Annotated in this window: 54 protein-coding genes and 1 pseudogene (1 of these 55 only partly in view); 29 read left to right on the forward strand and 26 right to left on the reverse strand. The window is 73.8% G+C overall.

Annotated features, from left to right (window positions below; translation table 11 throughout):
* Positions 1-159: 159 nt before the first annotated feature.
* Genes NF338_RS19540 through coxB form a run of 3 tightly spaced genes read right to left on the reverse strand, consistent with a single transcriptional unit; the run spans position 160 to position 3,298 of the window.
* On the reverse strand, positions 160-558 hold the full coding sequence (locus NF338_RS19540; protein ID WP_047234280.1) for a cytochrome c oxidase subunit 4: 399 nt from the start codon (positions 556-558) through the stop codon (positions 160-162).
* Positions 555-2,378, reverse strand: coding sequence for a cytochrome c oxidase subunit I (gene ctaD, locus NF338_RS19545; protein ID WP_264032285.1), 1,824 nt, complete (start codon positions 2,376-2,378; stop codon positions 555-557). Before ctaD ends, NF338_RS19540 begins: the two co-directional genes overlap by 4 nt.
* Complete coding sequence (coxB, locus tag NF338_RS19550) at positions 2,378-3,298, reverse strand: cytochrome c oxidase subunit II (RefSeq protein WP_264032286.1); 921 nt, start codon at positions 3,296-3,298, stop codon at positions 2,378-2,380. Before coxB ends, ctaD begins: the two co-directional genes overlap by 1 nt.
* Positions 3,299-3,698: 400 nt before the next feature.
* On the opposite strand from coxB, the gene NF338_RS19555 reads away from it, so the two are divergent.
* Both NF338_RS19555 and NF338_RS19560 read left to right on the forward strand, forming a co-directional pair.
* On the forward strand, positions 3,699-4,844 hold the full coding sequence (locus NF338_RS19555; protein WP_264032287.1) for a cysteine desulfurase family protein: 1,146 nt from the start codon (positions 3,699-3,701) through the stop codon (positions 4,842-4,844).
* Entirely contained in the window at positions 4,841-5,101 is a 261-nt protein-coding gene (locus NF338_RS19560) for a sulfurtransferase TusA family protein (protein WP_264032288.1), read from the forward strand. The genes NF338_RS19555 and NF338_RS19560 overlap by 4 nt, the downstream gene beginning before the upstream one ends.
* Before the next feature lie 102 nt (positions 5,102-5,203).
* On the opposite strand, the gene erpA is transcribed toward NF338_RS19560, so the two are convergent.
* Positions 5,204-5,554, reverse strand: coding sequence for an iron-sulfur cluster insertion protein ErpA (erpA, locus tag NF338_RS19565; protein WP_047234275.1), 351 nt, complete (start codon positions 5,552-5,554; stop codon positions 5,204-5,206).
* A 191-nt stretch (positions 5,555-5,745) separates the two neighbouring features.
* On the opposite strand from erpA, the gene NF338_RS19570 reads away from it, so the two are divergent.
* Complete coding sequence (locus NF338_RS19570; RefSeq protein WP_264032289.1) at positions 5,746-6,174, forward strand: VOC family protein; 429 nt, start codon at positions 5,746-5,748, stop codon at positions 6,172-6,174.
* A gap of 14 nt (positions 6,175-6,188) precedes the next feature.
* Here the strand turns inward: NF338_RS19570 and NF338_RS19575 are convergent, their stop codons facing one another.
* Positions 6,189-7,409, reverse strand: coding sequence for a glycerate kinase (locus tag NF338_RS19575; RefSeq protein WP_264032290.1), 1,221 nt, complete (start codon positions 7,407-7,409; stop codon positions 6,189-6,191).
* Positions 7,410-7,523: 114 nt separating this feature from the next.
* Here NF338_RS19575 and nadA point away from each other — a divergent pair, with 114 nt between their 5' ends.
* Positions 7,524-8,732, forward strand: a complete 1,209-nt coding sequence (nadA, locus tag NF338_RS19580; RefSeq protein WP_264032370.1) for a quinolinate synthase NadA — start codon at positions 7,524-7,526, stop codon at positions 8,730-8,732.
* 59 nt (positions 8,733-8,791) lie between these two features.
* Positions 8,792-9,391 (forward strand): DJ-1/PfpI family protein, encoded by a 600-nt coding sequence (locus tag NF338_RS19585; RefSeq protein WP_264032291.1) that lies wholly within the window; start codon positions 8,792-8,794, stop codon positions 9,389-9,391.
* A gap of 31 nt (positions 9,392-9,422) precedes the next feature.
* Here the strand turns inward: NF338_RS19585 and NF338_RS19590 are convergent, their stop codons facing one another.
* Entirely contained in the window at positions 9,423-9,815 is a 393-nt protein-coding gene (locus NF338_RS19590) for a DUF3817 domain-containing protein (protein WP_264032292.1), read from the reverse strand.
* Between the two features lie 95 nt (positions 9,816-9,910).
* On the opposite strand from NF338_RS19590, the gene NF338_RS19595 reads away from it, so the two are divergent.
* Together NF338_RS19595 and NF338_RS19600 are read left to right on the forward strand one after the other, a co-directional pair.
* Positions 9,911-10,441 carry an acyl-CoA thioesterase gene (locus NF338_RS19595; RefSeq protein ID WP_264032293.1) on the forward strand — a complete coding sequence of 177 codons (531 nt, stop codon included), beginning with the start codon at positions 9,911-9,913 and terminating at the stop codon, positions 10,439-10,441.
* Positions 10,442-10,490: 49 nt separating this feature from the next.
* On the forward strand, positions 10,491-11,315 hold the full coding sequence (locus NF338_RS19600) for a hypothetical protein (RefSeq protein ID WP_264032294.1): 825 nt from the start codon (positions 10,491-10,493) through the stop codon (positions 11,313-11,315).
* A 36-nt stretch (positions 11,316-11,351) separates the two neighbouring features.
* On the opposite strand, the gene NF338_RS19605 is transcribed toward NF338_RS19600, so the two are convergent.
* Positions 11,352-12,794 carry a dipeptidase gene (locus NF338_RS19605; protein WP_264032295.1) on the reverse strand — a complete coding sequence of 481 codons (1,443 nt, stop codon included), beginning with the start codon at positions 12,792-12,794 and terminating at the stop codon, positions 11,352-11,354.
* Between the two features lie 81 nt (positions 12,795-12,875).
* Here NF338_RS19605 and NF338_RS19610 point away from each other — a divergent pair, with 81 nt between their 5' ends.
* The 6 genes from NF338_RS19610 (at position 12,876) to NF338_RS19635 (ending at position 17,762) form a co-directional block, all read left to right on the forward strand.
* Positions 12,876-13,469, forward strand: coding sequence for a DUF3043 domain-containing protein (locus tag NF338_RS19610; RefSeq protein ID WP_264032296.1), 594 nt, complete (start codon positions 12,876-12,878; stop codon positions 13,467-13,469).
* Positions 13,470-13,621: 152 nt separating this feature from the next.
* Positions 13,622-13,948 carry a hypothetical protein gene (locus NF338_RS19615; protein ID WP_264032297.1) on the forward strand — a complete coding sequence of 109 codons (327 nt, stop codon included), beginning with the start codon at positions 13,622-13,624 and terminating at the stop codon, positions 13,946-13,948.
* Positions 13,949-14,237: 289 nt separating this feature from the next.
* The gene (locus NF338_RS19620) at positions 14,238-14,720 is read left to right on the forward strand and encodes an STAS domain-containing protein (protein WP_264032298.1); all 483 of its coding nucleotides are present in this window, start codon (positions 14,238-14,240) and stop codon (positions 14,718-14,720) included.
* Positions 14,721-14,811: 91 nt separating this feature from the next.
* Complete coding sequence (locus NF338_RS19625) at positions 14,812-15,480, forward strand: response regulator transcription factor (RefSeq protein ID WP_264032299.1); 669 nt, start codon at positions 14,812-14,814, stop codon at positions 15,478-15,480.
* Positions 15,468-16,685: a sensor histidine kinase gene (locus tag NF338_RS19630; protein WP_264032300.1), complete on the forward strand. Its 1,218-nt coding sequence runs from the start codon at positions 15,468-15,470 to the stop codon at positions 16,683-16,685. The genes NF338_RS19625 and NF338_RS19630 overlap by 13 nt, the downstream gene beginning before the upstream one ends.
* 66 nt (positions 16,686-16,751) lie before the next feature.
* Positions 16,752-17,762, forward strand: coding sequence for an aldo/keto reductase family protein (locus tag NF338_RS19635; RefSeq protein ID WP_264032301.1), 1,011 nt, complete (start codon positions 16,752-16,754; stop codon positions 17,760-17,762).
* A 62-nt stretch (positions 17,763-17,824) separates the two neighbouring features.
* On the opposite strand, the gene NF338_RS19640 is transcribed toward NF338_RS19635, so the two are convergent.
* Positions 17,825-18,544, reverse strand: coding sequence for a YczE/YyaS/YitT family protein (locus NF338_RS19640; RefSeq protein ID WP_264032302.1), 720 nt, complete (start codon positions 18,542-18,544; stop codon positions 17,825-17,827).
* Between the two features lie 62 nt (positions 18,545-18,606).
* Here NF338_RS19640 and NF338_RS19645 point away from each other — a divergent pair, with 62 nt between their 5' ends.
* Positions 18,607-20,115: a PLP-dependent aminotransferase family protein gene (locus NF338_RS19645; RefSeq protein ID WP_264032303.1), complete on the forward strand. Its 1,509-nt coding sequence runs from the start codon at positions 18,607-18,609 to the stop codon at positions 20,113-20,115.
* 128 nt (positions 20,116-20,243) lie between these two features.
* Positions 20,244-20,387 (forward strand): hypothetical protein, encoded by a 144-nt coding sequence (locus NF338_RS19650; protein WP_264032304.1) that lies wholly within the window; start codon positions 20,244-20,246, stop codon positions 20,385-20,387.
* A gap of 57 nt (positions 20,388-20,444) precedes the next feature.
* Here the strand turns inward: NF338_RS19650 and NF338_RS19655 are convergent, their stop codons facing one another.
* From NF338_RS19655 to NF338_RS19670, 4 genes are read right to left on the reverse strand one after another with little or no spacing between them, the layout of a single operon-like run.
* On the reverse strand, positions 20,445-20,654 hold the full coding sequence (locus NF338_RS19655) for a hypothetical protein (RefSeq protein WP_264032305.1): 210 nt from the start codon (positions 20,652-20,654) through the stop codon (positions 20,445-20,447).
* Entirely contained in the window at positions 20,651-21,763 is a 1,113-nt protein-coding gene (locus NF338_RS19660) for a quinone-dependent dihydroorotate dehydrogenase (protein ID WP_264032306.1), read from the reverse strand. The genes NF338_RS19655 and NF338_RS19660 overlap by 4 nt, the downstream gene beginning before the upstream one ends.
* Positions 21,760-22,317 carry a hypothetical protein gene (locus NF338_RS19665; RefSeq protein WP_264032307.1) on the reverse strand — a complete coding sequence of 186 codons (558 nt, stop codon included), beginning with the start codon at positions 22,315-22,317 and terminating at the stop codon, positions 21,760-21,762. Before NF338_RS19665 ends, NF338_RS19660 begins: the two co-directional genes overlap by 4 nt.
* 16 nt (positions 22,318-22,333) lie before the next feature.
* Positions 22,334-22,690 (reverse strand): hypothetical protein, encoded by a 357-nt coding sequence (locus NF338_RS19670; RefSeq protein WP_264032308.1) that lies wholly within the window; start codon positions 22,688-22,690, stop codon positions 22,334-22,336.
* A gap of 103 nt (positions 22,691-22,793) precedes the next feature.
* On the opposite strand from NF338_RS19670, the gene NF338_RS19675 reads away from it, so the two are divergent.
* The gene (locus NF338_RS19675) at positions 22,794-24,293 is read left to right on the forward strand and encodes a leucyl aminopeptidase (protein WP_264032309.1); all 1,500 of its coding nucleotides are present in this window, start codon (positions 22,794-22,796) and stop codon (positions 24,291-24,293) included.
* A gap of 31 nt (positions 24,294-24,324) precedes the next feature.
* On the opposite strand, the gene NF338_RS19680 is transcribed toward NF338_RS19675, so the two are convergent.
* Positions 24,325-24,678, reverse strand: coding sequence for an oxidoreductase (locus NF338_RS19680; RefSeq protein ID WP_264032310.1), 354 nt, complete (start codon positions 24,676-24,678; stop codon positions 24,325-24,327).
* Between the two features lie 215 nt (positions 24,679-24,893).
* On the opposite strand from NF338_RS19680, the gene lpdA reads away from it, so the two are divergent.
* The 3 genes from lpdA to NF338_RS19695 all read left to right on the forward strand — a co-directional run bounded on the left by lpdA (position 24,894) and on the right by NF338_RS19695 (position 29,152).
* The gene (gene lpdA / locus NF338_RS19685) at positions 24,894-26,276 is read left to right on the forward strand and encodes a dihydrolipoyl dehydrogenase (RefSeq protein ID WP_087473017.1); all 1,383 of its coding nucleotides are present in this window, start codon (positions 24,894-24,896) and stop codon (positions 26,274-26,276) included.
* Between the two features lie 30 nt (positions 26,277-26,306).
* The gene (sucB, locus tag NF338_RS19690) at positions 26,307-28,109 is read left to right on the forward strand and encodes a 2-oxoglutarate dehydrogenase, E2 component, dihydrolipoamide succinyltransferase (RefSeq protein WP_264032311.1); all 1,803 of its coding nucleotides are present in this window, start codon (positions 26,307-26,309) and stop codon (positions 28,107-28,109) included.
* 149 nt (positions 28,110-28,258) lie between these two features.
* Entirely contained in the window at positions 28,259-29,152 is an 894-nt protein-coding gene (locus tag NF338_RS19695; RefSeq protein WP_264032312.1) for a TIGR01777 family oxidoreductase, read from the forward strand.
* A 71-nt stretch (positions 29,153-29,223) separates the two neighbouring features.
* Here NF338_RS19695 and NF338_RS19700 read toward each other — a convergent pair whose 3' ends face one another.
* A complete protein-coding gene (locus NF338_RS19700; protein WP_264032313.1) occupies positions 29,224-30,675 on the reverse strand; it encodes a hypothetical protein in 1,452 nt (483 codons plus the stop codon).
* Positions 30,676-30,761: 86 nt separating this feature from the next.
* Complete coding sequence (locus NF338_RS19705) at positions 30,762-31,802, reverse strand: Gfo/Idh/MocA family protein (protein WP_264032314.1); 1,041 nt, start codon at positions 31,800-31,802, stop codon at positions 30,762-30,764.
* 163 nt (positions 31,803-31,965) lie between these two features.
* Here NF338_RS19705 and NF338_RS19710 point away from each other — a divergent pair, with 163 nt between their 5' ends.
* Positions 31,966-32,679: an HNH endonuclease family protein gene (locus NF338_RS19710; RefSeq protein WP_264032315.1), complete on the forward strand. Its 714-nt coding sequence runs from the start codon at positions 31,966-31,968 to the stop codon at positions 32,677-32,679.
* Here the strand turns inward: NF338_RS19710 and NF338_RS19715 are convergent.
* Entirely contained in the window at positions 32,592-34,985 is a 2,394-nt protein-coding gene (locus tag NF338_RS19715) for an MMPL family transporter (RefSeq protein WP_264032316.1), read from the reverse strand. The genes NF338_RS19710 and NF338_RS19715 overlap by 88 nt on opposite strands.
* Positions 34,986-35,023: 38 nt before the next feature.
* Here NF338_RS19715 and NF338_RS19720 point away from each other — a divergent pair, with 38 nt between their 5' ends.
* The 5 genes from NF338_RS19720 (at position 35,024) to NF338_RS19740 (ending at position 39,542) form a co-directional block, all read left to right on the forward strand.
* Complete coding sequence (locus NF338_RS19720; protein ID WP_264032317.1) at positions 35,024-35,530, forward strand: MarR family winged helix-turn-helix transcriptional regulator; 507 nt, start codon at positions 35,024-35,026, stop codon at positions 35,528-35,530.
* 9 nt (positions 35,531-35,539) lie between these two features.
* Positions 35,540-36,226, forward strand: a complete 687-nt coding sequence (lipB, locus tag NF338_RS19725; RefSeq protein WP_264032318.1) for a lipoyl(octanoyl) transferase LipB — start codon at positions 35,540-35,542, stop codon at positions 36,224-36,226.
* Positions 36,227-36,310: 84 nt separating this feature from the next.
* The gene (locus tag NF338_RS19730) at positions 36,311-37,669 is read left to right on the forward strand and encodes an MFS transporter (protein WP_264032319.1); all 1,359 of its coding nucleotides are present in this window, start codon (positions 36,311-36,313) and stop codon (positions 37,667-37,669) included.
* A 108-nt stretch (positions 37,670-37,777) separates the two neighbouring features.
* Positions 37,778-38,788 (forward strand): lipoyl synthase, encoded by a 1,011-nt coding sequence (lipA, locus tag NF338_RS19735; RefSeq protein WP_264032320.1) that lies wholly within the window; start codon positions 37,778-37,780, stop codon positions 38,786-38,788.
* A gap of 10 nt (positions 38,789-38,798) precedes the next feature.
* Positions 38,799-39,542, forward strand: coding sequence for a DUF4191 domain-containing protein (locus NF338_RS19740; RefSeq protein ID WP_047233940.1), 744 nt, complete (start codon positions 38,799-38,801; stop codon positions 39,540-39,542).
* Positions 39,543-39,739: 197 nt separating this feature from the next.
* On the opposite strand, the gene NF338_RS19745 is transcribed toward NF338_RS19740, so the two are convergent.
* Both NF338_RS19745 and NF338_RS19750 read right to left on the reverse strand, forming a co-directional pair.
* Positions 39,740-40,282 (reverse strand): DUF4304 domain-containing protein, encoded by a 543-nt coding sequence (locus NF338_RS19745; protein WP_264032321.1) that lies wholly within the window; start codon positions 40,280-40,282, stop codon positions 39,740-39,742.
* 50 nt (positions 40,283-40,332) lie between these two features.
* Entirely contained in the window at positions 40,333-40,809 is a 477-nt protein-coding gene (locus NF338_RS19750; protein WP_264032322.1) for an RDD family protein, read from the reverse strand.
* Positions 40,810-41,070: 261 nt separating this feature from the next.
* Here NF338_RS19750 and glnA point away from each other — a divergent pair, with 261 nt between their 5' ends.
* Positions 41,071-42,495 carry a type I glutamate--ammonia ligase gene (glnA, locus tag NF338_RS19755; protein ID WP_087472347.1) on the forward strand — a complete coding sequence of 475 codons (1,425 nt, stop codon included), beginning with the start codon at positions 41,071-41,073 and terminating at the stop codon, positions 42,493-42,495.
* A gap of 126 nt (positions 42,496-42,621) precedes the next feature.
* On the opposite strand, the gene NF338_RS19760 is transcribed toward glnA, so the two are convergent.
* From NF338_RS19760 to NF338_RS19770, 3 genes are read right to left on the reverse strand one after another with little or no spacing between them, the layout of a single operon-like run.
* On the reverse strand, positions 42,622-43,317 hold the full coding sequence (locus tag NF338_RS19760; protein WP_264032323.1) for a hypothetical protein: 696 nt from the start codon (positions 43,315-43,317) through the stop codon (positions 42,622-42,624).
* Positions 43,314-44,006 (reverse strand): hypothetical protein, encoded by a 693-nt coding sequence (locus NF338_RS19765; RefSeq protein ID WP_264032324.1) that lies wholly within the window; start codon positions 44,004-44,006, stop codon positions 43,314-43,316. Before NF338_RS19765 ends, NF338_RS19760 begins: the two co-directional genes overlap by 4 nt.
* Positions 43,934-44,383 (reverse strand): hypothetical protein, encoded by a 450-nt coding sequence (locus NF338_RS19770; protein WP_264032325.1) that lies wholly within the window; start codon positions 44,381-44,383, stop codon positions 43,934-43,936. The genes NF338_RS19765 and NF338_RS19770 overlap by 73 nt, the downstream gene beginning before the upstream one ends.
* A gap of 183 nt (positions 44,384-44,566) precedes the next feature.
* Here NF338_RS19770 and NF338_RS19775 point away from each other — a divergent pair, with 183 nt between their 5' ends.
* Positions 44,567-45,475, forward strand: a complete 909-nt coding sequence (locus NF338_RS19775; protein ID WP_264032326.1) for a glycoside hydrolase family 19 protein — start codon at positions 44,567-44,569, stop codon at positions 45,473-45,475.
* Positions 45,476-45,539: 64 nt separating this feature from the next.
* On the opposite strand, the gene NF338_RS19780 is transcribed toward NF338_RS19775, so the two are convergent.
* On the reverse strand, positions 45,540-47,252 hold the full coding sequence (locus NF338_RS19780; RefSeq protein ID WP_264032327.1) for a flavin-containing monooxygenase: 1,713 nt from the start codon (positions 47,250-47,252) through the stop codon (positions 45,540-45,542).
* Between the two features lie 121 nt (positions 47,253-47,373).
* The gene (locus NF338_RS19785; protein ID WP_264032328.1) at positions 47,374-48,969 is read right to left on the reverse strand and encodes an SLC13 family permease; all 1,596 of its coding nucleotides are present in this window, start codon (positions 48,967-48,969) and stop codon (positions 47,374-47,376) included.
* A 32-nt stretch (positions 48,970-49,001) separates the two neighbouring features.
* Here NF338_RS19785 and NF338_RS19790 point away from each other — a divergent pair.
* Positions 49,002-49,697 (forward strand): annotated as a pseudogene (locus tag NF338_RS19790) (NADPH-dependent F420 reductase); the annotation flags it as partial.
* Positions 49,698-49,718: 21 nt separating this feature from the next.
* On the opposite strand, the gene NF338_RS19795 reads toward NF338_RS19790, so the two are convergent.
* From NF338_RS19795 to NF338_RS19805, 3 genes are read right to left on the reverse strand one after another with little or no spacing between them, the layout of a single operon-like run.
* The gene (locus NF338_RS19795) at positions 49,719-50,108 is read right to left on the reverse strand and encodes a hypothetical protein (RefSeq protein ID WP_264032329.1); all 390 of its coding nucleotides are present in this window, start codon (positions 50,106-50,108) and stop codon (positions 49,719-49,721) included.
* Positions 50,109-50,110: 2 nt separating this feature from the next.
* The gene (locus NF338_RS19800; protein ID WP_264032330.1) at positions 50,111-53,257 is read right to left on the reverse strand and encodes a bifunctional [glutamine synthetase] adenylyltransferase/[glutamine synthetase]-adenylyl-L-tyrosine phosphorylase; all 3,147 of its coding nucleotides are present in this window, start codon (positions 53,255-53,257) and stop codon (positions 50,111-50,113) included.
* A complete protein-coding gene (locus tag NF338_RS19805) occupies positions 53,254-54,591 on the reverse strand; it encodes a glutamine synthetase family protein (RefSeq protein WP_264032331.1) in 1,338 nt (445 codons plus the stop codon). The genes NF338_RS19800 and NF338_RS19805 overlap by 4 nt, the downstream gene beginning before the upstream one ends.
* Before the next feature lie 117 nt (positions 54,592-54,708).
* Between NF338_RS19805 and NF338_RS19810 the strand changes: the two genes are divergently transcribed.
* Positions 54,709-56,175 carry the 5' portion of an NAD+ synthase gene (locus NF338_RS19810; RefSeq protein ID WP_264032332.1) on the forward strand. The gene runs 240 nt beyond the window's last position, so 1,467 of the gene's 1,707 nt are visible here — the first part of the coding sequence; it begins with the start codon at positions 54,709-54,711; its stop codon lies off the right edge, out of view.

The raw sequence follows: 56,175 nt of genomic DNA on the forward strand, positions 1-56,175 counted from the left end.
ACGGGACCAACCTCGTTCTCGGCGACTTCGGGGCGGCTCAGTCCGCGGTCACGAAGAGGTGGCGCGCGACGTCGTCGAGGCAGGTCCAGGAACGACGAACGGCCCGGTCCCCCTGCCGGGGACCGGGCCGTTCGGACGTCACGACGGACGTCGGGTCGATCAGTGGGCGTGCTGGCCGCGGGAGAACTCGAAGACCCAGCCGACGAGGGCGACCGCGGCGAGCGCGATCCCCACGTAGACGAGCCACCAGCCGACGGCGAGACCGAGGAAGACGATCGCGGCCGAGCCGGCGATGGCGAGCGGCCACCAGCTCCACGGGGCATAGACGCCCTGGTCGCCCGCGCCCTGCTCGATAAGACCCTCGGGGTCGTCCTCGGGACGGGCGTCGATGCGCTTCGCCGTGAGCATGAGGTAGGCACCGATCATCGCGACCAGCGCACCGGTCAGGAGGATCGCGACCGACCCGACGGGCTCCCAGTGGCTCCAGAAGCCGTAGACGAGCCCTGCGGCGATGAAGAACGGCGTCCCGTAGAGGAACAGCTTGTACTCGACCTTCACTTCCCGGCCTCCTCGTCCGTCGTGCCCGTTCGGGGTTCGTCGACGATCGTGGTCGTCGTGGAGTCGCTCCCGCTCTCCGCACCGCTCAGGCGGTCGAGCGCGACGCTCTTCTCGCCGCGACGGTCAGCCTCGCCGTAGACCTGCTCGAGGACGTTCGGGTTCGGCTCGGCGTGGTCCATCGCCGCGACCTCGGGGTGGTGCAGGTCGAAGGCGGGCGACTCGGAGCGGATGCGGGGCAGCGACGTGAAGTTGTGCCGCGGCGGCGGGCTCGACGTCGCCCACTCGAGCGAGCGGCCGTAGCCCCACGGGTCGTCGACCTCGACCTTGGGCGCGTTGCGCCAGGTCGTGTAGACGTTCCAGAGGAAGGGCAGGGTCGACGCGGCGAGGATGAACGCCCCGACCGTCGAGACCTGGTTCTCCCACGTGAAGCCGTCCGACGGCGCGTAGTCCGCGTAACGGCGCGGCATGCCCTCGACACCCAGCCAGTGCTGGATGAGGAACGTGGTGTGGAAGCCGATGAACAGCAGCCAGAAGTGCAGCTTGCCGAGGCGCTCGTTGAGCATCCGACCGGTGAACTTGGGCCACCAGAAGTAGAAGCCCGCGAACATCGCGAACACCACGGTGCCGAACACGACGTAGTGGAAGTGCGCCACCACGAAGTAGGAGTCGGACAGGTGGAAGTCCAGCGCCGGGCTCGACAGGATGACGCCCGTCAGACCGCCGAAGAGGAAGGTCACGAGGAAGCCGATCGACCACAGCATGGGTGTCTCGAACGTGAGCTTGCCTCGCCAGAGCGTGCCGATCCAGTTGAAGAACTTCACACCGGTCGGGACCGCGATGAGCATCGTCATGAACGCGAAGAACGGCAGCAGGACCGCGCCGGTCACGTACATGTGGTGCGCCCACACCGTGACGGAGAGCGCCGCGATGGCGATCGTCGCGTAGACGAGGCCCTTGTAGCCGAAGATCGGCTTGCGGGCGAAGACCGGGAAGATCTCGGACACGATGCCGAAGAACGGCAGCGCGATGATGTAGACCTCAGGGTGCCCGAAGAACCAGAACAGGTGCTGCCAGAGGATCGCTCCCCCGTTCTCGGGGTTGAAGATCTGGGCACCGAAGCGCCGGTCGGCGCCGAGCGCGAAGAGCGCGGCGGCCAGCGGCGGGAACGCCATGAGCACGAGGAGGCTCGTGATGAGCGTGTTCCACGTGAAGATCGGCATGCGGAACATCGTCATGCCGGGCGCACGCATGGTGATGATCGTCGTGATGAAGTTGACGGCACCGAGGATGGTGCCGAACCCGGCGAGCGCGAGGCCGAACACCCACAGGTCTCCTCCGAGACCCGGACTGAACGTCGTGTTCGACAGCGGCGCGTACGCGAACCATCCGAACGAGGCCGCGCCCTGCGGCGTGAAGAAGCCGGCCGAGGCGATGAGCCCACCGAAGAGGTAGAGCCAGTACGCGAACATGTTCAGTCGCGGGAACGCGACGTCCGGCGCACCGATCTGCAGCGGCATGATGACGTTGGCGAACCCGGCGAACAGCGGGGTCGCGAACAGCAGCAGCATGATCGTGCCGTGCATCGTGAAGAGCTGGTTGTACTGCTCCTTGCTCTGCACGAGCTGGATCCCGGGCTCGAAGAGCTCCGCGCGGATCACGAGGGCCATGAGGCCGCCGATGCAGAAGAAGATGAACGACGTGATCAGGTACATGTACCCGATGGTCTTGTGGTCGGTGGACGTGACCCACTTGATCACGGTCCGACCGAGGGTCTGCCGCCGAGGGGCGAGACCGGGGATGACTTCGGCCTGCGCGACCATCAGTGCTCACCCTCCGTGCTAGCAGGGACGGGGTTCGGGTCCTGGAGGCGGCTGAATCCCTCGACCGGGATCTGGCCCTCCTGCCCCTTCTCGCGGAGCGCCTCCATCTGCGCGTCGAACTCGGCGCGGTCCACGATCTCGACGTTGAAGAGCATCCCGGAGTGGTGCTCGCCGCAGAGCTCGGCGCACTTGCCGGCGTAGACACCCTCGCGCTGCGGGGTGACCACGAACTCGTTGGTGCGGTGCGGGATCATGTCGAGCTTGTAGAGGAACGCGGGGATCCAGAACGAGTGGATGACGTCGCGCGAGTCCAGGACGAAGCGGATGCTCTCGCCAGCGGGCAGGTACAGCGTCGGCAGCGCCTCCGAGGTACCGGGGGCACCGTCGATCTCCGCGTCCTCCGTCATCGTGCCGCCGACGTCGGCGAGGTGCTGGCCGCTCTCGTAGACGTCCTCGTCCACGTAGTTGAAGTCCCAGCTCCACTGCTTGCCGATGACCTGGACGGTCATGTCCGACTCCACGTCCTTGTCCACGATCGCGCTCATGTCGCGGTCCGTGTAGAAGAACAGGACGAGGACCATGATGATCGGCACGGCCGTGTACATGATCTCGAGCGGCAGGTGGTACCGCGTCTGGATCGGGAGCCGGTGGTCGTCCTTGCGCTTGCGGTAGGCCGCGACGCACCACAGCATGAGGCCCCACGTGATGACGCCGACGATGAGGGCGGCGATCCACGAGCCGGTCCACAGCGACGTGATCCGGGCGGTCTGGTTGGTCACCTCCCCGTCCTCGTAACCGGGCAGGAACCCGCGCTGGACCGTGTCGCTGGCGCAGCCGGACGCCACCGCAGCGACGGCGACGGCGAGGGCCGTCGCCCGCAGGATGGTGCGCCGTGTGCGGCTAGGGGGTTGCGAGTGCAAGGGGGGCCTTTCACGTCACGTCCTGCCCGAGCCCGCCTTTACGAGCCCAGCACAGGACCTTCGTCCTCGACACACGAAGCCTAGCGCGGGATTCCGCCCTTCGTGGCCCGGAACCCGCCGCGGGCGGGCGAGATGCGGCACACGTCATGGCCGGTCAGGACGGGTTCACCACACCCGCGCCAGGTCTGTCAGATCCTTGCCACACCGACACGCCGGACGGTGGAGCGGTACCGTGCCGGTGGAGCGTGCGGGCCGGCCCCGACGCCCCGTCGCGGTCCGCGCGAGCGCAACGATCCGATGCCCCGCGGGAGACCACGGCGCGCCCGCCCGGGCGCGGCCGACCGGCTCCCCCGGCCCGCGCCTCGCCCTGCGACGCGACCGCCAGCGCTCTGGAGACCATGTGACACACACCACCCCTGTTCGCCGGACCCGTCTCGACAACGGCGGGCGCGCGCCCTGGCACCCGCTCGCGCGCGAGGCCTTCGACCGCGCGCTCGACGACGGCTGGGCCGACCCCCGCCGCCTGCACGCGGAGGGCCGCCGCGCCGCCGCGCTGCTCGACGGCGCGCGCGAAGCCGTGGCCGCAGCGCTCGGCGCGCGGACGGAGGAGGTCCACCTCACTCCCTCCCACACCGCGTCGCTGCACACCGCCGTCGCCGCGCTCGCCGGGGCACGTTCGCGCGTCGGCAGGCAGGTCGTCGTCGGGGCCGTCGAGCGCGCCGCCCTCCTGCACGCCGCCGAGCACGGCGGGCTCGAGCGGGAGGTCGTCGGCGTGGACCGCGCCGGTCGGGTCGACGCCGCAGCGATGTCCGACGCCGTCGCGCGCCCGGGCGTCGCGCTCGCCGCGCTCCAGCTCGCCAACGGCGAGGTGGGCACGCGCCAGCCGGTCGCGGCGGTGCACGAGGCCGCACGGGGCGCCGAGGTCCCCCTCCTCGTCGACGCCGGGGCGAGCATCGGCCACGACGCCGTCCCGGTGGCCTGGGACGCCCTGGCCGCCGACCCTGCCGACTGGGGCGGAGGTCCCGGCGTCGGGGTCCTGGCGGTCCGGTCCCGCGTACGACGGCGCAGCCCGTTCCCGGAGGACCCCGACCCCTGGGCCCCCGGCGGGGTCTCCGTCCCCGCGGCGTTCGCGGCCGCCGTGGCGCTCCAGGCGGTGCTGGCGGACCGGGAGGCCGAGGACGCGCGGCGCCGCGCGCTCGTCGACCGGGTCCGCGCGCGCGTGGCCGAGATCCCCGACGTCGAGGTCGTGGGTGACCCGGTCGACCGCCTGCCGCACGTCGTGACCTTCTCGTTCCTCTACGTGGACGGCGAGGCGCTGCTCACGGACCTCGACCGCGAGGGGATCGCCGTCGGCTCGGGCTCCGCGTGCACGTCGAGCTCGCTGGAGCCGTCGCACGTCCTGGCCGCGATGGGTGTCCTCACGCACGGCAACGTGCGCGTCGCGCTCGACCGGTCGACGACCGAGGCGGACGTCGACCGGCTGCTCGCCGTGCTGCCCGGGGCGGTCGCGCGCGTGCGCGCCACGCTGGGGGTGCAGGGCCTGTGACGGACGACGCTCTCGACGTGGTCGACGCGCGCGGGCTGCGCTGCCCGCTCCCCGTGATCCGGATCGCCGCCGCCGCACGTGACCGGGACCCAGGCACGCGCCTCACGGTGTGGTCGACGGACCCGGCCGCGCGGCTCGACGTCCCGGCCTGGGCCCGGATGCGCGGTCACACCGTCGTCGGGGAGGAGCCGCTCCCCCGCGCGCACGACGACCACGACGGGGACGCCTGGGCGATCACGGTCGAGCTCGGCGCCTGACGCGGCGGCAGCGTCCCGGGACGACGCGAGCCCGGTCACCCGCGGTGCGGGTGACCGGGCTCGTGCGGTCCGGTACGGCGTGCACGGGGCACGCCGGGCGGGTCAGCTGAAGGAGCCGCCGCAGGCGCAGGCGCTGCCCGCGTTGGGGTTGTCGATCGTGAAGCCCTGCTTCTCGATCGTGTCCGCGAAGTCGATCGTCGCGCCCTCGAGGTAGGGGACGCTCATCTTGTCGACCACGACCTCGACGCCGTCGTAGTCGCGCAGCGCGTCGCCGTCGAGCACGCGCTCGTCGAAGTAGAGCTGGTAGATCAGTCCGGAGCAGCCGCCGGGCTGCACCGCGACGCGCAGGCGCAGGTCGTCGCGACCCTCCTGCTCGAGGAGGGTGCGGACCTTGTCCGCGGCCCCGTCGGTCAGGTTGACGCCGTGCGTGGCAATGTCGGTGGTCTCGCTCATCTCGTCTCCGCGCTGTCGGGGGCAGTGCTGCCCCGGTGGTGGCCGGCTTCTACGGATCTCTCGAGAGAGATCCCGTCAGGTCCTCAACACCACTCGTGCCGGTCGTGTTCCCGAGTCTACGACCACCCGGCGGCGTACGGTCGAACGGAGCCCGCGCCGCACCGGTGGCGCGGCCCGCCGACGGGAGACGCATGGACCAGTCGCTGCACTTCGTCACGGTCGCGACGCGCGACCTCGACGCCGCGCGGAGGTTCTACGGCGCCCTCGGCTGGACCCCGCAGCTCGATGTGCCGGGCGAGATCGTCTTCTACCGCTCGGCGGCGGGCCAGCTCCTCGGCTTCTTCGAGGAGTCTGCCTTCGTGCGCGACGCCGGCACCCCCGACGCGACGCCTGCCACGACAGGCCTCACGCTGTCGCACAACGTGGGCTCCCGGGCAGCGGTCGTCGAGCTCGCGCAGGCGATGGTCGCCGCGGGCGGGACCGTCCGCAAGGAACCGCAGGAGGGCGAGTTCGGCGGCGTCTTCCACGCCCACGTCGCCGACCCCAACGGCCTGGTGTGGGAGATCGCCCACAACCCCGCCTGGTCGGTCCGCGCGGACGGGACCGTCGACCTCGGCTGAGGCGACCTGGGGCGTCAGCCGCGCGACCACGTCCGCGCGACGCGCTCCACGAGGGCGCGCGGGTCGCCGTCGCCCCACGCGTAGGTGCCGCTCACGCCGGCCGCGGCCTGCTCGCGCCGCCCCGCGACGACCGCGCGCGCCACCACGACCACCGGGAGCGCGTGGTGGGCGGCCCGGGCCGCGACCTCGCGCACCGTCCCGTCCCCGAGCTCGTGCGCACCGAGCTCGTCCGCGAGCACGACGACGGCGTCCACGCCCGCGAGCCGCGCGTCCAGACCCAGGTCGTCGGCGACCACGCGCAGCGCGGGCACGAGCCGGCCGCCCAGGGCCACCACCGCGTGGGCGAGCCCGCCCCCGCTCCCCGTCCCCGGCAGGCCCGCCAGGCGACGGCCCGCCGACGACGCGGCGAGGAGGTCCCGTCCGGCGAGCGCACCTCTGGGGTCACTGGCGTCCGCCGTCACGCGGTCGACGGCGGAGGCCACGTCGTGCGCGACCGCGCCGAGCGCGCGTTCGAGGTGCTGGGCTACCGCAGGATCCACACCGCGGGCGTCGAGCGTCGCGCTCGCCCCGTGCAGCCCGAGCAGCGGGACGTCGGCCGCGACGGCCGCCACCAGGTCGGTGCCGCCCAGCGCGGCCCGCGCGGCGCGCACGACGTCCGCCGGGACGGAGGTCGGAGTGCCTCCGTCGCGCTCCGGAACCCCCGCGAGCGCGAGGAGGGCGCCGAGCCCGGCGTCGTGGCTCGTGCTCCCGCCGGTGGCGAGGACGACGCGCCCGGGCGCTCCGTCCGGTCCGCGCGCGGCGTCGGCCGCGAGCGCCAGGAGGTGCCCGACGGCAGTCGAGGACCGCCCGGGTACGGCCACGGGCCCCCCGTCGAGCTCGAGCACCTCGCCCGCGCCGGTCGCGGGCACCTGAGAGGCGTCGACATAGACGGTCCCGCGCGTTCCGGTGCCGTCCCCGTGCGGCGTCCGACGGCGGACCGCGACCGGGACGTCGCCCCCGTCCGGCCGCGGGACCACCCCGGCGAGGACCTCCGGCGCGACGGGTGCCACGGCGTCGAGGAACGCCGGCCCGGACGCCGCGAGTGCCACGGTCTCGACCGTGGCGTGCGGCGCCCACCATCCCGCGACGTCGTCGAGCGTGGGCCCGGCAGGGGCGGGTGGCGACGAGGTCTCCCCGGCCGGCCACGCGCCGTCGGGCACGGGCGGGACGGTGGAGCCGGTGAGCAGCACGCGCATGCCCGGATTGTGCCAGGGCGGGCGCCCGCCCGGTCCCGGCGGGACGCCCGCTCGACCGCGGCGGCGCTGTGCGACGATGGTGCCGTGAGCACTGGTAGCACCTTGCTGTCGTCCGTGGACGGGCCGAACACCTCGCGCCAGGGCGGGTTCGCGGAACCCAGTCCTTCCGCCCTGCTCCTGCTGGGACAGGGCCGTGACCTCGCGTCCGAGCGCGGGGTCGAGTGCGTGGGCGACCTGCCCGCGCCGAGCGACCCGGACCTCGTGGAGCGCGCCCGGGTGGCGCGCGCCGCGCTGGGCGAGCGGGCGTTCGTGCTCGGTCACCACTACCAGCGCGACGAGGTCATCGACTTCGCCGACGTGACGGGCGACTCGTTCAAGCTCGCGCGCGAGGCCGCCGCGCGGCCCGAGGCCGAGTTCATCCTCTTCTGCGGCGTGCACTTCATGGCGGAGAGCGCCGACATCCTCACGTCCGACGCGCAGCAGGTCGTGCTGCCCGACCTCGCGGCCGGCTGCTCGATGGCGGACATGGCGGCGATCGACCAGGTCGAGGACGCGTGGGACGTGCTCGAGGAGGTCGGCATCGCCGACGCGACGATCCCCGTGACGTACATGAACTCCTCGGCCGCGATCAAGGCGTTCACGGGCCGCCACGGCGGCACGGTGTGCACGTCGTCGAACGCGGAGGTCGCGCTGCGTTGGGCGTTCGACCAGGTGGGCGGCGTGGACGGCACGGGCAAGGTCCTGTTCCTCCCCGACCAGCACCTCGGGCGCAACACCGCGGTCCTCAAGCTCGCGATGTCGCTCGACGACTGCGTCGTGTTCGACCCGCGCAAGCCGAACGGCGGCCTCACGGACGCCGAGCTGCGCGACGCGCGCATGATCCTGTGGCGCGGGCACTGCTCGGTGCACGGCCGGTTCTCCGCGAAGAACGTGAGCGACATGCGCGCGGCGGTCCCGGACGTCAACGTGCTCGTGCACCCGGAGTGCAAGAACGAGGTCGTCACGGCCGCGGACTTCGTCGGGTCCACGGAGTACATCATCAAGATGCTCGACGCCGCGGAGCCGGGCTCGTCGTGGGCGATCGGGACCGAGCTCAACCTGGTGCGCCGCGTCGCGCGGGCCCACCCGGACAAGCAGGTGCACTACCTCGACTCGACGGTGTGCTTCTGCTCGACGATGAACCGGATCGACCTGCCGCACCTCGTGTGGGCGATGGAGTCGCTCGTCGCGGGCCGCGTGGTGAACCGGATCGTCGTGGACGCCGACGACGCGCACTGGGCGCGCGTCGCGCTCGACCAGATGCTCGCCCTGCCGGGCATCTAGGGCGCTCGGACGCAGGAGCCGACGAGAGCCTCGAGACGCCGGGGCACGCGGAGGTAGGCATGAGCACCGGGAACGGGATGAACGTCGGGATCTTCGTCTTCGACGAGGCGGAGGAGCTCGACGTCGCCGGGCCGTTCGAGGTGCTGTCCGCCTGGGCCGAGCACTCCGCGCTCAAGCCGCACGTCTCCACGTTCTCGTGGGACGGCGGCGGCGTGCGCCTCGCGAAGGGCCTGCGGCTGCTCCCCGACCGCTCGGCGGACGACGTCGGTCCGCTCCACCTGCTGGTCTACCCCGGCGGGTGGGGGACGCGCTCGCTCCTCGCGGACCGCGTGCACCTCGAGTGGCTGCGCGCGATGCGCGCCCAGACCCCGGTCATCGCGAGCGTGTGCACGGGCTCGCTCGTGCTCGCGGCCGCGGGGCTGCTCGCGGGGCGGCCCGCGACGACGCACTGGGAGCACTACGACGAGCTCGCGGAGATCGACCCGAGCATCGTGGTCGACACCGAGGCGCGGTTCGTCGACGACGGCGACGTCGTCACGTCCGCGGGCGTGTCCGCGGGGATCGACATGGCGCTGCACCTCGTCGCCCGGCTGGAGAGCGACGACGTCGCGCGCGCCGTGCGCCGAGCGATCCAGTACGACCCCGACCCCCCGGTGTGAGCCGCGAGCGCACCGGCCCGGCGCGCGAGCGTCAGTCGCGGGTGACGACCGCCCTGCGCGCCGAGGCCGTGTAGCGACCTGTCCGGTGCGCCCAGAGGTCGAAGACGACGGTGCAGAACGGCGGGACGGTCGCGGCGAGGGCCAAGAAGGCCGTCCAGAGCGACCAGCGGACGCGCACGGCGACGAGCACGGCGAGGGCGACGTACACGAGCACGAGGGCGCCGTGGACCGGCCCGAAGATCTCCACCCCGCGCTCGGTCGTGCCGGCGACCCACTTGAGGTACATGCCGACGAGCAGCCCGGCCCAGGAGAACGCCTCGGCGATCGCGACCGCCCGGAAGGCACGGACCTGCCAGGGGTGCGCCGGGGTGGACCCGGTGTCGGCGGTGGCGGTGGGGCGAGGGGCGGGGCTCGTCGTCGTCACGGCGCGCATCCTCGCACACGCAGATGACAGGGCCGCCCGGGACTCCTGCGGCGGAGGTACCTGATACCGCTGGTGCGAGGTAGTAGCCTGCCCGGGTGACCCGCCAGATCCAGCTCCTCGTCGCCAGCACGCTGCCGCGCAAGGCTGTGCCGGGCCGCGGCGTCCTCGAGCCGTCCGTCACCCGGATGCGCGTGCACCCGGGCGACCTCGACTTCTATCTGCACGTCAACAACGGGACGTACCTCCAGATGATGGACGTCGCGCGCAGCAACTTCATCGCCGACCTCGGCGGGTTCCCGCTGCTCAAGGAGAAGGGCTGGTATCCCGTCGTCGCGGCGTCGACCATGAAGTACCGCCGCTCGCTCCAGCTCTGGGACCGCTTCGAGATCGCGACGCGCGTCCTCGGGTGGGACGAGCGCGTCGTCTACCTGGAGCAGGTGTTCTCGCGCGGTGGCGACCTGTGCGCGCGCGGCCTCGTCGCGGGGCGGTTCCTCGCGCGCGGGTCCGGCGACCGGATCGCCGCGCCCGCCGTCGTCGGGCTCCTGGGCGGCGACGTCGCCTCGCCCGAGCTCCCCGACGACGTCGCCCGGTGGTCCCGGGCGGTCGACGTCGCGCACCGCGGCTGACCGTCCGGCACCCTGGTCGCGCGCGGGGGTCGGGTGCTTCGATGGATCGGTGACCGCCGACCGCGCCCCTGACCCCGACACGCACCCCGAGCGCCCCGCCACCGACCCGTTCGACGCGACCATGGTCCCGGCCCTGCCCTGCCGGGACATCGACGAGCTGCGCGACTTCTGGACCGCGCTCGGCTTCGACGTGACCTACCGCCAGCTCCGGCCCAACCCGTACCTCGCGGTGCGCCGCGGCGGCGTGGACATCCACTACTTCGGGCTCGACGGGATCGAGCCGCAGGACAGCTACAGCACGTGCATCGTCGTCGTGGAGGACACGGCGCCGGTCTTCGAGGCGTTCGCCGCGGGGCTGCGCGCCCGCTACGGGCGGCTGCCGCTCACGGGCTTCCCCCGGATCACCCGCCCCCGGCGGCGCGCGAACGCGGGCGGCACGACGGGCTTCAGCCTCGTGGACCCCGCCGGCAACTGGGTGCGCGTGATGCGCCGCTCCCCCGCCGCGGCGGCGCCGGCCACGGACGCGGCCGGGGCGTCCGCCGTCGACGCGTACGCCGCCCGCCCCGAGGGGCGGCTCGCGCGGGCGCTGGACGACGCCGTCGTGCAGGCCGACTCGCACGGCGACCCGGTCCAGGCGCGCAAGATCCTCGCGGGCGCGCTGCGGCGCGCCGGGGACGACGCCGACGTGGCCGACCGCGTGCGCGCCCTCGCCTACCTCGCCGAGCTGACCGTCCGCGTAGGCGACCCCGACGCGGCACGCACGCACCTCGCCGACCTCGACGCACTGGCGGGCGCCCTCGGCCCGGACGTGCGCGACGCCGTCGGGCCGACCCTCGCCGAGGCTGCGGACCTGCGGACGGCGCTCCCCGGCTGACCGGGCGAGCGCCGCCGCGCGGGACGCGAGCGCGGGTCAGGCGACCGCGCCGCCGAGCCGGGCGAGCAGGAGCGCCTCGGCGAGCACGACCTTCTCGAGCTCGCCGAGGTGCACCGACTCGTTCGCGCCGTGGGCGCGGGAGTCCGGGTCCTCGACGCCGGTCACGAGGATCGCCGCGTCGGGGAACACCTCGAGCAGGTCGGCGATGAACGGGATCGACCCGCCCACGCCGATGTCGACCGGGTCGGTGCCCCACGACGTCGCGAACGCCCACCGCGCCGCCCGCATGGCCTCGGAGTCGCCGGGGGCGAGGAACGGCTTGCCCTGCTCGCCGTCGCGCACGGTGACCCGGGCGCCGAGGGGCGCGTTCGTCTCCAGGTGCGTGCGGAGCGCGGCCATCGCGGCGGCCGGGTCCTGCCCCGGCGCGAGCCGCACCGAGAGCTTCGCGGTCGCGCGGGGGGTGAGCGTGTTGGACGCGTGCGCGACGCTCGGCGCGTCGAGGCCGATGACGGCGATCGCCGGCTTGGTCCACAGCCGCCCGGCGATGCTCCCCTCTCCAGCGAGCACGGTGCCGTCGAGGAGCGACGAGTCCGCCCGGAAGTCCGCCTCCGCGTAGTCGACGGTCGGCTCGGCCGCCGTGACCAGCCCGGGCACGGCGACGTTGCCCGCGTCGTCGTGCAGGGTCGTGATCAGCCGCGCGAGGAGCGTCACCGCGTCGAGCACGGGGCCGCCGAACATGCCCGAGTGCACCGCGTGGTCGAGCACCGCCACCTCGACCTCGCAGTCCACGAGGCCGCGCAGCGACGTCGTGAGCGCGGGGACGCCGATCTTCCAGTTCGAGGAGTCCGCGACGACGATGACGTCGGCCGCGAGCAGGTCGCGGTACTGCGTGAGGAACGGCAGGAACGTCGGCGAGCCGATCTCCTCCTCGCCCTCGACGAAGACCGTCACCCCGACCGGGAAGTCGCCGAGCGCTGTGCTCGCAGCCAGAGCACGCAGCGCGCCCAGGTGCGCCACGACGCCCGCCTTGTCGTCGGCCGCACCGCGGCCGTACAGGCGCCCGTCTCGCTCGGTCGGCTCGAACGGGTCGGTCTCCCACGTCGCGGCGTCGCCCGGGGGCTGCACGTCGTGGTGCGCGTACAGCAGGACGGTCGGCGCGCCGTCGGGAGCCGGACGGCGCGCGACGACGGCGGGTGCGCCCTCGGTGCCGTCGGCGGTCCGGGCGCGCAGCACCTGCACCTCGGGCAGGCCGGCGTCGCGCAGGAGCGCGGCGACGGCGTCGGCGCTCGCCGCGACGTGCGCCTGGTCGAACGCGGCGTTCGAGACGCTGGGCACGCGCACGAGGGACTCGAGGTCCGCGCGCAGCGCGGGGAACAGGCGGGCCACGGTCTCGCGGAGCGTGGTCGCGAGCTCTGGGCGGGTCGCGGCGTCGGGCGTGGTGCCGGGCGCAGGGACGGTGGGGTCGGGTGAGTTCGTCACGACGAGCACCGTACGACACCACGTGCCCGCCGGTCCTGGGACCGGCGTCCGGCACTGCCCCGGCTCGACTACCCTGGAGGGGTGTTCTCCCGCAACAAGCCCGCCGCGACGTCCGCCGCCCCCGACCCCGTCGAGCAGGCGGCCGAGATCGAGGCCGCCGGCAAGGGCCGACCGACGCCCAAGCGCAAGGTCTCCGAGGCCGCGAACAAGCGACCCCTCGTGCCGAACGACCGTCGCGCCGCCGCGAAGTCCGCGCGGGAGAAGCAGCGGGAGATGCGCGACCGCCAGTACCAGGCGATGCAGACGGGCGACGAGCGCTACCTGCCGCCCCGCGACAAGGGCCCGGTCAAGCGGTACGTGCGCGAGTACGTCGACGCGCGCTGGAACCTCGGCGAGTTCTTCCTCCCCGTCGCGCTGGTGTTCATCGTCTTCTCGTTCCTCACCGCGCAGAACCAGGACCTCGCATTCCTCACGGTGATGACGCTCTACGTCATCGTGCTGCTGACCGTCGTGGACGGCTTCATCATGTGGCGCCGCCTCCGCAAGCGCCTGCTCGCGAAGTTTGGCGAGATCCCCAAGGGCACCGTCATGTACGCCGTCATGCGCGCCTTCCAGCTCCGCCGCGCACGTCTGCCCAAGCCGACGCACAAGAAGCACGGCGTCTTCCCGGAGTAGCGGTCCGCTCCCGGCCACCCGGTCCCCCGTCCCCCTCCGCCACGCGCTCGCGACCCCGCGACCCGAGGACACGCCCCCGCTCCCGCTCCGGCTCGGCATGGGTCGTCGAGGAGCTGCGGTCGTGAAGCGACTGCGACGGCGACCTGGGGTCGGTGTACACGCGCCACGAGGTCCTCGCCCTCCTCGCCGACCGGCTGGGCGGCAGGAATCGTCGGGGCCGGTGCCCGCGCCTACCGCGCGAACGCCGCGATCCCCGCGAGCGGCTCGCCCGTTACGTCGGCGTGCCGTCCGGGTTCTCCGTCTTCGCCGGCGACGTCGTCCGGCCCCCGCGCGCGTCGCTCGACCACGGCGCGAGAACCGTCTACGCCACCGAGCCACCCTGGGACGGCCACTTCGCCCCGTTCGAGCAGCCCGAGAGCTACGCCCACGAGCTGCGGTCGTTCGTCGAGGTGTCGGCGACGACCGCCGATCGTCGCTGAGCGGGTACCGGTCGCTCCTGCGCCGAGCATCGTCGTGCGCGGGGACCTAGGTCCCCTCCTGGCCCGCAACCTCGCGGGTACCGGGTGCCTGGGTACGTGTTTCCACGCACCCGAGCCGCCCACGGGCGTCCCTGCGCGGTGATATCGAGGACGTCGCCCTCGCGGCGACCGGCACGGGCCCTCGCGTGACCCGGCCGGCATCAGGCCCTGCCTGTCCTCGCCTACTCCTGGAGAACCGATGCAGCCCACTCGAAGCCTCGCACGCGCGCTGACGGCGACCGTCGGAACGATGAGCTCCGCGATCGGCGCGATGCGCCGCGTGCCCCACCGCCCCACCGCCGTGCTCCCTCCGGCGCGAGACGTCGACCACCGTCGCGTCGCGGGGACGGCGGAGGGGATCGTCGCCCACACCGTGCCGGGGACGACCCACATCCGGTTGTCCGGCGAGATCGACGCGGCCCGCCTCGGCGAGGCCCTCGGTGCCCTCGCCGCGCTCGACGCCGCCGAGCCCGGTGCACCGGTCGTCCTGGACGCGCGCGACGTCACCTTCATGGACTCCACCGGGGTGGCGTTCATCGAGACGGTGCACCGCACGTGCGCTGCGACCGGCACGCCCGTCCACCTCCTCGACCCGCCCGCCAGCGTGACCGACGTCCTCGCCCTCGTCGGTCTCGAGCAGGCCGTACCGACCGTCCGCACCGCCCGATCACGACCCTCGCGACGGCCTCACCGGGGGCATCGCAGCTTCTGCACGTCAGGGCCCCGGGCCTGACGGCCCGGCCGGTCGCCACGGATCCGACCCGGCACGCGCGCACCGGGCGGGCCCGGGCGCGACCCACCGCACCTCCCCCTACCATCGGAGGATGGTGGCGACTCCGGTCACACGGGTGGGCATCGTCGAGGACGAGTCCCTCGTGCGAGGGATGCTCGAGCAGACCCTCTCGGCCGAGGAGTCGCTCCGCGTCGTCCACGCCGTCCCCGGCGTCGCGGAGGCGCGGCTCGTCTTCGCCCCGGGGACGTGCGACGTCGCGCTGCTCGACGTCAACCTCCCGGACGGGAACGGGGTCGCCCTCGGCCTGGCTCTCCAGCGCGCGGACCCGGACCTCGCCGTGATGCTGCTGTCCGGAGAGGACGTCATGGGACTGTTCACCTCCGTGCAGGACCAGGCGACCCGGCCCTGGAGCTACCTGTCGAAGCGATCGACGTTCGCTCGCGACGTGCTCGTGCGCGCGGTCGCCGCCACCGCGCGGGGCGAGGTCGTGCTCGACCCCTACCTCGTCCGCCGGTCGACCCCGCGCGCCGGAACCTCCGTCGCCGGACTGACACCCGCGCAGTTCGGCGTGCTCCGCCTCGTCGCCGAGGGTCTGTCCAACCAGGCGGCCGCGGACCGGCTCGGGATCAGCGAGCGATCGGTCGAGAGCCACCTGAAGGCGATCTACCAGCGGCTGGGGATCGACGGCGGCGACCACAACCGCCGTGTCGCCGCGGTCCTGGCGTTCCTCGACGGGACGGGCCGGTCGTGGCGGACATGAGCGGGCACGCGCCCGGGACACCGACCGCCGGCAGCGACCGACCGGTGGACGACGCTCGTGCTCGTGACGGGTTGCGCGTCGCGATCCTCGTCGCGGCCGCGAACTTCTCCCTCTACGCCGTCGTCTCGCTGGCCGGCTGGGCGGGCTGGGGCGGGCTCCAGGACGCGCTCACCCACGAACGCCGCCTCGTCGGTGTCGTCGGCGAGGGGATCGCGGTCATCCTCGTGAACCTGGCCTACGGCGGGCTCGTGCTCGCCGGCTCCCTCGGGCTCCACGCGCTGTCGCGGGGCTGGCCGGGCCGGTTCCTCGTCGTCACCGCCGTCGCGACCGTCGCCTCGGTACCCCGGATCCTCGCGCTGGCGGCCCTGACGAGCACGCCCGACAGCTCGATCTACGTGACGGCCGTGGGGCTCCTCGGGCTCTTCTCCGGGATCGTCGGCATGATGACCGCGCTGTTCGCCGCGACGCTCTTCGACCGTGCCCGCACCGAGGAGCGACGGCGAGAGGTCGAGGCGCGGCGCGCCACCCAGGCCGTCGAGGAGCTCCAGGAAGAGGAGATCCGGGTGCGACGTCTCGTCTTCGACCAGCTCCACGGAACGCTCCAGTACCACCTCGTCACCGTCACCGCCGGGCTCGACCGGATCGCCGAACAGCTCGACGCGGCGGACGACGCGTCGTCGGCCGGGGACGTGCGCCACTGGGCCGAGAAGCTCGAGGAGATCCGCGAGCAGGACGTCCGGTCGCTGAGCCATACGGTCTTCCCGACCGGGGCGGACGTCGGGACCGAGGCGGCGATCGAGATGCTCCTGCGCCGCCTGCCGCCCCAGGTGGACGCCTCCATCGATCTCGGGCCCGACTACCGGTCCCTCCGCCGCGAGGGGGCCCGTATGCCGATGGCTGAGCGGCTCGTCGCGATCTGCACCGTCGAGGAGGCCGTGACGAACGCCCTCAAGCACGGACGGGCGAACAGCGTCCGGGTCCATGCGGACGCGCACCCCACCGCGGAGCCCGGCACGTGGGTCTTCGAGACGGTCGTCGACGACGACGGCACCGGTCCGGACCAGACCGATCCGGTTCTCCACGGGCTGCGTCGGCACCACGACCGCATCACGCACCGGGGCGGCTCGCTCACCCTGGGGACCAACCCCGACGGCGGCGGCCGGCTGGCGTTCAGCCTGCCGTTCGCCGTCGAGCGGCCGGACTGACCTGGCCGGGCACCGGGTCGACGGCGTGTGGTCGACGAACGCGCGTGCGCGCGTAGGCTCGCGACCATGCGCTACCGATACCTCGGCAACTCCGGGCTCAAGATCTCCGAGATCACCTACGGCAACTGGCTCACCCACGGCTCCCAGGTCGAGAACGACGTCGCGACGGCGTGCGTGCACGCAGCCCTCGACGCCGGTATCTCGACGTTCGACACCGCAGACGTCTACGCGAACACGAAGGCCGAGCAGGTCCTCGGCGACGCGCTCAAGGGACAGCGGCGCGAGTCGCTCGAGATCTTCACGAAGGTCTACTGGCCCACCGGTCCCGGCGGTCCCAACGACACGGGCCTGTCGCGCAAGCACGTCATGGAGTCGATCAACGGCTCGCTGCAGCGCCTCGGCACCGAGTACGTCGACCTCTACCAGGCGCACCGGTACGACACGGAGACGCCGCTCGAGGAGACGATGCAGGCGTTCGCCGACATCGTCCGGCAGGGCAAGGCGCTGTACATCGGCGTCTCCGAGTGGACCGCCGACCAGATCCGCGCCGGCGCCGCGCTCGCGAAGGAGCTGGGCTTCCAGCTCATCTCCTCCCAGCCGCAGTACTCGATGCTGTGGCGCGTCATCGAGGACGAGGTCGTGCCGACCTCGCGCGAGCTGGGGCTGTCCCAGATCGTCTGGTCCCCGATGGCCCAGGGCGTGCTGTCCGGAAAGTACCTGCCCGGCCAGGCGGCACCCGCCGGTTCGCGCGCGGCCGACGAGAAGGCGGGCCGCGGCGGGATCTCGCAGTTCATGACCGACGACGTCCTCACGCGTGTGCAGAACCTCAAGCCCGTCGCGGAGGAGCTGGGGCTCACCATGCCGCAGCTCGCGGTCGCCTGGGTCCTCCAGAACGACAACGTGGCGGCGGCGCTCGTGGGCGCGTCCCGACCCGAGCAGGTCGCCGAGAACGTCCAGGCGTCGGGCGTCACGATCCCGGCCGAGCTCCTGGCGCGCATCGACGACGTCCTCGGAGACTCCGTGGAGCGCGACCCGGGCAAGACCGCCGAGAACGCGCCGCATACGCGCGTCGCCTGATCCCGGCACCGCGTGCGTGACGACGGCCCCCGCGGTGGTCCGCCGGGGCCGTCGCCGTCTCCTCACCGACCGGGCGCGGGCATGCCTCCCGCGTCCGGCCGGGGGCCTGTGGCCGCGGCGACCGGCTCCCGAGACTCCGTCCCGACGTGCGCCCGACGACGTACCCGGGCGCGGGCGGGGCGCGGGTCCGCGAGCCCTCGCGGGGCGAACCAGCGCGCGGTGAGCTGGACGATCGGCCCGACCCCGAGCGCGTAGGCGATCGTCGCCCATCCCAGCGTGCCGCCGAGCGCCCAGCCCACCGACACGACGACGACCTCGATGAGCGTGCGCACGAGGCGCACCGACCACCCGGTGCGCGCGACGAGGCCGGTCATGAGCCCGTCGCGCGGGCCGGGCCCGAGGCGCACCCCGAGATACGCCGAGGTCGCGAGCCCGTTGAGCACGATCCCGCCGACGGCCAGCACGACGCTCGCGGCGACGCCGGGGTCGGGAACGAGGCGCGTCACGAGCGCGATCGCGGGATCGATGGTCAGCGTGATGACGACGACGTTCGCGACCGTGCCGACACCGGGGCGCTGCCGCAGCGGGATCCACGCGAGCAGCGCCAGCACGCTGAGCGAGCCGACGACGACGCCGAACGGCAGCCCGGTGCGGAGCACGACCCCCTGGTGCAGGACGTCCCACGGCATCCCGCCCTGGCCCGCGTGGAGGAGCATCGCCATGGAGAGCGCGTAGGCGAGCAGGCCGAGGAGGAGCTGGACGGCACGACGGGTGGGGCTCATGCGAGCCATCCTGACGACCAAGTGGCATCGACATCCATAGCCAATCGCGAGAGAGTGGCCCCATGAGCCTCGCCCCGCTCGGGTCCGTCGACGTCCACCGCCACCTCTCCCCCGCCGCCGCGGCGCGGTTGCTGGGGCATTGGCACGCGGGCGGCCCCGCGTACACGGCGCTGGCCGACGCGCTCCGCGCCGCCGTCCTCGCCGGCACGCTCGCGCCGCACACGCGGCTCCCGTCCGAGCGCGACCTCGCCGTCGCGCTCGGCGTCTCGCGCACGACCACCGCGGCCGCGTACGGGCGGCTGCGCGAGCTGGGCTTCGCGCGCTCGCGCACGGGGTCGGGGACCGTCGTCGTGCTCCCCCGCGCGACGCGGCCCCGGACCGCGCCCCGCGCCCGCGGGGGCGACGCGCCGCCCGCACCGGCCCCGCACGCACCGATCGACCTCGCCGACCTCTCCCAGGCGACGTCCGCCGCCCCGAGCGGGCTGCACGGCGCGTACTCGCGCGCGCTCGAACGCCTCCCCGAGTACCTGTCCGGGGGCGGGTACGAGCCGTACGGCGTCGGCGTGCTGCGCGAGGCGATCGCCGACCACCACACCCGACGCGGCACGCCGACGACCCCCGACGAGGTCCTCGTCACGACCGGTGCCCAGCACGCGATCACCACGCTCGCGGGCACGCTCCTCGGCGGCGGCGACCGCGCCGTCGTGCAGTCCCCCACCTACTACCACGCGATGGAGGCGCTGCGGCGCGCCGGGGCGCGGCTCGTGCCCGTCCCCGTGGGGCGCGGCGACCGGACGACGCACCCGGGTCGCGACCGGGACGTACCAGGGTTCGACGTGGACCTCTTCGGCTCGACGCTGCGCCAGGTCTCACCACGGCTGGTGTACCTCGTGCCGGACTTCCACAACCCGACCGCCTACACGCTCACGGTCGAGGAGCGGGCCGGGGTGCGCGACGCCGCGGCGCGCCACCGCGTGACCGTCGTCGGGGACGAGACCCTCACGGACCTCGACCTCGACGGCGCCCCGGACGCCGTCGGCCCCGTCGCCGAGCCGCTCGCCGGCGACGGGACGTCGCCGTACGTCGTCACCGTGGGGTCGGCGTCCAAGTCGTTCTGGGGCGGGCTGCGCGTCGGCTGGGTCCGCGCGCACCCCGACCTCGTCGCACGACTCGCGCGCACGCGGCAGTCCGCCGACATCGCGACCGCGGTGCTCGAGCAGCTCGCCGTCGTCGAGCTGCTCGACGACGCGAGCAGCGTGCTCGCCGAGCGCCGCCGGACGCTGCGCGCGCAGCGCGACCTGCTGTGCCGGCTCCTCGCCGCGGCGCTCCCCGACTGGCACGTGCACGTCCCCGAGGGCGGGCTGTCCCTCTGGGTCGACGTGGGCGCGCCCGTCGCCCAGGCGTTCGCCGCCGCGGCCGCCGCGGAGGGCGTCCTCGTCAACGCCGGCCCGACGTTCACCCCCGACGGCAGCGCCGCGGACCGGCTGCGCCTCACGTTCTCGCGCCCGCCCGAGGAGCTGGAGCGGGCGGTGCCCCGGCTCGCCGCGGCGTGGGCGCGCGTGGCGGGCTGACGACCGCACCGCGCCGCCACCACCGGCGACCCGCCGGGCCGAGGTCGAGCACGCGTGTGCACGCCTGCACCACGACGCCCACCCCGAACGCGTAGGCGAGGGCGCTCGCGTCGGCGGCCCGGCGCGGCGTGCTCGCGGCGCCCGGTCCCGGTCTCACGCCCGACGGCGCCGGCGACGGGCACGTCCGGCTCACCTTCACCGCGGACGAGGAGTCGCTGCGCTCGGCCGCGACGCGCCTGGGCGCGGCGTGGGCGGAGGTGACGCGCGCCTGAGGCGAGGGGTCCTCCGGGACGCGAGCGCACGCCGTCGGGCGCACGGACCCGGTGGTGTCAGCGCGCGCGGAGCTCCACCGGTGCGGTCGCCTGCGCGCCGTCGTGCAGGAGCCGTGCGACGGCGGCGCCCTCGGCGGCCAAGGTGCGCCAGGTCTCGCCGAGCCACTGCTCCGCGTCGTACTGCGTCGTGAACACGGGGCTCACGGGCGACGCGAGGACGTGGCCCTCGGCGTCGTCGAGCTCCCAGACCCACTGCGGCCGGATCATCGTGCCTCCCTCGCCTCGGTGCCCCGCACGTGCTCGCCCGGCTCCGGGTGGCGCGCGAGCGACCGGTTGATGCGCGCCGCCCAGAGCGGGCCCTGGTAGAGGAACCCGGTGTACCCCTGGACGAGGTCGGCGCCCGCGTGCAGGTAGTCACGGGCGTCGTGCGCGGTCGTGATGCCCCCGACGCCGATGATCGCGCGACGCGCGCCGAGGCGCTCGCGCAGGCGCGCGACCACGGCGAGGCCCCGGGCGCGCACGGGCGGGCCGGACAGCCCGCCCGGGCCGCGGTCGTGCCCGATCGTCGTGTTCACGGCGACGACGCCGTCGAGGTCGAGCTCGTCGACGAGGTCGGCGACCGCGTCCACGTCCTCGTCCGCGAGGTCGGGCGCGATCTTGACCAGCAGCGGCACCCGGGCGACGCCCGCGTCCGTGGTCGCGGCGTCGGCCGCCTCGCGCACCGCCACGAGGATCGGGCGCAGCGACTCGACCTCCTGGAGGTCGCGCAGGCCCGGGGTGTTGGGCGAGGACACGTTGACGACGAGGTAGTCGGCGTACGGCGCGAGCAGGCCCGCGCTCGTCGCGTAGTCCGCCGCGGCCTCGGCCGCCGGCGTGACCTTCGTCTTGCCGATGTTGGCGCCCACGAGCACGGCGCGCCCCGACCTCGTCGAGCGCAGCGCCGCGAGCCGGCGGGCGGCCGCCGCGGCGCCCTCGTTGTTGAAGCCCATGCGGTTGCGCACGCCCATGACGTCGAGCTCGCGCCACAGCCGCGGCTTCTCGTTGCCCGGCTGCGCGTGCGCGGTGACCGTGCCGATCTCGACGAACGCGAAGCCGAGCATCGTCAGCCCGCGCACGGCGCGCGCGTCCTTGTCGAACCCGCCCGCGAGACCGAAGGGCGCGGGGAAGACCTTGCCCAGGACCTCGACGCTGCCCCGCCCCCCTGCCGCGCGACCCAGGTACGGCGCGAGCGCCCCCTGCACGACGTCACGCAGCACGGGCACGCGGCCGGCGGCGCCGATGAGGTCGAACGCGACGTGGTGCGCGCGCTCCGGGTCCATGCGCCGGAAGACGGTGTCGAAGAGCAGTCCGTAGAGGAGCGGGCGGCGGCGGGTCATGCGGCGTCCTCCGGGGCGTCGGTGTCGGTGCGGGTGCTGGTGGTGCCCGGGGTGGCGCTCGGGGCGGCGACGGCCGATGACGCGGCGCCCGGGCGGGTGTGCCAGAGCCACCACAGGCCGACGAACGGCAGGACGAGCGGCACGTAGCCGTAGCCCTGCCCGAAGCCGGACCAGACGGTCGCGCGGGGGAAGGCCTCGGGGTCGGCGAGCGAGAAGGCGCCGACGGCGAGCACACCGACGAGCTCCACGCCCACCGCGACCCACGCGACGCGGCGCGCGATCTCCCCGCCCCGCGCGAGCGCGATCGTCGCGACGACGTACACGGCCGCCGCGAGCGCCGACAGCGCGTACGCGAGCGGCGCCTCGTGCCAGTCGCGCAGGAGCTGCACGCCGGCGCGCGCCGAGGCCGCGAGCGCGAAGATCCCGTACACGGCGACGAGGACCCGGCCGAAGCCGGTGTTCGTGCGACGGCTCGTGCTCGGGCGCGGAGCGGTGCCGCGCGGCGCGGGCGTCGCCGTCGGGTCCGCCCCGTCCGGGGCGGCGGGTGCGCTCATGGCGAGGACCTCCAGCTCAGGCGTTCCAGATCTGCCACAGGCGCCACTCGAGGAACGCGACGGTGAGCGCGGCGACCGCGAGCACGACGGAGCTCCAGCGCGAGCGCTCGGCGAAGGCCCACAGGGCGGCGACGGGCAGGATGAAGAGGGTGGTCACGAGGTAGCCCCACAGCAGCACGGGGTCGCTCGGCGCGGTCCCGGTGGCGCCGAGCACGCCCACCACGACCGCCTGCACGAGGATCAGTCCCTCGATCACCGCCGCACCCCAGAGCTGGCGCAGGATCACCGCACGGTCGCGCGCGACGAACACGAGCGCCCAGCAGGCGAGCGCGACGCACGCCGCGACCACGAGCAGCAGGAGGGGAAGGACCACGCGGCCGAGCGTACCGGGGGCGGCCCGCGGCCACGGAATCGGTCCACAGGTCCCGCTGACCTCGCGGGGGCAGGGGCGCCGCTCCCGGAGATAGCATCGCGGGGTGGCTGAACTGACCGTCTCCAGCAAGAATCCCGCCGGTGCCAAGGTCGACGCGCTCGTCGTCGGCACCCATACGACGTCCGACGGCGTCGCGATCGTCGGGGGCGACCTGCCCCGTCCGGTCGTCGCCGCCCTCGAGGGCCTCGCACCTGCGCTCGGCATCACGGGCGCGGCGGACGAGGTCCGCAAGGTGCCCGCCGGGCCCGAGCTCAAGGCCGACGTGCTCGTGCTCGTGGGTCTGGGCGCCCGCCGTGCCGACGGCACGTTCAGCGCCGAGTCGCTGCGCCGCGCGTCCGGGGCAGCGCTGCGCGCCCTCGCCGGGACCTCGTCGGTCGCCGTCGCGCTCCCCGTCGAGGACGAGGCCGAGCTCGGCGCCGTCGCCGAGGGTGCGCTGCTCGGCGCGTACGCGTTCGCGCGCTACCGCACGGGCGAGGCGACGGCCGCGAGCCGCCCGCCGGCGACGGTCGAGATCCTCGCTGGGAGCTCGCGCAGCGCCGCCGCCAAGGCGTCCGTCGAGCGGGCCAAGGTCGTCGCGGCCGCCGTCAACGCGACGCGCGACCTCGTCAACGCGGCGCCCAACGACCTCTTCCCCGCCGCGTTCGCCGACGTCGCGAAGCAGGCCGTCAAGGACTCGGGCGCCAAGGGCCTCAAGGTCACGGTGCTCGACGACAAGGCGCTCGCCGCGGGCGGCTACGGCGGCCTGGTCGGCGTGGGCCAGGGCTCGGCCCGGGGCCCGCGCCTCGTCAAGGTCGCCTACGCGCCGTCGCGCCCCGCCGCGAAGGTCGCGCTCGTCGGCAAGGGCATCACGTTCGACTCGGGCGGCATCTCGATCAAGCCCGCCAAGGGCATGGAGGCGATGAAGTCCGACATGGCCGGCGCTGCCGCCGTCCTGCAGACGGTCGTCGCCGCCGCGCGCCTCGGGCTGCCCGTGGCCGTGACGGGCTGGCTGTGCCTCGCGGAGAACATGCCGTCGGGCACCGCCCAGCGCCCGTCGGACGTCATCACGATCCGCGGCGGCAAGACCGTCGAGGTGCTCAACACCGACGCCGAGGGCCGCCTCGTCATGGCCGACGGCCTGGTCGCCGCGGTCGAGGAGAAGCCGGACGTCGTGCTCGACGTCGCGACGCTCACCGGCGCGCAGATGGTCGCGCTCGGCAACCGCGTCTCCGCGGTCATGGGCGCCGACGACGTGCGCGCCGAGGTCGTCGCGTCGGCGGACGCCGCGGGCGAGCAGTTCTGGCCCATGCCGCTGCCGGAGGAGCTCGGTGCGTCGCTGAAGTCGAAGGTCGCGGACCTCGCGAACATCGGCGACCGGTTCGGCGGCATGCTCGTCGCCGGCCTGTTCCTCCAGGAGTTCGTCGGCGAGACGCCGTGGGCCCACCTGGACATCGCCGGCCCGGCGTTCAACGAGGGCTCGGCGCACGGGTACACCCCGGTCGGCGGGACCGGCGTCGCCGTCCGCACCCTGCTCGGCCTCGTCGAGGGCCGCGCGCAGCGCTGAGGCCGGTCGACGAGGGGAGCTCGCGCCGGCGTCAGCGACGACGCTGGCGCGAGTTCCAGTCACGCATGCGCTGCGGGTATCCGGTGAAGCGGACGTTGTAGACGGGTACGCCCAGCGAGCCGGCGACGTCGAACGCCGTCTTCTCGTCCGGGACGCGCCGCCGCGTCCACTCGCCCGTCGTCGCGATGAGCAGGAGCGTCGCCCCCGTGTCCTGCGTGGGCGGCTCGACGTACGCCTCGACCCCGACGCGCGTGCGCACGAAGTCCTGGAGGTGGGCGAGGGTCGCGCGGCGGGCGTCCGACGGCGCGGCGGCGGCACCGCTCGCGGACGGGGTCGTCGCGGGGCGGCGGGAGAACAGGCTGGACAGCTTGGGCAGCCGGGGCACAGCGGCAGGGTACAGCGTGACCCTGGTCATACGGTGGGCCCGCTGTCTGCAGCGTCACAGCCGCGAGGCCCTGGTTTCGATTGGGGAGCCCGTGCCCGAGGTGCCAAGATGGCACCCGGAGAACGTTCACGCACCGTGGGCCAGCGGTTCCCGTCCGGCCCGTCGACGTGCCGTGCACGTCCGCCCTCGCTCTCCCCTCGCTGAAGGAGTCGCACGTGGCCGAACCCGGCACACCATTCGACGTCGTCGTCCTGGGCGGAGGCAGCGCCGGCTACGCCACCGCGCTGCGCGCCGCCCAGCTCGGCCTCTCCGTCGCGCTCGTCGAGTCGGGCAAGCTCGGTGGTACCTGCCTGCACAACGGGTGCATCCCCACCAAGGCCCTGCTCCACGCGGCCGAGCTCGCCGACGGCGCCCGCGAGGGCGCGCGGTTCGGCGTCCGCAGCACGCTCGAGGGCATCGACATGGCCGGCGTCAACGGCTACAAGGACGGCGTCGTCGCGGGCCTCTACAAGGGGCTGCAGGGACTCGTCTCCTCGCGCGGCATCACGTTCGTCGAGGGCCACGGCCGGCTCGTGTCGCAGGACACCGTCGAGGTCGACGGCACCCGGTACACCGGTCGTCACGTCGTGCTCGCGACCGGCTCGTACGCGCGCTCGCTGCCCGGCCTCGAGATCGCGGGCCGCGTCATCACCTCCGACCAGGCGCTGCGTCTCGACCGCGTCCCGAGGTCGGTCGTCGTGCTCGGCGGCGGCGTCATCGGTGTCGAGTTCGCGAGCGTGTGGAAGTCGTTCGGCGCCGAGGTCCAGATCGTCGAGGCGCTGCCCCACCTCGTGCCCAACGAGGACGAGGCGCTGTCGAAGTCGCTCGAGCGCGCGTTCCGCAAGCGCGGCATCCAGTTCTCTCTGGGCGACCGGTTCGCGGGCGTCAAGGAGACCGACTCGGGCGTCACCGTCACGCTCGAGTCCGGCAAGACCTTCGAGGCCGAGCTGCTGCTCGTCGCCGTCGGGCGCGGGCCGCGCACGGCAGACCTCGGGTTCGAGGCGCAGGGCATCACGCTCGACCGCGGGTTCGTGATCGTCGACGAGCGCCTGCACACGGGCGTCGGGAACATCTGGGCCGCGGGCGACATCGTGCCCGGCCTCCAGCTCGCGCACCGCGGGTTCGCGCAGGGCATCTTCCTCGCGGAGCAGATCGCCGGGCTCGACCCGACGCCGATCGTCGAGTCGTCGATCCCGCGCGTCACGTACTGCGAGCCCGAGGTGGCGTCCGTCGGCGTCACGGAGGCGGCAGCGATCGAGACGTGGGGCGCCGACCAGGTCGAGTCCCTCGAGTACAACCTCGCCGGCAACGGCAAGAGCAAGATCCTCGCGACCAGCGGCTTCGTCAAGCTCGTGCGCCGCAAGGACGGGCCCGTCGTCGGCGTGCACATGATCGGCGCACGCGTCGGCGAGCTCGTCGGCGAGGGACAGCTCATCGTGGGCTGGGAGGCGTACCCGGAGGACGTCGCCGCCCTGGTCCACGCCCACCCCACCCAGAACGAGGCACTCGGAGAGGCGCACCTGGCCCTGGCCGGCAAGCCTCTGCACGCCCACAACTGACCCCAACGATCGAAGGAGACCAGGCAGGTCATGTCTGAGAACGTGCAGATGCCGGCCCTCGGCGAGTCCGTCACCGAAGGCACCGTCACCCGTTGGCTCAAGTCGGTCGGCGACACCGTCGCCGTCGACGAGCCGCTGCTCGAGGTCTCGACCGACAAGGTCGACACCGAGATCCCGTCGCCCGTCGCGGGCGTGCTCGAGCAGATCCTCGTCCAGGAGGACGAGACCGTGGAGGTCGGTACCGACCTCGCCGTGATCGGCGACGGTTCCGGCGGCGGCGACGCCGCGCCCGCCCCCGCGGCGGCCGAGGAGCCCACGCCCCAGGCCGCACCGGAGCCCGCGCCAGCGCAGCCCGCCGCGCAGGAGGCCCCCGCCGAGCCCGCCCCCGCCCAGCAGGCCGCTCCCGCGCCGCAGTCCTCCGGCGGCGGTGAGGAGATCAAGCTCCCCGCGCTCGGCGAGTCCGTCACCGAGGGCACCGTGACCCGGTGGCTCAAGTCGGTCGGCGAGACGGTCGAGGTCGACGAGCCGTTGCTCGAGGTCTCGACCGACAAGGTCGACACCGAGGTCCCCTCCCCCGTGGCGGGCACCGTCCAGCAGATCCTCGTCCAGGAGGACGAGACGGTCGAGGTCGGCACCGTGCTGGCGATCGTCGGCTCGGGCGCCGCCCCGGCCGCCGCACCGGCCGAGCCCGCCCAGGAGGCCCCGAAGCAGGAGGCTGCTCCCGCCCCGGCTCCGACCGAGGCGCGCACCCCGGCGAGCGAGGCGGACGTCCCCGCCCAGGCCGCGCAGGAGGAGACGCCGGCTCCGGCCACGAGCGCGCCTGCTCCCGCGGCCGAGAAGCCCGCCGCGCCGTCCGCCCCGGGCGCGACCCCGGCCCCGGCCGCGAAGGCCAGCGGCACGTACCTCACCCCGCTCGTGCGCAAGCTCGCGGCGGACAAGGGCGTCGACCTGTCGTCCCTCACGGGCACGGGCGTCGGTGGCCGCATCCGCAAGGAGGACGTGCTCGAGGCCGCCCGCAAGGCCGAGGAGGCCAAGGCCGCCCCGGCTGCCGCCGCTCCCGCGGCACCCGCAGCAGGTGGCGCCCCGAAGAAGGCCTCCGTCCCGGCGGTCTCGCCGCTGCGCGGCACGACCGAGAAGACGAGCCGCCTGCGCAAGCTCGTGGCGAGCCGCATGGTCGAGGCGCTGACCACCCAGGCCCAGCTCACGACGGCCGTCGAGGTCGACGTGACGCGCGTCGCCGCGCTGCGCAACCGCGCCAAGGCGGACTTCAAGGCGCGCGAGGGTGCCAACCTCACGTTCCTGCCGTTCTTCACGCTCGCCGCCGTCGAGGCGCTCAAGGCCTACCCGAAGATCAACGCGACCTTCGCCGAGGACGAGATCACCTACCACGGCCAGGAGAACGTGGGCATCGCGGTCGACACCGAGCGCGGCCTCGTCGTCCCGGTCATCAAGGACGCGGGCGACCTCAACCTCGCCGGGATCGCGCGCAAGATCTCCGACCTCGGCTCGCGCACGCGCGCCAACAAGGTCGGGCCGGACGAGCTCGCGGGCGGGACGTTCACGATCACCAACACCGGCTCGGGCGGCGCCGTCTTCGACACGCCGATCGTCCCGGTCGGTCAGGTGGCGATCCTCGGCACGGGGACCATCACCAAGCGCGCGGTCGTCGTGACGGACGCGGACGGGAACGACACGATCGGCATCCGCTCGACGTGCTTCATCTTCCTGTCCTACGACCACCGCCTGGTCGACGGTGCGGACGCCGCGCGCTTCCTCACCACGATCAAGAACCGCATCGAGGAGGGCGCGTTCGAGTCCGAGGTCGGCCTCTGACGCTCCGCGCTCCCTGACGCACCGCCGCGAGGCCCCGACCACCACGGTCGGGGCCTCGCGGCGTGATCGGGCCCGGTCCCGCCGTCGAGCGACAGGGAAGTTCCCGGCCACTGGTGCGCAGGGCCGTCGTGGACCCGTAGCGTGGCCTCATGGACATCGTCGTGGCGGGCTCGCACGGATTCATCGGCGGCGAGCTGCTGGAACGGCTGCGCGAGGACGGCCACCACGTGCGCCGGCTCGTGCGGCGCGCCCCGCAGACGTCCGACGAGCACGAGTGGGACCCCGACGCCGGCATCCTGGACCCGGGCGTGATCGAGGGGGCGGACGCCGTCGTGAACCTCGCCGGCGCGGGGATCGGCGACCACCGCTGGACGACGGAGTACAAGCGCACCCTGGTGACGTCCCGGACCCGGACCACCGGCCTCCTCGCCCGGATGATGGCCGGTCTCGACGCGCCGCCGCCCGTCTGGGTCCAGGGCTCCGCGATCGGCTACTACGGCGACCGTGGCGCGCAGGTGCTCACCGAGACGTCGGCGTCGGGCGACGGGTTCCTCGCCCGGCTGGTCCGCGAGTGGGAGGCCGCGACCGCGCCGGCCGAGCAGGCGGGCGTGCGCGTGGTGCACGCCCGGACGGGCATCGTGCTGTCCTCCGAGGGTGGTGCGCTCGGCCGGCTCCTGCCGCTGCTGCGGCTCGGCGTCGGCGGTCGCCTCGGACCCGGCACGCAGTACTGGAGCTGGATCACGCTGCGCGACGAGGTCGACGCGCTGCGCCACCTGCTCACCGCTCCCGTGCACGGGCCGGTCAACCTGTGCTCCCCCCACCCGGCCACGAACGCGGAGATCACCCGGGCGCTCGCCCGCGAGCTCCACCGCCCGGCCGTGGTGGCCGTCCCGTCCGTCGCGCTGCGCGTCGTGCTCGGCGAGCTCGCGTCGGACATCCTCGGCTCGCAGCGCGCCCTCCCGAGCGTGCTCGAGGCGAGCGGGTTCACCTTCTCCGACCCCGTCCTGGCCGACGCCGCCCGGAGGGTCGCGGAGCGCCGCTGACCTCCTGCTCCGACGCCCGTTCCGGCTGCTCCGACGCCCGTTCCGGGCCGAGCGGAGCGCGACGGTGCGGGTCACCGCACCTCGGCGACACGCCACCCGTCGTCGGTCCAGCGGAGCACGAGCACGACGGTCGTGCGCGGGGTCGCGGGCACCTGCAGCTCGCCGTCGCCCGTGCGCTGCCGGTGCGCGCTGACGGAGTAGTCGACCTCGACGACCGCGTCCGCAGGCTCCGTGCCCGTCCCGACCGCCGCGGGTGACCCGCCGTCGGCAGGCCGGGCGTCGAAGACCTCCGCCTGCGCGTCGAGCACGTCCACGCCGACGAGCGCCTCGAGCACCGCGGCGTCGCGCGCCTCCGCCGACGAGCCCGCGACCACCACCGACGATAGGTCCCCCGTGCCCTCGGTGAGCAGCGCGAGCCGGCGCGCCGTGAGCGCACGTGCGGCGCCGCTCGGATCGTCCGGGTCGAGCACCGCCGTCGCGTCGACGTCCGGCTCGACGACGGTCGTGGACGTGCCCGGCGCCTGCTCGCCGCCGTCGGGCTCGGCCGTCCGCGACGGCCCCAGGAGCACCAGCAGAACCACGAGCGTCGCGCACCCCGTGAGGATCGCCAGACTCGTGCCGACGGCGCGGACCGCCCGCCGCCGTCGTGCCCGTGCTCCCCGCCCACGGGACCCCGTCCCGCCACGGACGAGGCCCCCGGGCGCGGCCGGTTCCCCGACGCCGGGCCGCACGGTCCGCCGACCACCGAACGCGCCCGCCACGAGACGCGCGGCGTCGGGCATCACGACCGGCCGCGGCTCCACGGCGTCGTAGCAGCGCGCGGCGAACGTCCCCGCGGCAGGGCGCGCGGACGGTTCGTCGCGCAGCGCGACCGCGAGCTCGGCGTGCAGCGCCGTGAGGTCGCGGGCGTCGTCCGGGTCGCCGGACGCCCGGTAGGACGGATGGCTCGACGCCGGGGGCGGCACGAGGTCGAGCACCAGCCGCGCGAGGTCGCGCACATCGTCCGCGGCCGTCCCGCGTGCGGGCTCCAGCGATGGCCGCAGGACCGCGCGACCGCCGGCCGAGACGACCACCGACGCCGCGTCGAGGCCACCGTGCACGCGCCCGTCCCGGTGGAGGGCGGCGAGGCCCTGCGCGACCGGGACCAGCACCGTGACGGCCTCGGCGGCCCGGAAGGGCTCCCGGGCAGCCGCCAGCTCGTCGAGGCGCAGCCCGTCGACGTGGTCGGTGAGGACCCCGAGCGACGCCTCCCCCGCCTCCACGACGCCGCGCACCGCCACGAGGTGCTCGTGATCCTCGGAGAGGGCACGCAGGTGCTCGACCAGCGCGGCGCGAGCCCCCGGCTCCTCGGGGACCGTCAGCCGCGTGACCTCGCACACGGTGCCCACGGCGTCGGAGGCGACGATCCCCCCGGTCGCGCCGGGCTCCCGCCGCACCGACCACCCCGCGGCGGCGAGCACGGGCACCAGGTCCGCGACGGACTCCACGGGCGGTCGCGCACGGCGCGACGTCGGCAAGGGCATGTCACCATCTCACCGCGTGCAGGCCCCTGAAGCACCGTTGTCCACAGGCCGGATCGCGGGCCGCGCGGACAGGTTCCCGGGGACGGTCAGACGTCGAGCAGGCGGCCCTCGCGGGCGCTGCGGCGGGCGGCATCCAGGATCTCGGCGGTCCTGACGGCGTCGCGCGGGTCGACGGGGACGGGGCCGTCGTCGAGGATCCAGGCGGCGACGGCACGGTAGAAGTCGGCGTGCCCGCCCGGGGCCTGCGCGACGGGCTCGCGCTCGCGACCGCGCGTGACCCAGCCGAGCGTGCCCTCGGGGGCGGCGTCGTCGAAGACCTCGAAGGGCGACGCGTCGTTCTCGAACGTCGTGACGACGTACGCCCCGGCGGTCCCGAGCACGCGCGTGCGGGGCCCGGGGGCGCCGACGACAGAGCCGGCCCAGAGGCGGCTCACGACCGCGTTGCCGTCGGTGTCGGGTTCGTGGTGGAGCACGAGGAACACGTCGTCCTCGGTGGGGGTGGTGTGCGAGCGCAGCTCGGCCCACACGGCGGTGACGCGCCCGAAGAGCTGGGTCGCGGAGTCGACGAGGTGCGGCCCGAGGTCGAGGAGCAGGCCGCCGCCGACGGGGTCGTTCTCCTTCCAGCGCTGCTGCGGCACGGGACGCCACCGCTCCCAACGGCGCTCGAAGGTGTGCACGCGCCCGATCTCGCCGCGCTCTAGCACCGATCGCAGGGTGAGCTGCTCGGGGTCCCAGCGGCGGTTCTGGAAGACGGTGAGGGGCGTGCCCGCTGCCTCGGCCGCATCCACGACGGCGCGGGACGATGCCGCGCCGAGCGCGAGCGGCTTGTCGACGACGACCGGCACGCCGGCCCGAGCGAGCGCGGTGGCGTGGTCGGCGTGCAGGGCCGACGGGCTCGCGACCACGACGACGTCGTAGGCGGCGCGGTCCGCGAGGAGCGCGTCGAGGTCGTCGTGCAGGTGCACGTCGGGCCAGTCCTCGGCCGCGGCGGCACGGCGCTCGGGCGACCGGACGACCACCGCCGTGACCACGTGCCCGGCCTCGCGGACGAGGCGCGCATGGATGCCGCGGCCCGCTCCCCCGTACCCGACGATCCCGACCCTGAGCGTGCGTGCGGCGGTGTCCATGCCGACCAATCTAGCCGTGCCGACGACCGGTACCGGCGGGGTCCCGTGGAGTGGTCCGAGCACCCTCCCGGACCTGGCAGAATGTGCGCGTTGGTCCGGTATGGAGCGCTGCGTACCGTCTCGCGCGGGTCGGGCCGAGAATCGGTTTCGGGAAGGTCGTCCCTTGAGCACCACGAGCCGCCGCGTCCCTCGTCGGAGCGTCCTGCGCTACGTGCTGATCGCCCTGGCGGTCGCCATCGTGGTCGCGAACGTCGTCAACCAGCAGTCGGTCGCCGCCGACGACGAGCCGGACCCCGCCCCGGGCAGTGCGCTCGAGGCGCTGGCGCGGCTCGAGGTGAAGGGCCCCGGCCCGGACACGGGCTACGAGCGGGAGCTCTTCGGTCCCGCGTGGGCGGACGTCGACGGCAACGGGTGCGACACCCGCAACGACATCCTCGCGCGCGACCTGACCGACCTCACGTTCTCGACGCGGGGCGAGGTCTGCGAGGTGCGCACGGGCACGTTCCAGGACCCGTACACCGGCGAGACCATCGACTTCCGTCGTGGCAACGCGACGAGCATGGCCGTCCAGATCGACCACGTGGTCCCGCTGATGGACGCGTGGCGCAAGGGTGCCCGCGCCTGGGACGACGAGACCCGCCGGGAGTTCGCCAACGACCCCCTCAACCTCCTCGCGTCCGACGGACCGGCGAACCAGTCGAAGGGCGCGCGCGACGCGTCGGCATGGCTGCCCCCGAACCACGCGTTCCGCTGCCCGTACGTCGCGCGGCAGATCGCGGTGAAGACCGCCTACGAGCTCTCCGTGACGCCGTCCGAGTCGGAGGCGATGGCACGCGTGCTCGAGGACTGCCCCGCCGAGCCGGTCCCCGCGGGCTGACCGGCGACCCTCCCCGCAGGCCGACCCGGTTCCCCCGGGCCCCGGTCCGTGCGCCCGAGCGCGCTGGGCCACCAGGCGCGACGACCGACGTCGTGCACGAGCGCCGGCACGAGCAACGACCGCACGACGAGCGTGTCCAGCAGGACCCCGAACGCGACGATGAACGCGATCTGCGCGAGGAACAGCAGCGGGATGATGCCGAGCGCGGCGAACGTCGTCGCGAGCACCACGCCCGCCGACGTGATCACCGATCCCGTGACCGCGAGCGCCCGCAGGACCCCGCGCCGCGTCCCGACCCGCAGGCTCTCCTCGCGCACGCGCGTCATGAGGAAGATCGAGTAGTCGACCCCGAGCGCGACGAGGAAGCAGAACGCGTAGAGCGGGACCGCCGGGTCCGCGCCGGGGAAGCCCAGCACGTGGTCGAACACGAGCGCGGCGACGCCGAGCGCGGCGCCGAACGACAGCACGTTGGCGAGCATGAGCAGGACCGGCGCGACGATCGACCGCAGCAGCAGGATCAGGATGAGCAGGATCACGGCGAGGACGACCGGCACGATGACCCGCAGGTCGCGCTGGCCGGCGAGCTGCGTGTCGAGCCGCTCGGCGGCGGCGCCGCCGACCATCGACTCGGGCGAGACGTCGTGCACGGCGTCCCGGAGCGCCGAGACGGTCTCGACGGCCTCCTGGCTGTCCGACGGCGCGTCGGTGGTGACGTCGACGCGCACCTGTCCGTCGACGACCAGCGGGTCGCCCTGAGCGGGCGCGCCCGGGCCGGCGGCAGGCTGGTCGGTCACCGGCGTGGCGGCAGCGACGCCCTCGGTGCCCTCGGCGGCCGCGACGACGGCGTCGAGGTCCTCCTCGGGGGCGATCACGATGGCGGGCTGCGCGGAGACACCCTCGAAGTGCTCGGTGAGCGCCGCCTCCCCCGCGACGGAGTCGACGTCCGCGAGGAACACCTCCGAGTCGCCGGTGCCCTCGGCGTCGAGCGTCGGGACGAACGCCGCGCACGCGGCGAGCACGAGCGCCGTGACGACCCACACGCGCCGGTCGTGCCGGCCGACGAAGCTCGCCACGCGCGACCAGACGCCGTGACCCTCGACGCGCACCGCGTCGTCGCTCTCGACGTCCGCGGGCTGCGCGTCCGCGACTCCTCCGTCGTGCTGCGCGTGCGCGCCCTCGTACCGGGGCATGCGCGGCCAGAACAGGCCGCGCGACCGCTGGCCCGCGACGAGCAGGAGCGCCGGGAGGAGCGTGAGGGCCGCGACGAACGCCGCGGCGATGCCGATCGCCGCGACCGGGCCGAGGCTGCGGTTGGACGACAGGTCGGACAGGAGCAGGCACAGCAGGCCCGCGATCACCGTCCCGGCGCTCGCCGCGATGGGCTCGACGGATGCGCGCACGGCGCGCCGCAGCGCGGTCGTGGTCGAGCGGACGAGGCGCAGCTCCTCCCGGTACCGCGCGACGACGAGCAACGAGTAGTCGACCGCGGCGCCGACGACGAGGATCGAGAGGATGCCCTGGGACTGCCCGTTGAGCGTGAGGACGTCGGCCGCGGCGAGGTGGTAGACGACGAGGCCCGCGAGCGTCAGTGCGAGCACGGCCGTGAGGATGACGAGGAACGGCAGGATCGGCGACCGGTAGACGATCGCGAGGATGACGAGCACGGCTCCGAGCGCGACGAGCAGGAGGACGGTGTCGATCCCGCCGAACGCGGTGACGAGGTCGGCGACGAACCCGGCCGGGCCCGTGACCCACACGTCGAGCGAGGTACCCGCGAGCCCGCCCTCGGACGCGTCCGCGGCGGCGAGGTCGCGCAGCGCGCCGACGGCGAGCTCGCTCACGCTGTCCTCGTCGGCGCCGATCCGGTCGGACGCGACGGAGGCGTCGAGCGAGACGACGACGAGCGCCGCCTCGCCGTCCTCGGAGGGCACGACCACGGGGTCGGCGACGGAGACGTCGCCGACGGTCGCCGGCTCGTCTCCGGAGGTCCCGTCGAGGGACGCCTCGGGGATCTCCTGGGCGTAGGCGTCGAGCGCGGCGAGGTCCTCGGGGGTCAGGGCGCTCCCGTCGCCCGTCGTGGCGACGACCAGCGCGGGGAGGGTCTCGGAGTCGGTGAACTCCTGCGCGACCTCGGCCGCTCGCGTGGACTCCGCGCTCGCGGGGAGGAACGCGGCGGCGTCGTTCGTCTGCACGCTGCTCAGGCGGCCCTGCGCCTGCCCTCCCAGCGCGCCGATGGCCATCCACAGACCGATGACTGCGACAATGATCAGCCCGCGGACGAATCCGCCCGTCCGATTGCTCAGCATGCTGAGGAATGGTGCCATGGCGGAGGGAGGAATGCACGTTGGAGCACGCGTCGAGCAACGGCAGCACCGGGCGGTACGCCGGCCCGGACGTCGGCGACCCCACACCCACCGACCCTCAGGAGTGGGCCACGGGGCGGCTGCTGTTCGCCGTCGCCCGGCGGATCGAGCGCGAGTGGAACGCCCACCTCGGGCAGTGGGACCTCAACCATGCGGGCTTTCCCGTCCTCATGCACCTGCTCGCCGGACCCCGCTCTCAGCGCGTCCTCGCCGAGGAGTCGGGCGTGACCGAGCAGACCATGAGCCGGGTCGTGGCCCGGCTCGAGCGCTCCGGATACGTGACCCGCACCGACGACCCCGCCGACCGCCGCCGTCGCGCCGTCGCGATCACCGCGTCCGGGCGCGAGGTCGGCCTGGCCGCCGCCCGCCGTCGTCCTGCGGAGGAGCTCGCGACCCGCGGACTCGACGACGCGCAGGTCGCGGCCCTGCGGGACGCCCTCCTCGCCCTGCTCGAGACCCTGCCCCGCACTCCCCACGACGAGGGCTAACCTGAGCCGATGGACCTGCTCGCGCTGCCCGGGATCACGGAGTACCACGAGGCCTGGGACCTCCAGCGCGCGGTGCACGACGACGTCGTCACGACCACCCGGCCGGACACCCTGATCCTCGTCGAGCACCCCTCCGTCTACACCGCCGGCCGCCGCACGCGCCGTGACGAGCGGCCCGACGACGGCACGCCCGTCGTGGACGTGGACCGCGGCGGGAAGATCACCTGGCACGGCCCGGGCCAGCAGGTCGTCTACCCCATCGTGCGGCTCGCCGAGCCGGTCGACGTCGTCGCGTACGTGCGCGCGCTCGAGGAGGCCGTCATGGGCGTCTGCGCACGGCTCGGCCTCGCGACGATGCGCGTCGAGGGGCGCAGCGGGGTCTGGGTCGCGGCCGACGCGACGCGCCGCGAGCGCAAGGTCTGCGCGATCGGCGTGCGCGTCGCGAAGGGCGTGACGATGCACGGGCTCGCCCTCAACTGCGTCCCCGACCTCTCCCGCTTCGACCGGATCGTTCCCTGCGGCATCGAGGACGCCGACGTGACGTCGCTCACCGCCGAGCTCGAGCGCGAGGTCACGCTCGCCGAGGTCGCGCCGCTGCTCGTCGCCGCGCTGGAGGCCGCGCTCGCGCCGCTGCTCGCCGCGACCGCGTCCGACGACGCGCACCGCGAAGCCCCGCAGGACGCGCTCGCGGGCTAGGCTGGGCACTCCAGGGAATCCTCGCGCGCCGGAGTACGGGTGGGTCGGCGCGCGGTAGGACGTACCCCCGAGGACCTGGACCGCATGACCACCACTCCCGCGCGCCCGACGTCGCGCGCCCGCACCACCCCACCCCTGCCTGCACCACCCCGCCCGGACGCGCCCGCGCGCACCGGCTACGCCCGCCTGCCCCAGCTCGCGGGCCGCGCGTTCCTCCCCGTGGCGTTCCTCGCCCGGCTCCCGTTCTCGATGCTCACCATCGGGACCCTGCTCCTCGTGTCGGCGACGACCGGGTCCGTCGCGCTCGGCGGGCTCGCCTCGGCGGCGACCGCGCTGGGCACGGCGCTCGGCGGCCCGACCCAGGGCGCGCTCGCCGACCGCGTCGGTCAGCGCCGGGTCCTGCTCGTCGCCGTCCCCGTCGCGACGCTCGCCGTGCTCGGTCTCGTGCTCTTCGCTGCGGCGCCCGGGGCGACGGCCGCCGTCCTCGCCGCGGCGGCGGTGACGGGAGCGAGCGCACCGCAGGTCGGCCCGCTCGCGCGCGTGCGCTGGCTCCGGCTCGCCGCCGACGAGCCGCGCACCGTGGAGGCCGCGATGAGCTACGAGAGCACCGCCGACGAGGTGAGCTTCGTGCTCGGCCCCGCGCTCGTCGGGATCCTCGCGTCGGCCGGCTCGCCGCAGGTCGCGGTCCTCGTCGCCGCGGGCGGCATCGCCGTCTTCGGCACCGCGTTCGCCCTCCACCCGACGGCGCGCGCGACCCTTCACGCCTCCTCGTCCGACGCGGGCACGGGCACGGGCACGAGCAAGGCCACGACGAGCGCGGCAACCGGCGCCGTGGGGACGGTCGAGCTCGTGCGACGCGAGGCCGTCGTGCTCGTCGGGATGCTCGCGATGGGCCTCCTGTTCGGCGGGACGCAGGCCGCGCTCACCGCGCTCACCCGCGACGCGGGCGTCCCCGGGAGCGCGGGCCTCGTCTACGCCGTGATGGGCGTGGGCTCCGCCATCACCGCGCTGTCGGTCGTCGCGCTCCCCCGCCGGTGGGGTCTGCGCAGCCGGTGGATCACGTTCGCCGCCGGGCTCGTGGCCGGCACGCTCGCACTGCTCCTCGCCGCCGCGAGCAGCTCGCTGACGGCCGTCGTCGTCGCGGTCGCCGCGACGGGCCTGTTCGTCGGGCCCGTCATGGTGACGGTGTTCACCGTCGCGGGCGACCGCGCGCCCGCCGGGCGGACGGCGTCGGCCATGACGCTCGTGGCGAGCGCCAACGTCGTGGGCGTCGCGATCGGTGCGTCCGGGGGTGGCGCGCTCGCCGACGGGATCTCGACCACGGCCGCGTTCGTCCTGCCCGTGGTCGCGGCCGTCCTGCTCGTCGTGACCGGGGTGTCGCTGACGTCACGTCCACAGGGTGAGCGACGCGCGGGAGACGACGAGCGCGAGCGCGTAGTCTGACCGGAGTCCGGCGTCGTACCAGGGCACGCGCACCCGAACGGTGCGCCGCCCACCTGCCTGCTCGGCGCGACGTCGGCGCTCACTCGCCACGACGACCGGGAGACACCCGTGACGATCGCACCTGAAGGACGGCGCATGCTGCGGGTCGAGGCCCGCAACGCCGCGACGCCGATCGAGAAGAAGCCCGAGTGGATCAAGACCCGCGCGACGATGGGTCCTGAGTACTCCGAGCTCAAGGGCCTCGTGAAGCGCGAGGGCCTGCACACGGTCTGCGAGGAGGCGGGCTGTCCCAACATCTTCGAGTGCTGGGAGGACCGGGAGGCCACGTTCCTCATCGGCGGCGACCAGTGCACGCGGCGCTGCGACTTCTGCCAGATCGACACGGGCAAGCCGGCCGACTTCGACGCGGACGAGCCGCGCCGCGTCGCGGAGTCCGTCCAGGCGATGGGCCTGCGCTACTCGACGATCACGGGCGTCGCGCGCGACGACCTGCCCGACGGCGGCGCCTGGCTCTACGCGGAGACCGTCCGCCAGATCCACCAGCTCAACCCGGGCACCGGCGTCGAGCTGCTCATCCCCGACTTCAACGCGATCCCCGAGCTGCTCGACGAGGTGAACGACTCGCGGCCCGAGGTGCTCGCGCACAACCTCGAGACCGTGCCGCGCATCTTCAAGCAGATCCGCCCCGGCTTCCGCTACGAGCGCTCGCTGTCCGTGCTCACGCGGGCGCGCGAGGCGGGCCTGGTGACCAAGTCGAACATCATCCTCGGCATGGGCGAGACGATCGACGAGGCCAAGGACGCACTCCAGGACCTGCACGACGCCGGCTGCGACCTCGTGACGATCACGCAGTACCTGCGCCCCTCCCTGCGCCACCACCCGGTGGATCGGTGGGTCAAGCCCGAGGAGTTCGTCGAGCTGTCGGACGCGGCAGAGGAGATCGGCTTCCTCGGTGTCATGTCGGGCCCGCTCGTGCGGTCGTCGTACCGTGCGGGACGCCTGTGGGGCCAGGCCATGACGCGCCGCGGCATGGAGATCCCCGCGGCGCTCGCGCACCTCGCCGAGCCGACGACGTCCCGCCAGGAGGCCGCGAGCCTGCTGGCCCGCGCACCCCACTAGACTGACCGCCATGGCCCGCAAGAACTCGGACAGCACCGGCGCGCCCGCCGCCGGCGAGCAGGTCGCGAAGCAGAAGAAGCCCAAGAAGCAGCGCTGGTACCACCAGGTGTGGGCCGCGTACCAGATGACGCGCAAGCAGGACCCCGCGGTCACGTGGGTCATGCTCGGCGTGTTCGTCGGCATCCTCGCCGTCGCGCTGGGGATCGGCCTGTGGTGGGGCCAGTGGGTCTACACCCTCATCGTCGGCATCCCGTTCGCGGCGCTGGGCGCGATGTTCGTCCTCACGCGTCGTGCCGAGCGCGCCGCCTACCAGCAGATCGAGGGCCAGCCCGGCGCCGCCCGTGCCGCGCTCGGGACGATCCGCCGCGGCTGGACGTTCGACGAGGAGCCCGTCGCGATCGACCCCCGCACGCAGGACCTCGTGTTCCGCGGCGTCGGCCGGGCCGGTGTCGTGCTCGTGAGCGAGGGTCCGGCGCACCGCGCGAAGCGTCAGCTCGACGCCGAGCGCAAGCGCGTCGCGCGCGTGCTGCCGAACGTGCCGATCACGACGATCCAGGTCGGCGACGAGGAGGGCCAGGTCGCGCTCCCCAAGCTCCCGCGCGCCGTCCAGAAGCTCAAGCCGTCGCTCACCAAGCCGGAGACGGCCGAGGTGTCCAAGCGTCTGCGCGCCCTCGGGGTCTCGCGCCTGCCGATCCCCAAGGGCATCGACCCGACGCGCGCCCGCCCCGACCGCAAGGGCCTCAAGGGTCGCTGACGGACCTCCTCCTGCACGACGACGCCCGGCCGGGCGAGGCTTGCTCCTCACCGGCCGGGCGTCGTCGTCGGTGGGCGGCCCTCCGCCTCCTGTGACGCCCGCGTCGTGCCCCGCACGCCCCGTCAGAGCCAGGAACGCCAGTCAGCGCCGCCACCGACGCGATCCGCGACGGCATCGAGGCGTCGGGCGAAGATCTCCTAGCGCCGCTCGGCGCCGAACCGCTCGTGCAGACCGGTGACGAAGACGCGGGCATCGTCCGCCCGGCCGTGGCTCAGGTACCAGCCGACGACCCGCTCGTACTGCGCCAGCGCGCGGCCGGAGAGCTCGTCCACCACCGCGTCGGCGGTCGTCCGCCCGTCGAGCGCGTCGAGGAGCCCCGCGAGGTCGCGCGCTGCGGCGGCACCGACGGCGTCGGCCTCGGCGCCTGCCGCGACGTCGTAGTGCGCCGGGGCGTCGGGCAGCACGTCGTGCGGGCGCCACCGCAGGTGGCAGGACGGCTCGTCGGGTTCCGTGCGGACGGGGGCACCGAGGACCTCGTCGAGTGCCGGGACATAGACGGAGCCGTTCAGGTAGAAGCGTGCGATCGCCGGCCCGTTGCGCGTGCTGCGCTGCACCTGGACCACTTGCACGGTCTCGCCGGCGGACCTGCGGAACGTCGAGCCGGCACGGCGGAAGCCGCGCTCGGCGAGGACGGGGACGAGGTGCTCGCGCACCAGGCGCGTGACGGCGGCGGCAGGCATGGCCCGAGGCTAGGGCGACGCACCCACACGCTCGCCGTGGGGATCGAGCGTCAGGTGCGGACGAGGACCGTGCCCGCCGCACGGTCGTGGAGCCCGCGCCCGTCGGCGTCCCACACGACGGCGGGGATGACGAGGCACAGCAGCACGGTGCGCAGCGCACCGCGGCCGATGCCGACCATGCGCGCCGGATCGGCGAGTCGACGGACCCGCATGCCCATCACCCGATGCCCGACCGTGAAGCCCAGCGTGCTCACCAGCAGGACGTTCTCGATCGCGAAGACCAGCGGCTGCGACCAGACCGGCAGCGCCGAGATGCCCTCGAAGAACCCGGGCGCGGCGGGCCGGAAGAAGAGGAACGCGACGAGCGTCGCGAGCACCCAGTCGATGACGAGCGCCACGACGCGCCGCCCCAGGGTCGCGAGCGAGCCCGGTCCGTCCGGCGGGAGACCGAGCCGCGCGCCCCGACCGTCCTGCTGACCGCCCGGGGTGCCCTCGAGCCACGAACCCATGTCCTCGCGTGAAACCACGGGACCAGGGTACGTGCCGGTCGGTGGACGACCTCGACGGTTCGGGCGCGCACGGCGGTATCGTGCCGAACGGCACACCGCCCGCCGGCGGCTGCCGCGTGCCCTCGTGTAGCACGAACGTCACACGGGGACGCGGGACGTAACACGACCGAAACAATGGGTACACGGCGGGGAAACCGCCTCGGCCTAGGTTCGTGGGCGCCACGTCAGCGGCAGGTTCGCCGCGCAGCCCGACGGCACCACCCGATCAAGGAGCAACGGATGTTCAACAACGCGGAGGAGGCAATCGCCTTCACGCGGAACGAGGGCGTCGAGTTCGTCGACGTCCGGTTCTGCGACCTGCCCGGCATCATGCAGCACTTCAACATCCCCGTCTCGCAGTTCGACGAGAAGGCGTTCGAGGACGGCCTGATGTTCGACGGGTCGTCGATCCGCGGCTTCCAGGCGATCCACGAGTCGGACATGAAGCTCGTGCCGGACGTCAAGACCGCGTTCGTGGACCCGTTCCGCAAGCGCAAGACGCTGGTCGTGAACTTCTCGATCGTCGACCCGTTCACGGGTGAGCCGTACTCGCGCGACCCCCGCAACATCGCCGCCAAGGCCGAGGCGTACCTGCGCTCCACCGGCATCGCCGACACCGCGTTCTTCGCGCCCGAGGCCGAGTTCTACCTGTTCGACGAGGCGCGCTTCGCGACGAACCAGCACTCGAGCTTCTACTACCTCGACTCGATCGAGGCCGCGTGGAACACGGGCCGCGAGGAGGAGGGTGGCAACCTCGCGTACAAGACGCGCTACAAGGGCGGCTACTTCCCCGTCTCCCCGTCCGACCGCTTCGCGGACCTGCGCGACGACATGTGCGCGACGCTGGAGCAGGTCGGCCTCGAGGTCGAGCGCGCGCACCACGAGGTGGGCACCGCCGGCCAGCAGGAGATCAACTACCGCTTCAACACGCTGCTGCACGCGGCCGACGACCTGATGAAGTTCAAGTACGTCATCCGCAACGAGGCGTTCGAGGCCGGCAAGTCGGTCACCTTCATGCCGAAGCCGATCTTCGGTGACAACGGCTCGGGCATGCACTCCCACCAGTCCCTCTGGAAGGACGGCAAGCCGCTGTTCTTCGACGAGAAGGGCTACGGCGGTCTCTCCGACCTCGCGCGCTGGTACATCGGCGGCCTGCTCAAGCACGCCCCGTCGCTGCTCGCGTTCACGAACCCGTCGGTGAACTCCTACCACCGCCTGGTCCCCGGCTACGAGGCCCCGGTCAACCTGGTCTACTCGGCCCGCAACCGCTCCGCGTGCATCCGCATCCCGGTGACCGGCTCGTCCGCCGCCGCGAAGCGCGTCGAGTTCCGCGTCCCGGACCCGTCGGCCAACCCGTACCTCGCGTTCGCCGCGCAGCTCCTCGCCGGCATCGACGGCATCAAGAACCGCATCGAGCCGCCGGAGCCGATCGACAAGGACCTCTACGAGCTGCCGCCCGAGGAGCACGCGCAGATCCAGCAGGTCCCCGCGTCCCTCGGCGAGGCCCTCGACGCGCTCGAGGCCGACCAGGAGTACCTCACGGAGGGTGGCGTCTTCACGCCTGACCTCATCCAGACGTGGATCGACTACAAGCGCGCCAACGAGATCGACCCGATCCGCCTGCGCCCGCACCCCCACGAGTTCGAGCTCTATTACGACATCTGATCGGCGGGCCAACCGGCCCCTCGGAGGATGACCGTGAACGGCGTCCGACCTGCACCTCTTCGGTGCCGGCCGGGCGCCGTTCCGTCGTGTGCGGCGAGTGCGAGGACGACGCGCCAGCGCCAGGGCTCAGAGACCGTCCGGGCGGGGCGAGCGCCATGCGGAGTACCGGTCGCTCAGAGCGTCCCGTGCCTCGGCGGTCGGCGTGATCACGTCCGCACCGCCGTCGTATGGTGCGTACACCCAGTCGACGGCGTCGTTGGTGATCACGAACACGTCGGCGTCGTCTGCCGCTCGCCGAAACCACGGGTCGAGCGCCGCCCGCGTGGCCGGAAGACGGCGCACAAAGGCGGACGCCGTGATCGCTTCATCCTCGTCGTCGGCCGTCGTCTCGTCGACGAACGTCCGCCAGAAGGACCAGATTCTCGAGAGCCTGCGGAACTCGCGCGACGCGCGGAACCTCCCCTGCCCGTCCCACCTCAGCAGGACGACGACGACCTCGTCGCTCGACCCGCGGAGCGCCGCGAGCACGTGGTGGTGACGATCGAGCAGCATCCTCTCCTCCTCCTCGGTGTCGGCATCCCGCTTCGAGTCGGGAAGGCTGTGGAACCGCACCCAGCGCTCGGCGAGGTGCTCCCGGAGGGACCACGACGCGGGGATCGCCCTCCCGACGCGGAGCTCCCAGGCGTTCCCGAGCTCTACCCAGGACGGATCGGCTTCGGGCATGCGGAACCCGAGTACTCCGGCGACGGCTTCCTCACCCCTCCCGCGGAGGAAGTGAACCGTGCCGAGCAGGTGCGCGACCCGGGCGATGGTGTGCCTCACTCCTCCACCCTCCTGCGACCCGCGCGACGCGCCCTCGCCGCGTGCCGGACCTTTCGCGACGTCCCGTGCTCGGCGAGGTCGTCGAGGACGACGTCCGCCGCGACGCGGTCGACCAGCTGTCGCTGGCACCACAGAGTGAGGTCGGGCAGGTCGTCGACGATCGACCGAGGTCGAGCGACGAGGTCATGAATCAGCGCCCACTCCCGGAGCCGCCGTTCTGCGAAGGTTCTGCCGGACGACGTCCCGAGACCGTCGACCCAGGAGCGACCCTCGGCGATGTCGACGTGCTGGAGGACGTCCACGACGACGACCCTGGCCATCTCGTCGCCCTCGACGACCGCTTGCTTGAGCAACGGACGGAGGTCCTCGCGCGGGACGGCGTCGGCGTAGACGGCCCACCGGTCGTGCTCGTCGTCGAGGTCGACGTCGGTCTTGCCCACCCTCTCGGCGAGCAGGCGGAGCAGCTCTCGGCCCCGCGGCGTAGTCGGCGTCATGGCTGGGCTCTCCTCGTGCACGGGGCGCTCTGCACCGCGGCCGCGACCGGTGCCGTTGGGGCAGAGCGCCCTTCGGGCCTCCTCGCGGACAGCCGTGTCCAGACGCGCACGGTCGTCCGCGATCACCGCCGGGTCCGCGAGCTCGGGAAGGTCGTCGAAGTCGTCGAGCTCGTCGTACTGCCACTCGAAGGCCACGAACGCTCGGAGGTCCGGAAAAACCGGCCGTCACCCCGCGTGGGCCCGTCCACGGCGTCCGCCCAGGCCGCGAGCGCCCGCGCGGACGTCTGCCCTGTCAGGACCTCGCGGCACCGCCGGTCGAGCTCGACCCGGACGGCCGCCGCGGTGCTCGGGCAGGGAAGGCCGAGCTCGCTGGCCGTGGCCAGGACGAGCGCGTCCACCGCGCTCCACGCCTCGTACCCGTAGAGGCCCGCGAGCTCGCGCAGCGCCGGGCTGTCGAGCCCTGCGACCAGCGCGCCGACCGCGGCCTCGACGAGCCGCCGGCGGTCCCGGTCGAAACCGTCCAGCCAGAAGCCGGCCGCGACGAGGAGCTCCTCGACGGCAGTACTGCTCACGGACTCACGTGCCACGGCGCCCAACCTAGCCGTGGCCCGGTGGAGCCCCGAGTGTTTTACCCGGTCAGCGGAGCGTTCACCCGTGTGACGCAGGGGAACCACGAGTCTTGCTTGTCGCGATGCCTCGCGCGCGCTAGGTTTGTGAGCGGCGGTAACGATGCCGCAACGAGAGCAGGGGGATTCATGAGCACACGCTTCCGGCGCGCCTTCACGGTCGTCGCGTCCGCGCTGGTGTCGACCGTCGTGGCGGCGTCGCTCGCCGCTCCGTCGAGCGCGTCCGCGGGTACCGCGAGCGCCGACCCGTCCGCGAGCGCCGCGTGCGCCGCGACCTGGTCGGCCACGACGGCGTACTCGGGCGGCCAGACGGCGTCGCACCACGGGCGGAACTGGACGGCCCGCTGGTGGACGCAGCGCGAGACCCCGGGGTCGACGAGCGTCTGGGTCGACGCGGGCCGGTGCACGGGGGGCGGCGACGACTTCGTCGTCAGCCGCGAGAAGTTCGACGCGATCTTCCCAAACCGGCACGCGTTCTACACGTACGACGGCTTCGTCGACGCGCTGGGCGCCTACCCGGCGTTCGCGAGCACCGGCACGCCCGAGACGCGGACGCGCGAGGTCGCCGCGTTCCTCACCCACGCGGACTTCGAGTCGGTGGGCCTGCGGTACGTGAAGGAGATCAACGAGGCCAACTACTGGATCAAGTGCGACTACTCCCAGCCGTTCGGCTGCCCCGCCGGACAGACGGCGTACTACGGTCGCGGGCCGATCATGTTCAGCTGGAACTTCAACTACAAGGCCGCGGGAGACGCGCTCGGGATCGACCTGCTGAACGACCCGTGGCTGGTCGAGGAGGACCCGTCCGTCGCGTGGCAGACGGCGCTCTGGTACTGGAACACGCAGAACGGCCCCGGGGTGATGACGTCGCACCAGGCGATGGTCTCGGGCGCCGGGTTCGGCCAGACGATCAACTCGCTCAACGGTGCGCTCGAGTGCGAGGGCGGGAACCCCGCCTCCGTGCAGTCCCGGGTGGACCGGTACGTGCGCATCACCGAGGTCCTGGGCGTGGCCCCGGGCTCGGGCCTGTACTGCTGACCGGGCTGTCCCGCGTGCAGCGAGGCGGATGCGGTGCGCGCAGGGGGCGCACCGCACCCGCCTGTCAGCCTGCGGCAGGGACTGCGGCAGCCTCCACGGCGGCCGCGGGCACGTGGGCCGTCGGCAGCCCGGAGCCCGGGCGGAGCCCGGCGTACTGCTCGGCCGCGGCGCGTGCGCACTCGTCCTGGTAGACGGGTCCACCGCCGAGGTACACCGCCATCTCCGCGCGCTTGCCCGGGACGTTGCCGCCGACGAACCAGGCGCCGGCCTTCTTGCCCTCCTCGTACATGACCGTGGCCCGCCCCGCGCGCTCGGTCTCCTCGTACCACCACTCCTCGGCCTCGCGCGTCGCCTCGAGCTGCACGACGCCGTTCTCCCGCGCGTACGCGAGCGCGCGCTGGAGCCACTGCGCGCCGCGCTGGACCGGCACCGTGAGGTTGGAGAGCGGCGTCTGCGGCCCGAGCGACAGGAAGAGGTTGGGGAACCCGTGGACGGAGATCCCCAGGTAGGTCCGCAGGCCGTCGCGCTCCCACCGCTCCCGCAGCGTGACGCCCTCGCGACCGACGACGTCGAACGCCGTGAGCGCGCCGGTCATGGCGTCGAACCCCGTCGCGAGCACGAGCACGTCGAGCTCGTGCTCGACCTCCTGCTCGCCCCCGTCCTCGGAGACGCTGACCACGACGCCGCTGGGCGTGACCCGCGTGATCGGGCTCGCGAGGACGTCGACGAGCTCGACGTTCTCCCGGTTGTACGCGGCGTAGTAGCCGTGCCCGGTGGGCGGGCGCTTGCCCATGAACGTGTAGGTGGAGGGGCTGAGCGCCTCGGCGGTCCGGGGGTCGGTGACGATCTCGCGGATCTTGCCGCGCAGGAACTCGGACGCGAGCGCGCTCGCCTCGGGGCTGGAGACGAGGTCGGTGAAGCACTCGTTGGCGAACCGGAAGCCCCCGGCCTCCCACCGGGACTCGAAGACCCGACGGCGCTCCTCGGCGTCGACCTCGAGCGCGGACCGCGTCGGGATCTCCATCGGCACGCCGAACGGATGCTGGGCGGCGCGCTCGAAGACCGCGTCGTAGTCCGCCCGCAGCGCCGCGAGCTCGTCCGCGGTCACCGCGGGGCTCGTCGTCTCCAGGACGTAGTTCGGGGTGCGCTGGAAGACCGTGACCTGGGCCGCCTGGGCGGCGAGCTCCGGGAGCATCTGGATCCCGGAGGCGCCGACGCCGATCAGCCCGACGCGCTTGCCGGACAGGTCCACCCCCTCGTGCGGCCACCTCGCCGAGTGGTACGCGGGCCCGGCGAAGGTGTCCAGGCCGGGAAGGTCCGGGTACAGGGGACGCGAGAGCAGCCCTGTCGCCGAGACGAGGTAGGTGGCGCGCAGCGTCGACCCGTCGGCGAGGGTGAGGGTCCACTGGTTCGTGGCGTCCGAGTGCTCGGCCCGCTCGACGGTCGTGCTCAGCCGGATGTCACGCCGCAGGTCGAGCCGGTCGGCGACGAAGTCCAGGTAGGCGCGGATCTCCTCGCCGCGCGGGTAGCGCTCGCTCCAGTCCCACTCGTCCCGCACCTCGCGGGAGAACGAGAACGCGTACGCGAGGTACTCCGAGTCGGTGCGCACGCCCGGGTACCGGTTGGCCCACCACGTCCCACCGACTCCCCCGGCGGCGTCGACCACGAGGACGGAGAGCCCGACCTCCCGCAGATGGTGGAGCATCGCCAGCCCCGAGAAGCCCGCCCCGATCACGACCGCGTCGTAGGTCCCGCCGCCGCTCGCCACATCGCCCATGCACCGCTCCCCTGTCTCAGATCCGTCCGGACACCGCAGGGCTGACGGCCCGCGCGATGCGGTATACCGTCCCACGCGCGGGGCCTTCCTGCCATGGCGGGCCGGCCTCCGACCGGACCGGTCAGAACGGCCAGACGAGCGGCACGTAGAGGACCGCGGCGGCGAGGAACACCACCGCGAGGGGGAGGCCCAGACGCCAGTAGTCACCGAAGCGGTAGCCACCCGGCTGCAGGACCATGAGGTTGACCGGCGTGGCGATCGGAGTGAGGAAGGCCGCGGCGCCCGCGACCGTGAGCGCCATCATGAACGGCTGCACGCTCACGCCCAGGGTCTGCGCGAACGACACCGCGACCGGGGCCATCACGAGGACGGTCGCGACGTTCGAGATGAACTGGCCGAGCACGAGGGTGAGCACGCACACCACGAGGAGCGCGAGGTGCGGGGACCCGCCGCCGGTGACCCGGAGCACGACGTCCGCGATCGCGTCAGCCGCACCCGAGGAGACGAACGCCGCGGACAGCGGGATGAGGGTGGCGATGAGGACGACTGTGTCCCACGAGATCGCGCGGAACGACTGCGGCACGGTGACGACCTTCGTGAGCACGAGCGCTCCCGCCGCGAGCAGCCCCGCGATGACCGGCGGCACGACCCCGGTCGCGAGCAGCACGATCGTCGCGACCAGCACCCCGAGGCAGCGCCGCCAGCCGCGCCCGAGCGGGACGCCGCGCTGGAGGCTCTTCGAGGAGTCGACGGCGATGACGTCGGGCGACTGGGTGTACCGGTGGAGGGCGTCCCAGGGTCCGCGCACGAGCACCGCGTCGCCGGGCTGGAGGATCATCGGCCCCGAGGGGGCCTCGGACTCGGGGCCAGTGGTGCTGCCGTCGCCGCGGCGGATGGCGAGCACGACGAGGCCCTCGTCCCGGGTCGTCATGCCAGGGCTCACCCGGCGCCCCACGAGCGTCGAGCGTGGCGCGATGAGCACCTCGACGACCCCCGTGCCGCCCGTGAACAGGCGACCCGTATCGAGCTCGGCGGGGTAGCTCTCGCGCCACGAACGCACGCGTTCGCGCGGATCGGTGGCCGTGTCGGCGAGGTGCTCGGGGACACGCTCCGGGAGCAGCCGGTCTCCCAAGGTCACCACGAGGACCGCCGTGGCGAGCACGAGCGGGATCCCCACCAGCGCGAACTCGAAGTAGCCGAACTCCTGGCCGCCCGCCTCGGCCGCCGCCTCGGACACGATGATGTTCACCGGCGTGCCGGTCAAGGTCAGGAGCGAGCCCGCCCCCGCGGCGAACGCGAGCGGGATGAGCATGCGCGAGGGCACGATGCCGGCTCGGGCGGCGGCGACCACCGCGACCGGGAGCAGCGCCGCGACGGCGCCGTTGATGCTGATGACCGCCGCGAGGAGCGCCGCGACCCCGACCATCAGCGCGAGCAGCCCCGCCCGTCCCAGGGACGCACGCCGCTCGAGCCACTGCCCGATCCACGCGGTGATGCCCGTGGAGTCCAGCGCGTCGCTGAGCACGAACAGCGTCGCGATGAACAGCACGATCGGGTCGCTGAAGCCGCTCAGCGCCGCGTCGAGCGGGAGCACGCCCGTCGCCCAGAGCGCGACGGGCACGAACAGCGCGACGACGACGAGAGGGAGCCGGTTGGTCATGAAGCCCACGACCGCCAGCGCCAGGATCACGAACGTCGCGACCAGCGGATCGATCATGGGCACCCCATGGGACGTCAGGATGCCACACGACCCGCCCGGGAGATCACCGGAATAGTGGGCGCGCCGCTGCGTTGTCGATGACCATGACGACACTCGGGATCATCGGCGCAGGAAACATCGGCTCTCAGGTCGCGCGGGCCGCGATCGCCCACGGCTACGACGTGGTCATCGCGAACTCGAGGGACCCCCGGACCCTGGACGACCTCGTCGCCGACCTGGGGCCCCGGGCGCGGGCGGCGACCGCGGAGGAGGCGGCGCGCGCCGCGGACGTCGCCGTCGTCGCGGTGCCTTTCGGGTCGTACCGCGAGGTCCCGGTCGAGCCGCTCGACGGGAAGATCGTGCTCGACGCGAACAACTACTACTGGGAGCGCGACGGGCACGTCGAGGCCATCGACCGGGGCGAGGCCACGTCGTCCGGCCTGCTGCAGGAGCACCTGGCCGGGTCCAAGGTGGCCAAGGCGTTCAACCACATCCAGTCGGCGCACATCACTACTGACGGCGCCCCCGCGGGCACGCCGGGGCGTCGGGCCTTGGCGACCGCGAGCGACTTCCCCGAGGCCGCGGCCTGGGTCGAGCGCTTCTACGACGAGATCGGGTTCGACGCCGTCGACACGAGCCCGCTCGCGGAGTCGTGGCGGGTCGAGCGGGACCGCCCGGCGTACGTCGCGCGCCAGGACGCCGACGAGCTGCGCGCGAACCTCGCCCGCGCGCCCCGCACGATCTGACCCGGTCCCGGGGCGGGCGCGTCAGGCGTGCTCGCCCCGGGCGACGAGGCCGGCGCCCACGATCAGCAGCACGAGGAGCGCGACCACGAGGCCGAGGAGCGCGAGCGCGCGAGCCGGTCCGAGAGGCCCCTCCACGAGGCGCGCGGACCGTCGGCAGCCGAGGCCAGCCAGGCCCCACAGGACCGCGGCGCCAAGGGGCTCGGGGCGCTGCCACACGACGGCCAGCACGACCGCGAACGCCGCGAGCGCCCAGGCGATCCACCCTGCCCAACGCAGGCGCGCGCCGTAGAACGACCCCGCCGGACGGCCGCCGTGCTCCGACGCCACAGCGCGACGATCGCCCGCGCCGAGCATGCGGGGCTCCTGCCGGTCGAGCAGTCCCGGGACGGGCAGCTCGTCGCGCCGGGCCACGGTCAGTCCTCGCCGTAGAAGACGCGCTCCATGACGGTCCGGGCACGCCGCGCGGTGCGCAGGAAGTGCTCCTCGAGCTCGGCGCCCGTGTCCGCGTCCGGGAGGTCGAGCACGCGCGCGAGGCCGTTGAGCGCGAACCGGTCGTGCGGCAGCACGTCGACCGTCGACCCGGTCGTCCGGCCGGACCACAGCACGAGCGCGCTGCGCAGGCGGGACGCGAGGTGCCAGGCCTCGCCGAGCACCGCGGCGTCGTCCGCGTCGACGAGCCCGGCCGTCACGGCCGCGTCCAGCGCGTCGACGGTCGACGTGGTGCGCAGCGCCGCCACCTCGTGGGCGTGCTGGAGCTGGAGGAGCTGGACGGTCCACTCGACGTCGGACACTCCCCCGCGGCCGAGCTTGAGGTGGCGCGACGCCTCGACGCCGCGCGGGAGCCGCTCGGACTCGACGCGCGCCTTGATGCGCCGCACCTCGCGCACCTCCGCTAGGTCGAGCCCGCCCTGCGGGTAGCGCCGGCCGTCGACGACGCGGGTGAACGTGTCCCCGAGACCGTCGAGGTCGCCCGCGACCGGGCGCGCGCGCAGGAGCGCCTGCGCCTCCCAGACGCTCGACCACCGCTCGTAGTACTCGGTGTACGACGCGAGCGAGCGCACGAGCGGGCCGTTGCGCCCCTCGGGCCGCAGGTCGGCGTCGACGGGGAGCGCGGGCTCCGGGCCGACGGCGGACAGGAGCTGGCGCAGCCGCGTCGCCACGGCGAGCGCGTACGCCTGGGCGTCTCGGCCCTCGGCTCCGGGCACCGGGTCGTGCACGAACATCACGTCGGCGTCCGAGCCGTAGCCCATCTCGCGACCGCCGAGGCGGCCCATCGCGACGACGAGCAGGCGCGCAGGAGCGGATCCCGGGTCCTGGGCGTCGTACCCGAGCTCGCCGCGCGCGACGAACTCCGCGACGCGGAGCGCGCCCGCGAGCACGACGTCCGCGGCGTCGGAGATGCTCCGGGCGGCGGCGACGGCGTCGACGACGCCCAGCAGCTCGGCGGCGCCGGTGCGGGCGAGCTCGCGGCGGCGCACGGCGCGCAGGCTCACCGTCGCCGGATCGACCTCGTCGGCGCGTGTGAGGATGGCGTCGGTCTCGGCCGTGAGCCGCTGGATACCCCGCGGGGCGAGGTCGGCGTCCTCCGCGAGCCAGCGGACCGATTCGGGCGAGCGGGCCAGTGCCTCGGCCATGTAGCGGGAGTTCGCGAGCAGGTGCGCGAGCCGCTGCGCCGCGGAGCCGGAGTCGCGCAGGAGCTTGAGGTACCAGTGCGTCGCACCGAGCGTCTCGGACAGCGTGCGGAACGCGAGCAGTCCGGCGTCGGGGTCGGCGCCCTCCGCGAACCAGCCGAGCATGACCGGCAGGAGCTGGCGCTGGATCGCCGCGCGCCGGCTCACGCCCTCGGTGAGCGCGGTGACGTGGCGCATCGCGCCCGCGGGGTCGCGGTAGCCGATCGCGGCGAAGCGCGCCTTCGCGGCCTCGGGCGCCAGGCTCACCTCGTCCGGGGAGAGCTGGGCGACGGCGGGAAGGAGCGGACGGTAGAAGATCTCCTCGTGCAGCGCGCGCACCTCGCGGCGCGTCGCGCGCCACCGCTCGGTGAGCCCGTCGGCGCCCTCGGCGCGCATCCCGAGCGACCGCGCGAGACGGCGCAGCTCGTCCTCCGAGGTCGGCACCAGGTGCGTGCGCCGGAGCCGGACGAGCTGGATGCGGTGCTCGAGCGAGCGCAGGAACCGGTAGCAGACCCCGAGCCGGGCCGCGTGCTCGCGACCGACGTACCCGGCGGCGGCGAGCTCGGCGAGCGCCGTGAGCGTGCCGCGGCTGCGGATCGACTCGTCCGCGCGGCCGTGCACGAGCTGCAGGAGCTGGACGGTGAACTCGACGTCGCGCAGGCCGCCCTTGCCGAGCTTGAGCTGGCGGTCGGCCTCGGCCGCGGGCACGTGGTCCTCGACGCGGCGGCGCATCGCCTGCGAGTCCTCGACGAAGTTCTCGCGGCCCGCCGCCGACCACACGAACGGGGCGATCGCCTCCTCGTACGCGCGCCCCAGGTCCCGGTCCCCCGCGACCGTGCGCGCCTTGAGCAGCGCCTGGAACTCCCAGGTCTTGGCCCAGCGCTCGTAGTACGCGACGTGGCTCTCGAGCGTGCGCACGAGCGGGCCCTGCTTGCCCTCGGGGCGCAGCGCGGCGTCGACCTGCCACAGGGCGGGCTCCCCCGACGTGCCCCAGCACACGCGCGCGAGGCTCGTCGCGAGCCGCGCCCCGACGCTCGTCGCGTACGCCTCGTCGTACCCCTCCGCGGGCTCGACGACGTAGATGACGTCGACGTCGGAGATGTAGTTGAGCTCGCGCGCCCCGCACTTGCCCATGCCGATGACGGCGAGCCGCACGCCCGCACCGCGGTCGTCGAGCTCCGCACGGGCGATCGCGAGCGCCCCCTCGAGCGCGGCGGCGGCGAGGTCCGCGAGCGCCGCGCCGACGGCGGGCATGCGCGTGAGCGGGTCGGTCACGGTGAGGTCGGTCGCGGCGATGCGCAGGATCCGCTCCCGGTAGGCGCGGCGCAGGGCGTCCACGCGTCCCGGCCCGGGCTGGTCGGCGACGGGCACCGCCGCGTCCGGGTCGGCGCCCGCCGCGCGCAGGAGCTCGGCCCGCACGTCGTGCACGTCGACCCCGGTCCCGGGGGTCGGGTCCGCGAGGACCTCGAGCGACGCAGGACGACGCACGACGTCGTCGCCGAGCGCGACCGAGGCGCCGAGCACCGCGAGCAGGCGGTCGCGCGCCTCGCCCGGCCGGAGGCTGCGCCGGGCGAGGTCCGCGAGCGGCGCGCGCGCCTCGACGTCGGGTCGCAGCGTGCCGGCCAGCCGCACGACCTGCAGGAGCGCGAGGTCCGGATCTGCCGCGGCACCGAACGCCGCGAGCAGCTCGTCGTCCACCGCGGACGCCGGGTCCGCCGCCTCGTCCGCTCCCGGCCCGGTGCCGCCGTCGAGCAGGAGCGCGAGGTCCGGGTCCGCGAGCAGGCCCGCCGAGCGCGAGATGTCGGCGAAGCCGACGCGCGCGAGCCGACCGGTGAGCGTCGGCCGGCGGGAGCCGCCGGACCGACCGGACGTCGTCGTGGGCCCGCTCACAGGACCTGGAGGAACCGCTTCAGCTCGAACGGCGTGACCTGCGCGCGGTAGCCGTCCCACTCCTGGCGCTTGTTGCGCAGCACGAAGTCGAAGACGTGCTCGCCGAGCGTCTCCGCCACGAGCTCCGACTTCTCCATGACCGCGATCGCCTCGTCGAGCGACTGCGGGAGCGGCTTGATGCCCAGGGCGCGACGCTCGGCGTCGGTGAGCTCCCACACGTCGTCCTCGGTGGCCTCGGGGAGCTCGTAGCCCTCCTCGATGCCCTTGAGGCCGGCGGCGAGCATGACGGCGAAAGCCAGGTAGGGGTTCGTGGCCGAGTCGAGCGCGCGGTACTCGACGCGGCTCGAGTTGCCCTTGCCCGGCTTGTACATCGGCACGCGTACGAGCGCGGAGCGGTTGTTGTGGCCCCAGCACACGTAGCTCGGCGCCTCGGCGCCGCCCCACAGGCGCTTGTACGAGTTCACGTACTGGTTGGTGATCGCGGTGATCTCCGCGGCGTGGACCAGGAGCCCTGCGATGAACTGGCGCGCCGTCTTGGACAGCTCGAACTGGGCGCCGGGCTCGTGGAACGCGTTGCGGTCGCCCTCGAAGAGCGACAGGTGCGTGTGCATGCCGGAGCCGGGGTGCTCGGCCATCGGCTTGGGCATGAACGAGGCGAACACGCCCTGCTCGAGCGCGACCTCCTTGACGACCGTGCGGAACGTCATGAGGTTGTCCGCGGTCGTCAGGGCGTCGGCGTAGCGCAGGTCGATCTCGTTCTGCCCCGGCCCGGCCTCGTGGTGGGAGAACTCGACCGAGATGCCCATGGACTCGAGCATCGTGATCGCGGCACGGCGGAAGTCGTGCGTCGATCCCCGCGCGAGGTGGTCGAAGTACCCGCCCTGGTCGACCGGGACGAGCGGCGCCTCGGCGTCGGCGGGCTGGTTGAACAGGTAGAACTCCACCTCGGGGTGCGTGTAGAACGTGAACCCCTTGTCGCTCGCCTTGGCCAGCGCGCGCTTGAGCACGTTGCGGCTGTCCGCGAGGGACGGCTCGCCGTCGGGCGTGAGGATGTCGCAGAACATGCGCGCGGTGCCGTGCCGCTCGCCGCGCCACGGGAGCACCTGGAACGTGGTGGGGTCCGGCTTGGCGATCATGTCGGCCTCGTACACGCGCGTGAGGCCCTCGATCGAGCTGCCGTCGAACCCGATGCCCTCGGCGAACGCCGACTCGAGCTCCGCGGGCGCGATCGCCACCGACTTCAGCATCCCGAGCACGTCGGTGAACCAGAGCCGGATGAAGCGGATGTCGCGCTCCTCGACCGTGCGGAGCACGAACTCCTGCTGCCTGTCCATGCGGTACATCCTGCCTGATCCGTGTGACGAACGGGTGACACGGTCGTGTGGCGGACGTCGCGCGTCCGGACGACCCCGCGGACCGATCGCGCGCGCCCGCTCGTCTAGGCTGGCCGCATGGCTGATCTGCGCGTCGCGCTGGCACAGGTCGACACGTGCGTGGGGGACCTCGACGGCAACGCCGCCCTCGTCCTCGCGCGCACCCGGGAGGCCGCGACGGCGGGCGCGCGGCTCGTCGCGTTCCCGGAGATGACCCTCACCGGCTACCCGATCGAGGACCTCGCCCTGCGCGCGTCGTTCCGGCGCGCGGCGTGGGACGCCGCCGCGGACATCGCGACCCGGCTCGACGCCGAGGGCCTGGGCCACGTCACCGTGGTGCTCGGCACCGTGGGTACCGCGGGCGCGCCCCGCGGCGCGGGAGCCGCGGAGCGCGAGGCGTCGGGCTCCCCCGCCGACCTCCCGACGAACCGCGCCGTCGTGCTGCGCGACGGCGTCGTGCAGGCCGCGTACGACAAGCACCACCTGCCCAACTACGGGGTGTTCGACGAGTTCCGCATCTTCGCGCCCGGCGAGACCACGACGGTCGTCGAGGTCGAGGGCCGCCGCGTGGGGATCGCGATCTGCGAGGACATCTGGCAGGACGGCGGCCCGGTCGCCGAGATGGCGACGCTCGACGAGGCGGGGAACGGGCTCGACCTGCTGCTCGTCCTCAACGGCTCCCCGTACGAGGAGGGCAAGGGGCACGTCCGCACCGACCTCGCGGCGCGCCGCGCGCGGGAGGTGAGCGCCCCGGTCGCGTACGTCAACCTCGTGGGCGGGCAGGACGACCTCGTGTTCGACGGCGGCTCGTTCGTCACCGACGCCACCGGCGCGGTCGTCGCGCGCTCGCCGCAGTTCGTGGAGGACCTGCTGGTGTGGGAGCTGCCCGACGACGGCCGGACCCCGCGCGGGTCCCTCGCCCCGGAGCTGCACCCGGACGAGGAGGTCTACCGGGCCTGCGTCACCGGGCTCGCGGGCTACGTGCGCAAGAACGGCTTCCGCTCGGTCGTGCTCGGCGCGTCGGGCGGCATCGACTCGGCCCTCACCGCGACCGTCGCCGCGGACGCGATCGGCGGGAGCAACGTCGTCGGCGTCTCCATGCCCTCGCAGTACTCGTCCGAGCACAGCAAGGACGACGCCGCCGACCTCCTGAAGCGTCTCGGCGGGGACTACCGCGTCCAGCCCATCGCGCCGATGGTCGAGGCGTTCCAGGGCGAGCTCGCGCTCGAGGGCGTCGCCGAGGAGAACCTCCAGGCGCGCGTGCGCGGCGTGATCCTCATGGCGATCTCCAACCGGGAGGGCCACCTGGTCATCGCGCCGGGCAACAAGTCCGAGCTCGCGACCGGCTACGCGACGATCTACGACGCGGGCAGCATCGGCGGCTTCGCGCCCCTTAAGGACGTCGACAAGTCGCGCGTGTGGCAGCTCGCGCGCTGGCGCAACGACCAGGCGGTCGACCGGGGCGAGATCCCGCCGATCCCCGAGTCGTCCATCACCAAGCCGCCGTCGGCGGAGCTGCGCCCGGGCCAGACCGACCAGGACTCG

It is taken from the genome of Cellulosimicrobium sp. SH8, assembly GCF_025818875.1.
GTDB lineage: Bacteria > Actinomycetota > Actinomycetes > Actinomycetales > Cellulomonadaceae > Cellulosimicrobium > Cellulosimicrobium cellulans_D.

Excerpts from the sequence above, each read along its gene's own strand:
- NF338_RS19645 (WP_264032303.1), top strand. The coding sequence starts at position 18,607 with ATGAGCCTCGCCCCGCTCGGGTCCGTCGACGTCCACCGCCACCTCTCC.
- NF338_RS19660 (WP_264032306.1), bottom strand. The coding sequence starts at position 21,763 with ATGACCCGCCGCCGCCCGCTCCTCTACGGACTGCTCTTCGACACCGTC.
- NF338_RS19715 (WP_264032316.1), bottom strand. The coding sequence starts at position 34,985 with ATGCTGAGCAATCGGACGGGCGGATTCGTCCGCGGGCTGATCATTGTC.
- NF338_RS19570 (WP_264032289.1), top strand. The coding sequence starts at position 5,746 with ATGGACCAGTCGCTGCACTTCGTCACGGTCGCGACGCGCGACCTCGAC.
- NF338_RS19740 (WP_047233940.1), top strand. The coding sequence starts at position 38,799 with ATGGCCCGCAAGAACTCGGACAGCACCGGCGCGCCCGCCGCCGGCGAG.
- NF338_RS19780 (WP_264032327.1), bottom strand. The coding sequence starts at position 47,252 with ATGGGCGATGTGGCGAGCGGCGGCGGGACCTACGACGCGGTCGTGATC.
- NF338_RS19785 (WP_264032328.1), bottom strand. The coding sequence starts at position 48,969 with ATGATCGATCCGCTGGTCGCGACGTTCGTGATCCTGGCGCTGGCGGTC.
- erpA (WP_047234275.1), bottom strand. The coding sequence starts at position 5,554 with ATGAGCGAGACCACCGACATTGCCACGCACGGCGTCAACCTGACCGAC.
- NF338_RS19635 (WP_264032301.1), top strand. The coding sequence starts at position 16,752 with ATGCGCTACCGATACCTCGGCAACTCCGGGCTCAAGATCTCCGAGATC.
- glnA (WP_087472347.1), top strand. The coding sequence starts at position 41,071 with ATGTTCAACAACGCGGAGGAGGCAATCGCCTTCACGCGGAACGAGGGC.
- NF338_RS19620 (WP_264032298.1), top strand. The coding sequence starts at position 14,238 with ATGAGCTCCGCGATCGGCGCGATGCGCCGCGTGCCCCACCGCCCCACC.
- ctaD (WP_264032285.1), bottom strand. The coding sequence starts at position 2,378 with ATGGTCGCGCAGGCCGAAGTCATCCCCGGTCTCGCCCCTCGGCGGCAG.
- NF338_RS19585 (WP_264032291.1), top strand. The coding sequence starts at position 8,792 with ATGAGCACCGGGAACGGGATGAACGTCGGGATCTTCGTCTTCGACGAG.
- NF338_RS19575 (WP_264032290.1), bottom strand. The coding sequence starts at position 7,409 with ATGCGCGTGCTGCTCACCGGCTCCACCGTCCCGCCCGTGCCCGACGGC.
- NF338_RS19700 (WP_264032313.1), bottom strand. The coding sequence starts at position 30,675 with ATGCCCTTGCCGACGTCGCGCCGTGCGCGACCGCCCGTGGAGTCCGTC.
- NF338_RS19640 (WP_264032302.1), bottom strand. The coding sequence starts at position 18,544 with ATGAGCCCCACCCGTCGTGCCGTCCAGCTCCTCCTCGGCCTGCTCGCC.
- sucB (WP_264032311.1), top strand. The coding sequence starts at position 26,307 with ATGTCTGAGAACGTGCAGATGCCGGCCCTCGGCGAGTCCGTCACCGAA.
- NF338_RS19695 (WP_264032312.1), top strand. The coding sequence starts at position 28,259 with ATGGACATCGTCGTGGCGGGCTCGCACGGATTCATCGGCGGCGAGCTG.
- NF338_RS19775 (WP_264032326.1), top strand. The coding sequence starts at position 44,567 with ATGAGCACACGCTTCCGGCGCGCCTTCACGGTCGTCGCGTCCGCGCTG.
- NF338_RS19805 (WP_264032331.1), bottom strand. The coding sequence starts at position 54,591 with ATGGACAGGCAGCAGGAGTTCGTGCTCCGCACGGTCGAGGAGCGCGAC.
- NF338_RS19625 (WP_264032299.1), top strand. The coding sequence starts at position 14,812 with ATGGTGGCGACTCCGGTCACACGGGTGGGCATCGTCGAGGACGAGTCC.
- NF338_RS19665 (WP_264032307.1), bottom strand. The coding sequence starts at position 22,317 with ATGAGCGCACCCGCCGCCCCGGACGGGGCGGACCCGACGGCGACGCCC.
- NF338_RS19730 (WP_264032319.1), top strand. The coding sequence starts at position 36,311 with ATGACCACCACTCCCGCGCGCCCGACGTCGCGCGCCCGCACCACCCCA.
- NF338_RS19655 (WP_264032305.1), bottom strand. The coding sequence starts at position 20,654 with ATGATCCGGCCGCAGTGGGTCTGGGAGCTCGACGACGCCGAGGGCCAC.
- lipB (WP_264032318.1), top strand. The coding sequence starts at position 35,540 with ATGGACCTGCTCGCGCTGCCCGGGATCACGGAGTACCACGAGGCCTGG.
- NF338_RS19745 (WP_264032321.1), bottom strand. The coding sequence starts at position 40,282 with ATGCCTGCCGCCGCCGTCACGCGCCTGGTGCGCGAGCACCTCGTCCCC.
- NF338_RS19705 (WP_264032314.1), bottom strand. The coding sequence starts at position 31,802 with ATGGACACCGCCGCACGCACGCTCAGGGTCGGGATCGTCGGGTACGGG.